Annotated in this window: 52 protein-coding genes and 2 pseudogenes (2 of these 54 only partly in view); 24 read left to right on the top strand and 30 right to left on the bottom strand. The window is 71.8% G+C overall.

Annotated features, from left to right (window positions below):
- A protein-coding gene (locus tag PH189_RS03845; protein ID WP_274187427.1) for a LysR substrate-binding domain-containing protein crosses the window boundary here: on the bottom strand, positions 1 to 365 show its 5' portion. The gene continues 532 nt to the left of window position 1, outside the view; only the first 365 of its 897 coding nucleotides appear in the window; it begins with the start codon at positions 363 to 365; the stop codon falls past the left edge of the window.
- 177 nt (positions 366 to 542) lie between these two features.
- Here PH189_RS03845 and PH189_RS03850 point away from each other — a divergent pair, with 177 nt between their 5' ends.
- The 5 genes from PH189_RS03850 (at position 543) to PH189_RS03870 (ending at position 5,524) form a co-directional block, all read left to right on the top strand.
- On the top strand, positions 543 to 1,727 hold the full coding sequence (locus PH189_RS03850) for a TauD/TfdA family dioxygenase (protein ID WP_274187428.1): 1,185 nt from the start codon (positions 543 to 545) through the stop codon (positions 1,725 to 1,727).
- Entirely contained in the window at positions 1,724 to 2,299 is a 576-nt protein-coding gene (locus PH189_RS03855; RefSeq protein ID WP_274187429.1) for an HD domain-containing protein, read from the top strand. The genes PH189_RS03850 and PH189_RS03855 overlap by 4 nt, the downstream gene beginning before the upstream one ends.
- Before the next feature lie 255 nt (positions 2,300 to 2,554).
- On the top strand, positions 2,555 to 3,358 hold the full coding sequence (locus PH189_RS03860; protein WP_378015006.1) for a DUF4389 domain-containing protein: 804 nt from the start codon (positions 2,555 to 2,557) through the stop codon (positions 3,356 to 3,358).
- On the top strand, positions 3,355 to 4,143 hold the full coding sequence (locus PH189_RS03865) for a DUF4386 domain-containing protein (RefSeq protein WP_274187430.1): 789 nt from the start codon (positions 3,355 to 3,357) through the stop codon (positions 4,141 to 4,143). The genes PH189_RS03860 and PH189_RS03865 overlap by 4 nt, the downstream gene beginning before the upstream one ends.
- The gene (locus PH189_RS03870) at positions 4,133 to 5,524 is read left to right on the top strand and encodes a wax ester/triacylglycerol synthase domain-containing protein (protein WP_274187431.1); all 1,392 of its coding nucleotides are present in this window, start codon (positions 4,133 to 4,135) and stop codon (positions 5,522 to 5,524) included. Before PH189_RS03865 ends, PH189_RS03870 begins: the two co-directional genes overlap by 11 nt.
- 279 nt (positions 5,525 to 5,803) lie before the next feature.
- Here the strand turns inward: PH189_RS03870 and PH189_RS03875 are convergent, their stop codons facing one another.
- Complete coding sequence (locus PH189_RS03875) at positions 5,804 to 6,496, bottom strand: response regulator (RefSeq protein WP_274187432.1); 693 nt, start codon at positions 6,494 to 6,496, stop codon at positions 5,804 to 5,806.
- On the bottom strand, positions 6,493 to 7,668 hold the full coding sequence (locus PH189_RS03880) for a sensor histidine kinase (RefSeq protein ID WP_274187433.1): 1,176 nt from the start codon (positions 7,666 to 7,668) through the stop codon (positions 6,493 to 6,495). The genes PH189_RS03875 and PH189_RS03880 overlap by 4 nt, the downstream gene beginning before the upstream one ends.
- A gap of 242 nt (positions 7,669 to 7,910) precedes the next feature.
- On the opposite strand from PH189_RS03880, the gene PH189_RS03885 reads away from it, so the two are divergent.
- Entirely contained in the window at positions 7,911 to 8,261 is a 351-nt protein-coding gene (locus tag PH189_RS03885) for a DUF6223 family protein (protein WP_274187434.1), read from the top strand.
- Positions 8,262 to 8,503: 242 nt separating this feature from the next.
- On the opposite strand, the pseudogene PH189_RS03890 reads toward PH189_RS03885, so the two are convergent.
- From PH189_RS03890 to PH189_RS03900, 3 genes and pseudogenes are all read right to left on the bottom strand, one after another.
- A pseudogene (locus PH189_RS03890) lies at positions 8,504 to 9,508 on the bottom strand (alpha/beta hydrolase); the annotation flags it as partial.
- Positions 9,509 to 9,518: 10 nt separating this feature from the next.
- A complete protein-coding gene (locus tag PH189_RS03895; protein WP_274187436.1) occupies positions 9,519 to 10,196 on the bottom strand; it encodes a VIT1/CCC1 transporter family protein in 678 nt (225 codons plus the stop codon).
- 224 nt (positions 10,197 to 10,420) lie between these two features.
- Positions 10,421 to 10,969, bottom strand: coding sequence for a DUF4396 domain-containing protein (locus PH189_RS03900; RefSeq protein ID WP_378015005.1), 549 nt, complete (start codon positions 10,967 to 10,969; stop codon positions 10,421 to 10,423).
- Between the two features lie 175 nt (positions 10,970 to 11,144).
- Between PH189_RS03900 and PH189_RS03905 the strand changes: the two genes are divergently transcribed.
- Together PH189_RS03905 and PH189_RS03910 are read left to right on the top strand one after the other, a co-directional pair.
- Complete coding sequence (locus PH189_RS03905; protein ID WP_274187437.1) at positions 11,145 to 11,699, top strand: hypothetical protein; 555 nt, start codon at positions 11,145 to 11,147, stop codon at positions 11,697 to 11,699.
- A gap of 247 nt (positions 11,700 to 11,946) precedes the next feature.
- Positions 11,947 to 12,462 carry a DUF305 domain-containing protein gene (locus tag PH189_RS03910; protein ID WP_274187438.1) on the top strand — a complete coding sequence of 172 codons (516 nt, stop codon included), beginning with the start codon at positions 11,947 to 11,949 and terminating at the stop codon, positions 12,460 to 12,462.
- 98 nt (positions 12,463 to 12,560) lie between these two features.
- Here the strand turns inward: PH189_RS03910 and PH189_RS03915 are convergent, their stop codons facing one another.
- The 5 genes from PH189_RS03915 to PH189_RS03935 form a co-directional block, all read right to left on the bottom strand.
- Entirely contained in the window at positions 12,561 to 12,998 is a 438-nt protein-coding gene (locus tag PH189_RS03915) for a hypothetical protein (protein ID WP_274187439.1), read from the bottom strand.
- 160 nt (positions 12,999 to 13,158) lie between these two features.
- Entirely contained in the window at positions 13,159 to 13,425 is a 267-nt protein-coding gene (locus PH189_RS03920) for a chaplin family protein (protein WP_274187440.1), read from the bottom strand.
- Positions 13,426 to 13,592: 167 nt separating this feature from the next.
- A complete protein-coding gene (locus tag PH189_RS03925) occupies positions 13,593 to 14,711 on the bottom strand; it encodes an ABC transporter ATP-binding protein (protein WP_274187441.1) in 1,119 nt (372 codons plus the stop codon).
- Positions 14,708 to 16,252, bottom strand: a complete 1,545-nt coding sequence (locus PH189_RS03930) for an ABC transporter permease (protein WP_274187442.1) — start codon at positions 16,250 to 16,252, stop codon at positions 14,708 to 14,710. Before PH189_RS03930 ends, PH189_RS03925 begins: the two co-directional genes overlap by 4 nt.
- 10 nt (positions 16,253 to 16,262) lie before the next feature.
- Positions 16,263 to 17,273, bottom strand: a complete 1,011-nt coding sequence (locus PH189_RS03935; protein WP_274187443.1) for an iron ABC transporter substrate-binding protein — start codon at positions 17,271 to 17,273, stop codon at positions 16,263 to 16,265.
- 130 nt (positions 17,274 to 17,403) lie between these two features.
- On the opposite strand from PH189_RS03935, the gene PH189_RS03940 reads away from it, so the two are divergent.
- The 3 genes from PH189_RS03940 to PH189_RS03950 are packed head-to-tail and all read left to right on the top strand — an operon-like array spanning position 17,404 to position 21,145.
- Positions 17,404 to 18,192, top strand: a complete 789-nt coding sequence (locus tag PH189_RS03940; protein WP_274187444.1) for an aldolase/citrate lyase family protein — start codon at positions 17,404 to 17,406, stop codon at positions 18,190 to 18,192.
- Positions 18,189 to 19,043 carry an NAD-dependent epimerase/dehydratase family protein gene (locus PH189_RS03945; RefSeq protein WP_274187445.1) on the top strand — a complete coding sequence of 285 codons (855 nt, stop codon included), beginning with the start codon at positions 18,189 to 18,191 and terminating at the stop codon, positions 19,041 to 19,043. Before PH189_RS03940 ends, PH189_RS03945 begins: the two co-directional genes overlap by 4 nt.
- Positions 19,044 to 19,051: 8 nt before the next feature.
- The gene (locus PH189_RS03950; protein WP_274187446.1) at positions 19,052 to 21,145 is read left to right on the top strand and encodes a glycosyltransferase; all 2,094 of its coding nucleotides are present in this window, start codon (positions 19,052 to 19,054) and stop codon (positions 21,143 to 21,145) included.
- Between the two features lie 4 nt (positions 21,146 to 21,149).
- Here PH189_RS03950 and PH189_RS03955 read toward each other — a convergent pair whose 3' ends face one another.
- The 11 genes from PH189_RS03955 to PH189_RS04005 form a co-directional block, all read right to left on the bottom strand.
- Positions 21,150 to 21,578: a GtrA family protein gene (locus PH189_RS03955; protein WP_274187447.1), complete on the bottom strand. Its 429-nt coding sequence runs from the start codon at positions 21,576 to 21,578 to the stop codon at positions 21,150 to 21,152.
- Between the two features lie 817 nt (positions 21,579 to 22,395).
- Positions 22,396 to 23,469: an alpha/beta hydrolase gene (locus tag PH189_RS03960; RefSeq protein WP_274187448.1), complete on the bottom strand. Its 1,074-nt coding sequence runs from the start codon at positions 23,467 to 23,469 to the stop codon at positions 22,396 to 22,398.
- Between the two features lie 387 nt (positions 23,470 to 23,856).
- Entirely contained in the window at positions 23,857 to 24,744 is an 888-nt protein-coding gene (locus PH189_RS03965) for an alpha/beta hydrolase (RefSeq protein ID WP_274187449.1), read from the bottom strand.
- Positions 24,745 to 24,790: 46 nt separating this feature from the next.
- Positions 24,791 to 26,023: an alpha/beta hydrolase gene (locus tag PH189_RS03970; RefSeq protein WP_274187450.1), complete on the bottom strand. Its 1,233-nt coding sequence runs from the start codon at positions 26,021 to 26,023 to the stop codon at positions 24,791 to 24,793.
- The gene (locus tag PH189_RS03975) at positions 26,023 to 26,826 is read right to left on the bottom strand and encodes a maleate cis-trans isomerase family protein (protein ID WP_274187451.1); all 804 of its coding nucleotides are present in this window, start codon (positions 26,824 to 26,826) and stop codon (positions 26,023 to 26,025) included. Before PH189_RS03975 ends, PH189_RS03970 begins: the two co-directional genes overlap by 1 nt.
- Positions 26,819 to 27,166, bottom strand: a complete 348-nt coding sequence (locus PH189_RS03980; RefSeq protein ID WP_274187452.1) for a hypothetical protein — start codon at positions 27,164 to 27,166, stop codon at positions 26,819 to 26,821. The genes PH189_RS03975 and PH189_RS03980 overlap by 8 nt, the downstream gene beginning before the upstream one ends.
- Positions 27,163 to 27,816, bottom strand: a complete 654-nt coding sequence (locus PH189_RS03985) for a VOC family protein (protein WP_274187453.1) — start codon at positions 27,814 to 27,816, stop codon at positions 27,163 to 27,165. Before PH189_RS03985 ends, PH189_RS03980 begins: the two co-directional genes overlap by 4 nt.
- Positions 27,813 to 29,468, bottom strand: coding sequence for an FAD-dependent monooxygenase (locus tag PH189_RS03990; protein ID WP_274187454.1), 1,656 nt, complete (start codon positions 29,466 to 29,468; stop codon positions 27,813 to 27,815). The genes PH189_RS03985 and PH189_RS03990 overlap by 4 nt, the downstream gene beginning before the upstream one ends.
- Entirely contained in the window at positions 29,465 to 31,141 is a 1,677-nt protein-coding gene (locus PH189_RS03995; RefSeq protein WP_274187455.1) for a (2,3-dihydroxybenzoyl)adenylate synthase, read from the bottom strand. Before PH189_RS03995 ends, PH189_RS03990 begins: the two co-directional genes overlap by 4 nt.
- 83 nt (positions 31,142 to 31,224) lie before the next feature.
- Entirely contained in the window at positions 31,225 to 31,944 is a 720-nt protein-coding gene (locus PH189_RS04000; protein ID WP_274187456.1) for a TetR/AcrR family transcriptional regulator, read from the bottom strand.
- 70 nt (positions 31,945 to 32,014) lie between these two features.
- Entirely contained in the window at positions 32,015 to 33,301 is a 1,287-nt protein-coding gene (locus PH189_RS04005) for an MFS transporter (RefSeq protein WP_274187457.1), read from the bottom strand.
- 486 nt (positions 33,302 to 33,787) lie between these two features.
- On the opposite strand from PH189_RS04005, the gene PH189_RS04010 reads away from it, so the two are divergent.
- Positions 33,788 to 35,680, top strand: coding sequence for an alkyl/aryl-sulfatase (locus tag PH189_RS04010; protein ID WP_274187458.1), 1,893 nt, complete (start codon positions 33,788 to 33,790; stop codon positions 35,678 to 35,680).
- Positions 35,681 to 35,808: 128 nt separating this feature from the next.
- Complete coding sequence (locus PH189_RS04015; protein WP_274187459.1) at positions 35,809 to 38,430, top strand: LuxR C-terminal-related transcriptional regulator; 2,622 nt, start codon at positions 35,809 to 35,811, stop codon at positions 38,428 to 38,430.
- Positions 38,431 to 38,438: 8 nt separating this feature from the next.
- Here the strand turns inward: PH189_RS04015 and PH189_RS04020 are convergent, their stop codons facing one another.
- The 5 genes and pseudogenes from PH189_RS04020 to PH189_RS30410 all read right to left on the bottom strand — a co-directional run.
- Positions 38,439 to 38,666: a hypothetical protein gene (locus tag PH189_RS04020; protein ID WP_274187460.1), complete on the bottom strand. Its 228-nt coding sequence runs from the start codon at positions 38,664 to 38,666 to the stop codon at positions 38,439 to 38,441.
- An 11-nt stretch (positions 38,667 to 38,677) separates the two neighbouring features.
- Positions 38,678 to 38,923: a LapA family protein gene (locus PH189_RS04025; RefSeq protein WP_274187461.1), complete on the bottom strand. Its 246-nt coding sequence runs from the start codon at positions 38,921 to 38,923 to the stop codon at positions 38,678 to 38,680.
- Positions 38,916 to 40,151, bottom strand: coding sequence for an AI-2E family transporter (locus PH189_RS30400; protein WP_420791487.1), 1,236 nt, complete (start codon positions 40,149 to 40,151; stop codon positions 38,916 to 38,918). Before PH189_RS30400 ends, PH189_RS04025 begins: the two co-directional genes overlap by 8 nt.
- Entirely contained in the window at positions 40,148 to 40,531 is a 384-nt protein-coding gene (locus PH189_RS30405; protein ID WP_378015011.1) for a GAP family protein, read from the bottom strand. Before PH189_RS30405 ends, PH189_RS30400 begins: the two co-directional genes overlap by 4 nt.
- Positions 40,532 to 40,625: 94 nt before the next feature.
- A pseudogene (locus PH189_RS30410) lies at positions 40,626 to 41,552 on the bottom strand (STAS domain-containing protein); the annotation flags it as partial.
- 113 nt (positions 41,553 to 41,665) lie between these two features.
- Here PH189_RS30410 and PH189_RS04035 point away from each other — a divergent pair.
- From PH189_RS04035 to PH189_RS04060, 7 genes are all read left to right on the top strand, one after another.
- Positions 41,666 to 43,012: a DUF1254 domain-containing protein gene (locus tag PH189_RS04035; protein WP_274187463.1), complete on the top strand. Its 1,347-nt coding sequence runs from the start codon at positions 41,666 to 41,668 to the stop codon at positions 43,010 to 43,012.
- Positions 43,013 to 43,620: 608 nt separating this feature from the next.
- The gene (locus PH189_RS04040; RefSeq protein ID WP_274187464.1) at positions 43,621 to 45,027 is read left to right on the top strand and encodes a DUF1254 domain-containing protein; all 1,407 of its coding nucleotides are present in this window, start codon (positions 43,621 to 43,623) and stop codon (positions 45,025 to 45,027) included.
- 4 nt (positions 45,028 to 45,031) lie between these two features.
- On the top strand, positions 45,032 to 45,682 hold the full coding sequence (locus PH189_RS04045) for a SulP family inorganic anion transporter (RefSeq protein WP_274187465.1): 651 nt from the start codon (positions 45,032 to 45,034) through the stop codon (positions 45,680 to 45,682).
- A gap of 132 nt (positions 45,683 to 45,814) precedes the next feature.
- On the top strand, positions 45,815 to 46,210 hold the full coding sequence (locus PH189_RS04050; RefSeq protein ID WP_274187466.1) for a hypothetical protein: 396 nt from the start codon (positions 45,815 to 45,817) through the stop codon (positions 46,208 to 46,210).
- A 343-nt stretch (positions 46,211 to 46,553) separates the two neighbouring features.
- Positions 46,554 to 47,033, top strand: coding sequence for a DUF6932 family protein (locus tag PH189_RS30415; RefSeq protein ID WP_378015010.1), 480 nt, complete (start codon positions 46,554 to 46,556; stop codon positions 47,031 to 47,033).
- A 43-nt stretch (positions 47,034 to 47,076) separates the two neighbouring features.
- A complete protein-coding gene (locus PH189_RS04055) occupies positions 47,077 to 47,997 on the top strand; it encodes a hypothetical protein (protein WP_274187467.1) in 921 nt (306 codons plus the stop codon).
- A 91-nt stretch (positions 47,998 to 48,088) separates the two neighbouring features.
- Positions 48,089 to 48,595, top strand: coding sequence for a hypothetical protein (locus PH189_RS04060; protein ID WP_274187468.1), 507 nt, complete (start codon positions 48,089 to 48,091; stop codon positions 48,593 to 48,595).
- A gap of 569 nt (positions 48,596 to 49,164) precedes the next feature.
- Here PH189_RS04060 and PH189_RS04065 read toward each other — a convergent pair.
- From PH189_RS04065 to PH189_RS04075, 3 genes are all read right to left on the bottom strand, one after another.
- Positions 49,165 to 49,797 (bottom strand): hypothetical protein, encoded by a 633-nt coding sequence (locus PH189_RS04065; protein WP_274187469.1) that lies wholly within the window; start codon positions 49,795 to 49,797, stop codon positions 49,165 to 49,167.
- Positions 49,798 to 50,707: 910 nt separating this feature from the next.
- A complete protein-coding gene (locus PH189_RS04070; RefSeq protein ID WP_274187470.1) occupies positions 50,708 to 50,917 on the bottom strand; it encodes a hypothetical protein in 210 nt (69 codons plus the stop codon).
- 622 nt (positions 50,918 to 51,539) lie between these two features.
- The gene (locus PH189_RS04075) at positions 51,540 to 52,145 is read right to left on the bottom strand and encodes an RNA polymerase sigma factor (RefSeq protein ID WP_274187471.1); all 606 of its coding nucleotides are present in this window, start codon (positions 52,143 to 52,145) and stop codon (positions 51,540 to 51,542) included.
- Positions 52,146 to 52,578: 433 nt separating this feature from the next.
- Here PH189_RS04075 and PH189_RS04080 point away from each other — a divergent pair, with 433 nt between their 5' ends.
- The 4 genes from PH189_RS04080 to PH189_RS04095 all read left to right on the top strand — a co-directional run.
- On the top strand, positions 52,579 to 52,908 hold the full coding sequence (locus PH189_RS04080; RefSeq protein ID WP_274187472.1) for a hypothetical protein: 330 nt from the start codon (positions 52,579 to 52,581) through the stop codon (positions 52,906 to 52,908).
- Between the two features lie 181 nt (positions 52,909 to 53,089).
- Positions 53,090 to 54,055, top strand: a complete 966-nt coding sequence (locus PH189_RS04085; RefSeq protein ID WP_274187473.1) for an ATP-dependent DNA ligase — start codon at positions 53,090 to 53,092, stop codon at positions 54,053 to 54,055.
- 190 nt (positions 54,056 to 54,245) lie between these two features.
- Positions 54,246 to 54,740, top strand: coding sequence for a hypothetical protein (locus PH189_RS04090; RefSeq protein WP_274187474.1), 495 nt, complete (start codon positions 54,246 to 54,248; stop codon positions 54,738 to 54,740).
- Positions 54,741 to 55,125: 385 nt separating this feature from the next.
- Positions 55,126 to 57,671 carry the 5' portion of a Pls/PosA family non-ribosomal peptide synthetase gene (locus tag PH189_RS04095; RefSeq protein WP_274187475.1) on the top strand. 1,780 nt of this gene lie beyond the right edge of the window, so the window shows 2,546 of its 4,326 coding nt (coding positions 1-2,546); the start codon lies at positions 55,126 to 55,128; its stop codon lies beyond the right edge, outside the window.

The raw sequence follows: 57,671 nt of genomic DNA on the forward strand, positions 1-57,671 counted from the left end.
CAGACCGCGCACACCAGGCGCAGGTCGATCTCGGGGTGCTCGGCCTGGAATCGGTGCAGGTGCGGCGCGAGCCAGGTCGTCGCGTACGACACCTGGGTCCGGACGGTGAGCTGTTCCCGCCGGGCGGGGGCGAACAGGCCGCCTGTGGCGGCGGCGAGATCGTCGAGGCTCTCGCGCACCGAGGGCAGGTAGGCGCGGCCGAGCTCGGTGAGCTCCACGCTGCGCGCGAGCCGCTCGAACAGCGGGACCCCGAGGTGGGCCTCCAACGACCGGATGCGTTGGCTGACCGCGGCCGGCGACAGGTGGAGCTCGGCCGCGGCTGCGGCGAAACTCCCGAGCCGCGCCGCGGCCTCGAACGCCTGCACGCCGGGTAACGGGGGCAGCGGGTCTCGCACATCGGCGACCCTAGGCGCGCAACTCGACGAGCCACACTTTCTCGATGCCTCAGGGGTCGTTCCGGTCGTTTGAGTTCGCCATGACATCTGGCGACGCTGGACGTGACCGCCGATCGCGGTCCGCCCCCACCCTCAGGAGATCCTCCGGTGAGCCAGACCCTCGGCCATGCGAGCCCCGAGACAACCCTGCCGGACGGCACGCTCGAGCTCGACGGGCGGAGCCTGTCCGTCGTGCTCGATGGGCGGCCCCGCCGGTTCCACTACGTCTGGCTACGGGACAACAGCTGGGCCGCCGACGACCGGGTGCGCCAGAGCGGCGAGCGCAAGCTGTTCACCGCCTCGATCCCGCCGGACATCGCTCCGACCGTCGCCTCCTGGGCGCCCGAGCGGGGCCTGGAGGTGCTGTGGAACGACGGGCAGGCCGCGACCTACTCCCCAGCGTGGCTGCGCCGCTACGACTACTCCCCCGCCGCGCGAGCCGACCGGCGGCGCACCGTGACCCTGTGGTCCGAGACCGCGGGCGAGCCGCCGCGCTTCCCGCACGCCGAGGTCGTGGCCGGCAGAGAGGGGCAGCTGGCCTACCTCGACGCCGTGCGCGAGTTCGGGGCCGCCGTCGTCACCGACGTCCCGTCGGAGCACCACGAGGTCGAGCGTTTCGCCCGGACCATCGGCCACATCCGCGAGGTCGCCTTCGAGCGCGTCCACAACGTGCGCCACGACCCCGCCGGCTACAACGTCGCCCACACCCCCGGCGAGCTGAAGCCCCACACCGACATGCCCAGCTACAACTGGCCACCGTCGATCCAGCTGCTGCACTTCCTGACCAATCAGGCCACCGGCGGCGAGTCCACCCTCGTCGACGGCTGGGCCGCGCTGGCCGAACTGCGCCGCGACGCCCCGCACCACTTCGACGTCCTGACCCGTGTCGCGGTGCCCTTCCAGCTGTTCAGCGACGACGAGGACACCTGGGCCGAGAACCCCATGGTCCAGCTCGACACCGACGGCGAGGTGCGGCTGTTCCGGTTCTCCAACCAGCTCGCCCAGCCCCTGTCGGCGCCCTTCGACCAGGTCGAGAAGTTCTACGACGCCTACCGCCATCTCGGGCAGATCATCGACTCCGGCCGCTACCGCGCCACCTTCAAGTCCGCGGACGGCGATCTGCTCACCGTGCACTCCCACCGCGTCCTGCACGGCCGGATGCCCTACGACCCCACCAGCGGCGCCCGCCACCTGCAGGACGTCTACATGGAGTTCGACGACCTCATGGCCCGGCGCCGCGTCCTGCGCGGCGAGCACAAGCCGATCCCCGCCCAGCCCCAGGAGCGCTCGTGACGCCCGCACGTCCCACTGTCGCGTTCACCGCGATGGCCGACGGCACCGCCGCCGACTACCGGCTGCTCGAGACCTACGAACATGTCGAGCTGGCACGGTTCCCCGACCGCATCCTCGGCTGGCTGCGTGCCATGGACGACCACACCGGCTACCAGGTCACGCGCCTCGAACACAGCCTCCAGGCCGCCACCCGCGCCCACCGCGCCGGCGAGGACGAGGAGACCGTGGTCTGCGCCCTGGTCCACGACATCGGCGACATGCTCGCCCCGGCCAACCACTCCGAGGTCGCCGCGGCGGTCGTGCGCCCCTACGTCTCCGAACGCAACCACTGGATCATGAAGCATCACGGCGTGTTCCAGGGCGTCTACTGGTTCCACCACGTTGGCGCCGACCCGTACGCCCGAGACCGCTACGCCGACCACCCCTGGTACCAGGCCTGCGTCGACTTCTGCGCCGACTACGACCAGAACTCCTTCGACCCCGACTACCCCTCCGAGGGCCTGGAGTTCTTCGAGCCCATGGTCCGCCGCGTGTTCCACCCCGACCGCGTGCACGCCCCCGACCTCGGCTGACGTCCTCGTCAACAATGAGGGCGAGCGGCCCGATCCGCGTCCGGAGCTGGCAAGCGCACGGCGTAGCCATTCGGGCAGCCGCCCGAGGCGGTGCAGGCCGGAGGTCCCCACGCAGTGAGGCGGTCCTCGAGCGCGAGTCGGTCGTGATGCTCGGCGGGGACGGACGACCTCCGTGAGGCAGGGGGGCCGACCGGACTCGCCCATGAGGGTCCGACGGCCCTGCTTCCGGAGCCCGCGGGCGAGCACCGTCCGGCCATGAGCGACACCGACCGAACCCTTGCCGTCCGCGTCACCGCACAGCCCGAGCCGGACCCGAGCCGGGCGCTGTGGCTGGTGAAATGGCTGCTGCTGATACCCCACATCATCGTGCTCGCGCTGCTCGGCGTCGTCTTCGTGGTCCTCACCCTGGTGGCCCTGGTCGCCATCGTGATCACGGGCCGCTATCCGCGGGCGATCTTCGAGTTCAACCTCGGCGTGCTGCGGTGGGCCTGGCGGGTCGGCTACTACGGCTACGCCGCCAACGGCACCGACCGGTACCCGCCGTTCACCCTGGCCGAGCGCCCGGACTACCCGGCCCACCTCGACATCGACTACCCCGAGGAGCTCTCGCGCGGGCTGGCGCTGGTCAAGTGGTGGCTGCTGGCCATCCCGCACTACCTGGTGCTCGCACTGCTCCTCGGCACGAACACCGTGACCACCGACGGGAACGGCACGGCCGGGACGCTCGCCGTCCAGACCGGGCTGATCAGCCTGCTGGTGCTCATCGCCGCGGTGGGCCTGCTGTTCACCGGGCGCTACAGCCGAGGGATCTACGACGCCGTGGTCGGCCTGAACCGCTGGGTGCTGCGCGTCGTGGCCTACGTGACGCTGATGACCGACACCTACCCACCGTTCCGGCTCGACCAGGGCGGCGCCGAACCGGGCCCCCGCCCGCCGTCGCCGACCGACCTCCCGAGCGGAAGCGAGGCGGCGCAGCCTGCCGTCGACGGCGGCGCCGTCGAGCAGGGCTCCGACCGGGCCGAGGCCCGACACCGCGCCGAGACGGCCTCATCGACATGAGCCTGCACACCCGCGGCAGCGGAGCCCCGGAGACGGGCGCCCCGGCGGGGCCGTCCGACGGCGCCGCGGGCGTGACAGCCGCGGCGCGCGGGGGCCGCGGAACGAGGACCAATGCGGTCGTCGCGGGCGTGCTGCTCATCCTCGCCACGGCGACGAGCCTGCTCGGCGTCCCGTTCCTCACCCCTGTGAGCGCGCCCGACCTTCTCGTCGAGATCGCGTCGCACCCGGCGCGGGTGAGCACCGGCGCTCTGCTCGGGATCGTCGCGGGCCTGGCGTCGACGGGCATCGCGGTCGCGTTGTACCCGGTCCTGCGGCACTCCTCGCCCGGGCTGGCGATCGGGGCCGTCGCCTTCCGGGTCATCGAGGGCACGCTCGCGCTCGTGGGCGCCACGGCCGTCCTGTCGCTGGTGTCGCTGAGCGGCGGGGTCGCCGGCGACGGTGGCCTCGCCCGGGCCTCCTCCGAGACCGCCGCCCAGGCCCTGCTGGCGATCCAGCACTGGGTGGCCGACGTCGGGGCGGTGGTCGCGTTCTCCCTGGGCGCACTCCTGTACTACCTGGCGTTCTACCGGAGCCGGCTCATCCCCCGCTGGCTGGCCGGCTGGGGTGTCGTCGGCGTCGTCGCGCTGCTCGCGTCGGCCGTGCTCGTCATCTACGGCGTGATCGGTCCGCTCTCCCCCGCGCAGATGATCATCGCGCTCCCGATCGCGGTCCAGGAGATGGTGCTCGCCGTCCGGCTGATCGCGAAGGGGTTCGCCGAGACCGCAGAGGACCGACATGCCGGATGACGCGGGGAACGTGGACGAGGTGATCGACCGGGCGGGGTCGGACGACCTGCTCGAGCTGGCGGTCGACCGGGGCTCCGTACCGTGGCAGGTCGGTGCGCTGCTCGTCCTCGACCGCCCGGTCGACCCCGCCGACGTGCGCCGGGCGCTGGACGAGCGGGTCCGGGCCGTCCCCCGGCTGCGTCGCATGCTCGTACGGACACCGCCGCTGTGCGGTCGGCCGATCTGGGTCGACGACCCGGACTTCTCCGCCGGACGTCATGTGCGTGAGGTGACCTGTCCCGGACCGGGCGGCGACGACCCGCTCGACGACGCCCTGCTCGACGTCGCGGTGCAGGCCGTGGGCTCCCGGGTGTCGCTGGAGCACCCGCCGTGGGAGGCGGTCGTGATCACCGGGGTGCCGGGAGGCCGTGGCGCGCTCGTCATCGTGTTCCACCACGTGCTCGCCGACGGCATCGGGGGCCTCGCCGCCCTCGCGCAGCTCGTCGACGGCGCTCCGCCGGCCCCGTCGGACCGCGGGTTCCCCCGTCGCCGTCCCACCCCGCAGGCACTGGCCGTCGACGCCGCGCGCCGTCGGGCAGCGGCGCTGGCCCACCTGCCGCGGGGTCTGCGACAGCTCCGCGACGCCGTCCGCGAGCTCCGGTCGACGCGGGCACCGAGAGCACCCCGGGTCTCGCTCAACCGTCCGACCGGCTCGCGGCGCGTGCTCCGCGCCGTCCGGACGGACCTCGCCGCGGTACGCGACGCCGCCCACCGGCACGGTGGCACGGTCAACGACGTCGTCCTCGCGACCGTGGGTGGCGCACTCGGCGCCCTGCTGGCCCGGCGCGGGGAGACGGCCTCCGAGATCGTCGCCTCGGTGCCCATCTCGGCGCGGCAGCGCACGAGCGCCGACCAGGTGGGCAACGCCGTCGGTGTGCTCCCGGTCGCCGTCCCGACCACGGGTTCGACCGCGGCCCGGCTCGCCGACGTCGCCCGCCGCACCGCGGGCCGGCACCGGAGCCCGCGGGCGGCCTCCGCGCCCCTGCTCGACGCCGGGTTCCGTCTCGTCGCCGCGACCGGGGCGCTCCCGTGGCTCCTCGACCACCAGCGCCTCGTCACCACGTTCGTCACCAACCTCCGCGGCCCGAGCTCGCCGATCGCCTTCCTCGGCGCCCGAGTCGTCGACGTCGTGCCCGTCACCACGACGACCGGCAACGTTCCGGTCGTGTTCGGCGCCTTCTCCTACGCCGGGGTGCTGACGATCACCGTCGTCGCGGACCCGGACGCCTGTCCGGAGATCGACGCCGTCGTCGACGACCTGCACGCCGAGCTCGACGCCGTCCGGAGTCCACGGGACTCCACATCAGACCCTGAGCCGGTCGGGCCCGGTCGTGGCCCATGACGACCGACCCTCGCCGACCGGGGTCCTCGGACCCTCCCCGAACGACGTCCAGACCGCCACGGACCGGCCGCCTATCAGGGGGGAGAGAGTCTCTCCGGCCGTAGATCGAGGGGCTACCGGAGGCGGCGAGACCACCACGGATCACGGCGAGGGCCCGGGCGGTCGGCACGGCACCCCCGGACGGGACCGCGAGGTCGCGCGATCACGTGGTCGGGATCGACGGAGAAGCCGGTGCCCGGGTCGGCCGTCAGCGAGCACGCCGTCGTGGCGCGATCGCTGTCACGTCGAGGGGTCGGGCGGAGCGACGAGGTGGTTCTGATAGGCGATCACGACGAGCTGGGCCCGATCGTGGGCCCCCACCTTGACCATCGCCCGCCCGATGTGGGTCCTCACGGTGGCCCGGCTGATCGTGAGCGCATCCGCGATGTCCTCGTTGCTCAGTCCCTGAGCGACGAGGCCGACGATCTCCCGCTCGCGCGCCGTGAGCTGGTCCAGGACCGCGTGGTCGACGCGAGGGGTTCCCGGACGATCGACGAGGCGTGCCACGAGGCGGCGCGTGAGTCCCGGGGACAACAGGGCCTCGCCACCGGCGACGACCCGTATCCCGTGCAGGAGCTGGCGGGGTTCGGTGTTCTTCACCAGGAAGCCGGCCGCTCCTACGCCGAGGGCCTCGATCACGTACTCGTCGTGGTCGAACGTGGTGAGGACGAGGACGTGGACACCGGCCAGCTCGGGATCGGCGATGATCTCGCGTGTCGCGGCGAGCCCGTCGACCCCGGGCATCCGGATGTCCATGAGCACGACGTGGGGACGGGTCCGGCGTGCGAGCGCGACCGCGGCCGCGCCGTCCCCCGCTTCGCCGACCACGGTCATCCCGGGCTCGGCGTCGATCAGCACGCGGAAGCCGCCCCGGACCAGCGCCTCGTCGTCGGCGATCAGCACCCGGAGGAGATCGTCGTCGGTGGACGTCACCGGACCTCCGGGACCGGGAGCTCCGCGCAGACCTCGAAGCCGCCGTCGGGGTAGGGTCCGGCCGTCAGCGAGCCGGCGAGCGCGCGGGCGCGCTCGCGCATGCCGTCGATTCCCTGTCCCCAGCCGTCGGTCGCCGGGGGCGCGGTGCCGTCGTCCCGGATGCGGAGGGTCAACCGGGGCGGTCGGTGCTCCACCGCCAACCACACGGTGCGGGCGCGGGCGTGGCGGATCACGTTGGTGAGCGCCTCCTGGACGATCCGGTAGGCGGCCAGGTCGACGGGCACCGGCAGCGCTCGTCCGCCGACGTCGAGATCGAGCTCGACACGGAGGCCGGCGCCCTCGACGGTCTCGAGGAGTGTGGGCAGCCGGTCGAGCCCACAGGACTGCTCGACGTCTCCGCTCGGGGTGCGCAGGGCCCCGAGGACGGCCTTGACGTCGGTCAGGCCGGCGTCGCAGATGCGCTTGATCGCCGCGAGGGCCTCCCCTGCCTGGCCGGGGCGCTGCTCGAGGACGTGCAGGCCGACGCCGGCCTGCACGCTGATCGTCGCCATCGAGTGTCCGACCACGTCGTGCAGCTCGCGGGCGATGCGCAGCCGCTCCTCGGCGATCAGACGGCGGGTCCGCTCCTCGCGGAACGAGGTCTCCCTCGCGAGCTCGGCGCGCGTGCTCGCCAGCAGGGCCCGGTAGTAGCCGACGGCCGCGCCCGCGCTCCCCGCGGTGGCGGCGAGCAGGACCGCGATCGGCACCACGCCGACGGTGTCGACGTCCCCGAGGACGACGCGGATCGCCAGGATCTGGACCGCGGCCGTGAGCACCGCGCCGGCCAGGCCCCAGCGCCAGCCACGGTCCGCGGCGAGGGCGTAGCAGCCGAGCAACGGAGCCAGCGCGACGAGCCGCCCGGGATACGGCCCGACGAACCAGAGGACGACGACCGAGTTGAGCCCGACGAGCGCCGCGACCGGGTGCCGGCGACGGATGCCGAGCGCGCCGGCGAGGGCCGCGGCGAGGGCGAACGCTCCGACGTCGAGCCCGCGGGGGTTCGACGTCGACGCCGGGCCGATCCCCGCGAACGCGGCGACGAGGACCACCGCGGCCACCGTGACGCCGAGACCGACGTCGACCACCGCCGGCACCAGGCGCCGGCGCGCGGCCCCGAGCGCGGTGTCGCCCATCGGTCCGCCTCCCCGCTCGAGCCCGGGGCGCGCGGCCCGTTCCCCATCCTGCGCGTCACCGGGGGGAGCACGCGTCCACCCGGCGACGTGCTCCGGCCGTAGCGCTCCCGCCGTAGGTCCTACGCCCAGGAGCCGACCGTACGGCGGGGACGGCAGAGCGGACAGACGCCCGCAGGCCGATGCCCGCGGGGTCGCCACGCGCGCACTCTCGGCGCCGTGCTCCCGACCTGGAAGGACTCCTGATGCACAACGACGTGATCACCGCGCTCCGAGCCACGGGCATCCCGATCGTCGCCGCCGGCTACCAGCTCGGCACCGGGCGGACCGTGCCGACCGCGGCGGCGGTGGCGGGTCTGGCCGCCGTGGTCGTGGGTGTGCTGGCCCTCGCTCGCCCGGGCGCGCGCAGCAGGCCCCTCGCGGCCCTGGTGCTCGGCCTGGTCGCCGCGCTCGTCGGCGGACTGCACGCGGCGAACGCCGCGGGCGGCCTCGGCACCGGCAACGGTCTGGCCGGGGCACTCGTCGCCGTGGTCCTGGGGCTGATCGGCGCCGCTCTCGGCGGGCTCGCCCTCACCCGCTCCCGGTCGTCGGTGTGACCTCACGGGACCTCGCCGGTGGGAGCAGTCGGCCAGGTTCCCCTCGGGGTCGGCGATCAGGACCGGGAACTGGTCGACTCCGATGTGATCGGCCCGGTCGGGGTTGAACCGGCCGGCCGCGACTCGCTGCGCGAAGCCGACCGGTCCGAGGTCGTCGTCGCTGATGACGTGGGCAGTGGAAGGCGCCGACGCCGTGCACACGACCGTTGTCCGGCTGCGTGCCTGCGCTCGTGCCCGAGCACTCAGGATCCGCTGAGCACCACGGGACTGCCGCTCCTCCGGTCGAACAGGGACCTGACGAGGAAGGTGGTCTCGTCGGCGACCATCTGCTCGAAGACAGGGCCGACGTAGCCGGCGAAATGGCCCCCGGGGTAGGAGCGGACCTCGCCGTGGGGTGCTTTCTCCCCGGCGGCGACGGCCATGGGCACGGACGCGGCGTCGTCGTTCTCGGCGACGCAGACGAGCAACGGCATCGTCAACCGAGCGGCCCTCGCGGCCGGCCGGTACCGCATCAGCGAGAGCACCGATCGTGCCGCGATCGCGTTGCGCCACTGGGGAGCGTCAGCAGCGAGGTCGCGGAGGACTGCGCTGTCCTCGGACCCGGTGAAGACCGCGACGTCACCGGGCGCGCCGACCATCGGGATCATCCGCGGCGGTCGGCCGACCAGACCGCGGAGGCAGTCCGCCGCGATCGCGGTCAGCAGAGCTGCGGTCACCCTCAACGGGGGCCGCGCTGCTCCCCGGTGCCACGTGAAGCCCATCCAGGGCAACTGCGCGACCACCGCGGCGACCGTCGGGTCCTCGGCTGCGACCGCCACGACGTGACCTGCGCTGAGCGAGGTACCCCAGAGCGCGATGCGTTGCGGATCGACCTGTGGCAGCCGGCGAGCGAAGGTGATGGCCTCGCGCCAGTCCTGCAACTGGTGGCCGATGTGGACGAGCTGTCTGGGTTGTCCGGCGCTGGCGCCGAAGTGGCGGTAGTCGAACACGAGGACCGCGCATCCCGCTGCGGCGAATCGTTCGGCGTAGGGGGCGAGCCCGAGATCACGGGTCCCCGTCGTGCCGTGCGCCATGACCACGCACGGCGACGTCCCCGACGACCTTCCGGGCTGATAGAGCCAGGCCGCACAGCGCTCTCCGCCGGACATGAACGTCACCTCGGTCCGCTGGACCATCATGCTGCTCCTGTCCGCGAACGGCTGTCGATCTCCCATAGCGTGAGCGTGTGTCGAGGCGGGACCGATGGACGTGGGTCCATCAGACGATTCCGCTTCCCACGAGCATGCCGACCCAGTAGGTCAGCCCGGCCGCGGCGGCACCCAGCAGCAGTTGCCGCGATCCGGTCCACCACCAGGGATTGACGGTGACAAGGGAAACGAGGGCTCCGGCGCCGAAGAGCCCGACGCCCGACACCACGAGGGCGGGCAGCAGACTGGTCGCGCCGAGCAGGTAGGGCAACACCGGGAGAAGCGCGCCCGCGGTGAACGCCAGGAACGAAGCGACGGCGGCCAGCAATGGCGAGGGCAGATCGCCGGGATCGACTCCGAGCTCGTCGCGGGCGTGGACGGCGAGCGCCTGGTCCGGGTCTCGGGACAGCTGGCGAGCGACCTCCCGCGCGACACCGACCTCGACCCCACGCTCGACGTACCGCTGCGCGAGTTCCTCCTGCTCGAGCTCCGGTGTGCGCGCCAAGGCCAGGCGCTCGACGGCTAGCTCACCTCGAGCGAGTTCTGCCTGGGAGGCGACCGAGGTGTATTCGCCCGCGGCCATCGAGAACGCCCCGGCGGCCAGACCCGCCATCCCCGCCAGGACGACCGCGCTCGTCCCACCGCCCGCGCTCGCGACTCCCCCGGCCACACCGGCGACCAGAGCGAAGTTCGACACCAGGCCGTCCATCGCCCCGAAGACCGCAGGACGCAGCCACCCGCCGGTCACGTCAGGATGGGAGTGCCCCCCATCGACCGCCCGACCTCGGGCCCCGGCCTCGTTCACTCCGTCAAGGTCGCGGACGCCGCGTGGAGCCGGAACGTCCACCCGTCACTGGTGGCACCGCCAAAGGTCCCCGTGCGCACGTGGAAGCGGACCTCGATCTCGTGTCGAAGTCGTCGACGCCCCGGACCTGACGATGACGAGGAACCGCGATCAGGAGACCCGAGCCATCAATGCGAGCCGTGGTGAGCGTGGACGACGGCGTGCCCCTGTCCGCGCCCGATCAGCCAGCGATTGATCGGCGTCGTGACGACGAAGGCCACGAGCAGCGCGAAGGCCAGCGCACCCCAGAACAGGCCACTGGTGAGTCCGGCGTCCATGGCGCCGGGCACGCCGACCATGACGGCGTTGTCGACGATCTCCATGACAGCGATCGAGACGGTGTCGGCGGCGAGGGCGACGCGGAGCGCCTGGCGGAAGCCGACGCCGGCGCGCAGCACTCCGCGCATGGTGAGGGCGTAGCCGAACACGAAGGCCAGGGCGATCGCCAGGACCACGGTGGCGGCGTCGTGCAGCCCGAGGGCGGTCCCGATGACCATGCCCAGGACCTCACCGATGGCGCAGCCCGTCAAGCAGTGGAGAGTGGCCCGCGCGGCGGTGGACCACGAGACCGCCGACCAGCCGCCGGGCGCACGGCCGTGCGAGCCCTCTGCATGCTCGTCCACGGGGGTCACGGGTGCGTCCGAGGCGCCCGGCGATGTCGCACGCGCGTCGCTCATGGCACGCCTCCTGTCGATGTGGATCGGATACCCCCTAGGGGTATATGCACGTCGTAGGTGTACACCCCCAGGGGGTATCGCACAAGGTAGGGAAGGTGGGAGCTGGCCTCATTCGCGCTCGTGGGTGCGATGGCTCCGCACGTCACAGGACGACGCCTTCGGTACCGTCGCGGCCGTGATCCGCCCGCACGGCTGCTCGCGGCATCGCTCGCCGAGAGCGGTGTCGACGACGCTGCTGGCGACCTGGTCCGGGCGCCTCGCCCTTCTCGTGGCCGCGCTCGGGCTGGTCCTCATGCACCACGTGGTGGGCGCACACCAGCACGCCACCGGTGACACCGGTGCGATCGCGGCGGACCACCACCCTGCTGCGGCGGGTGGCACATCGGCTCCCTCCGTCGAGCACGGCGCGGGCATTCATGGGCCATCTCCGGCCGACCACGCGCTCCGACCCGAAGTCGCGACGACGGTTCCCGCGGCGGACTCGACCAGCTCCGCCGCGCTGCTGCACGACCACTCGGACCAGGGCGGGCACGATCACTCCGGATCGCTCCTGCACATGTGCCTCGCGGCGCTCGTAGGCGCCGCAGCCCTCCTCGTCCTCGTCCTGGTGGCGTCCTGGTGCCGGTTCGGGAGCCTGGTCCCGGTCCGCGCAGGTGTCGCCAGGGCCACCGCGCCGCGCGCCCCGCCGACCCTCACCAGGCTCGCGCAGCTGCAGGTCCTCCGGCTGTAGACCGGCCCACCGCCGGCACGCGCGCTCCCACGGGGCGACGTGCGGCGGCACCGCGTCCTGTCCAGCGCCGGCCGCGTTGTGTACCGGTCGGCGCTCAGCCGAAGGAGATCTCGTGCGTTCCCGTCTCATCGGCGGCGTCCTCGCCGCCACCACCGCTGCCGTCCTGGCGGCGGGTTGCTCCGACTCCTCGAACGCTCCCGCAGCCGGAACCCCCACTCCCACGCCGCCGGCATCCGCTGCCGCCCCCGTGTCACCCGAGCACAACGCCGCGGACGTCGTGTTCGCCCAAGGGATGCTCCCCCACCACACGCAGGCCATCGCCATGTCTGCGGAGGCCTCGACGCGCGCGGCCTCGCAGGAGGTGAAGGACCTCGCCGCTCGCATCGACCAGGAACAGGGACCGGAGATCGAGCAGATGAACCAGATGCTGGACGCCTGGGGTGCGCCCCGGCCCCAGCCCGGCTCCACCTCCATGCCGGGGATGCCGGGGATGCCGGGGATGCCGGGGATGCCGACGAGCGCGATGCCCATGCCGGGGATGATGAGCGAAGCGCAGATGCAGCAGCTCGCGTCCCGGTCCGGCCCGGCGTTCGACCGCATGTTCCTGCAGATGATGATCGAGCACCACACCGGTGCCGTGCAGATGGCGCAGACCGAGCAGGCCCAGGGACTGAACCCGCAGGCCAAGGAGCTCGCCGCCGCCATCGTCGCCGATCAGCAGCGGGAGATCACCGAGATGCAGAACCTGCTCACCAGGGTCTGACCGACCCGTGGCCCCCGTTCGCCCGCCCGGGCCGGCCCCGGGCGGGCGAACGGGCGACGACGAAGACCGACGCCGACCCCGGTGCCCCGACGGCCCGCTCAGCTCGGCGTGCCGTAGACCTGGCGGAAGGAACGCTTGATCGGAGCACCACCGGTCATCTGGAACACGGCGCCCAAGCCTCGTCCCAGCAGGGTCTTCGAACGCCTGTCGTAGTGCTCGACGATCCGGCTGCCGTCCCCGCGTGGCTCGACTCGGAACTCGAACGTGCCGCCCGGCTCGAAGATCCTCCCGTCCACGAGCACCCCGCGGACGACCGAGTCGGTCCACTCGTAGGTGACGCGCTCCCACACGTCCACGCCGGGGAGGGCGGTGCCCTCGGTGACATCAGCGCTGCCGGGCCCCAGTGCGTGCACCCGGAAGAGCCGCGCCGTCAGGTTCGGCCAGATCTCCGGGCGACGCTCCGAGAAGTCGACCATCGCGCCGATGACCTTCGCGGGCGGGTCGCGCACATCGAGCTGGAAGCTGAACCTCGGCACGTTCGCACCCCCTGGATGGTCCTCAGCGCGGGGAGCGCACGACGACGGAGCGTACTCCGATCACGAAGGGGTGTGCGGATCACTCACGGCGCTGCGATCGACGATCCGACGGGTCCTGGTCGGCGCACCGGGCCCCTGGCGACCACCGAGCCCGGGCGTGTCAGACCCCGGGAGCCGAGCCGAAGACGGGGGCGATCTCGACGGTGGGCGACGCGTTGACATCGCTGCAGTCGAGGACCGGAATCTGGGTGACGTTGCCGCTCTGGACGCCCGGGCTGTCGGACGCGGTGCCGGTCGTCGTGCAGGTACGGGGGGCGGTCGATCCGTCGTGCGACTCGGAGGCCGAGGCGACCCCACCCGACACCACGGAGAGGCCGAGGAGGGCGGAGCCGGCGAGTGTGCCGGTGACGATGCGGCGCAGGGTCATGAGCTGTCCTTCGATCAACGACCGGACGCCAGGGCGCCGTCCGGACTCTGTGCGAGGTCTGTCCGGGCCAACGATCCGCGTCCACACGGGTGACGGGGTCGCCGGGCCACGGACGGAGTCCGGTGCGACCGGGGCTGTTCGGGCCCTGCGCGGGCGAGGCGTCGCGGTCACCCACGCGGGGCGGGTGCCTCGTGCTCCGGGGAAGGGATGTGGTCGGTGCGCCGCGCGGTCGGGGTCACACTGCCCCGCACGGTGAGCCGGACGTCGCTGCCGATCTCGGGCGCGGCGTGCCCGGGGGTCCGGGCCAGCACCGTGTCGGGCAGGGGGTGCTCCCCGGATCCGGAGCGCACGCGCAGACGCACCGTCGCGTCGTGCCCGTAGAACGTGGCGTCGACGACGCGGGCGACCACCTCGCCCGGCGCTGCGCCGTTCGCCAGGGGCTCGAGGACGATCTGCTCGGGGCGCACGAGCACCGTCGTGGGCCCGGACTCCGGTCGTCCGGTGACCGGATGGACGCCGAGCACCGAGTCGGCTCGCCCGTCGCGCACCGTGGCCGGCAGGAGGACGGCGTCGCCGACGAACGCGGCCACGTCGGCGTCCGCGGGCTGCCGGTAGAGCTGCGCCGGGGGCGCGACCTGCACGACGCGGCCCTCGCTCAGCACCGCGACCTGGCCGGCCATCGACAGCGCCTCGCCCTGGTCGTGGGTGACCAGCACGGCGGTGGTCCCCGCGTGCTCGAGGGCCGCGGCCACGGCGCGGCGGGTGCTCTCGCGCAGCTCGGCGTCGAGGGCGGCGAACGGCTCGTCGAGCAGCACCGCCCGCGGCCCCGGCGCCAGGGCCCGCGCCAGCGCGACCCGCTGCTGCTGGCCGCCGGAGAGCTGGTGCGGGTACCGAGCGGCGAGACCGGGCTCGAGGCCGACCAGCTCGAGCAGCTCGTCGACGCGGTGGCGGGCACGCCGGAGCCGGCGCGGCAGGCCGAAGGCCACGTTGCCCGCGACGTCCAGGTGCGGGAAGAGGCTGCCCTCCTGGCTGACGTAGCCGACCCGGCGCCGCTCGGGCGGGAGGTCGACGACCGGGCGTCCGTCGAGCGCGACGGTGCCGGCGTCCGGGGCCACGAAGCCGGCGACGATGCGCAGCAGCGTGGTCTTCCCGCAGCCGGAGCGCCCGAGCACCGCGGTCAGGCTCCCGGGGGCGACCTCGAGGTGCACGTCGTGGAGCACCTCGACCGGACCGAAGGACTTCGACACCCCGGTCACCTGGATCCCGGCCGGCGCCGCCCCGGTCACGAGAGGCCCCCCGGCACGCCCCGACGCGTCAGCAGCCAGGCCGCCGGCGCGGAGATCAGCACCATGAGCGCGGCGTAGGGCGCCGCCGCCCCGTAGGCCACGGCGTCGGCGTGGCCCCAGAACTCCGTCGCCAGCGTGTCGGTGCCGATCGGGGCCAGGAGCAGGGTGGCGGTCAGCTCGGTGACCACGGCGAGGAAGACCAGCGCGGCCCCGGCGCCGAGGCCGCGCGCGACCAGCGGCAGCGTCACCCGTGCCATCACCGCGGCCGGGCGGACGCCGAGCGAGCGGGCGACGTCGTCGAGCTCGGGCGGCACCTGGGCGAGCGCCGACCGGATGGACACCATCGCCCGCGGCAGGAACAGGATCGCGTAGGCGACCAGCAGCAGGGCGGTGGTCTGGTAGATCGCCGGGAGCGCCCGGACGGACACGGTGACCAGCGCGAGCGCGACGACGATGCCGGGCAGGGAGCTCCCGACCCAGCTGCTGCGCTCGACGAGGCGGCCGAGCCGGCCCGGGTGGCGCACCGCGACCCAGGCGATCGGGAGGGCGAGCAGCACGGTCACCGCGGCGCCCCCGGCCGCGATGCCCAGCGTGGTGACCGTGGCGAGCCCCAGTTCGGCGACCGGGAAGGCCGTCGAGGACCCCTCGAGCAACCACCGTCCGAGCGCGGCGAGGGGGACGCCCAGCGCCAGCGCCACCAGCGCCCCGAGGCCGAGGAGGGCGAGCGGGGTCGCCCGGCCCGCCGACCGCGGCGGTCGGGGCCGTGCCGTCCCGGACCCGACCCGCGCGAGGCGCGTCCGCCCGGCCAGGCGCAGCTCCCCGGCCAGCAGCACCAGGCAGAGCAGCACCAGCACGGCGGCGAGCAGGGTCGCCGCGGGCCCGGCGAAGGACGACTCGTAGGCGTCGTAGATGGCGGTGGTGAACGTCGGGAAGCGCAGCATCTGCAGGGCGCCGAACTCGGCCAGCAGGTGCAGCCCGACCAGCAGCGACCCGCCCAGGACGGCGGGCCGTAGCGCGGGCAGCACGGCGCGGACGACCGCCTCGACCGGACCGAGGCCCAGCGCGCGCGCCGACTCCTCGTGCACGGGGTCGAGCCCGCGCAGCGTGGCGGCCACCGGCAGGGCGACGAACGGGAAGTACGACAGCGTCGTGACGAGCACCGCCCCGGCGAACCCCTCGACGGCGGAGGTCATCGACACCCACGCGTAGCTGTTGACGAACGCCGGGACCGCGAGCGGGGCGGCGAGGAGTCCGACCCACACCGGCCGGCCCGGCACCGTCGTCCGCACGACCACCCAGGCCGCCGCCGTCCCGACCACCGCGCACGCCGTGGTGGTGGCGACCACCAGGCCGACCGTGTTGACCAGCAGTTCCCCGACGCGCGCCCGGAAGAGCAGCGCCACCGCCGCCCCCGGCTCGGCGCCCGCCGAGGCGACCACCACGAACCCCAGCGGCACGAGCGTCAGGACCGCCACCGCGACCGCCGCCGTGAGCCCCAGCGGGAATCCCGCCCGTCGGGAAGCGGTCAGGCTCGCCGGCATGCGCGCCCGGTCACAGCAGGCCGGCCTGCTGCATCATCGCGACGGTCCGCGGGCCGTCGAGGGAGTTGATGTCCACCGGCGGCGCGCCCAGCTCGGCGATCGGGCGCAGGCGCGGGTTCGACGGCACCGCGGGGTTGACCGTGTACTCCAGCGCGGTGCTGTTCGCGAGGACCCGCTGCCCGTCCGGGCCGTTGAGGTAGCGCACCAGCATCTGTGCCTCCGCCGGGGTGTCGCTGGAGCGCAGGACGCCACCGCCCGAGGTGCTGAGGAACGCGCCCGGGTCCTGGCCGCCGAAGAAGTGCAGCTCGGCGTTGGCGCTGTTGGCCCCGGCTTCGGCGCGGTCCTTCGACCAGTAGTAGTGGTAGATGATCCCGGCGGGGATCTCCCCCGCGTTCACGGCGCGCATGGTGGCGGTGTTGCTCTGGTAGAGGCGCCCGTTGGTCTTGAGGCCCTGGAGCCACTGCTGGGCGGCGGCCTCGCCGCGGGTGGACGCCACCGCGCTGGCGATGGCCTGGAAGTCGGCCCCGCCCGGCGGGAACCCGACGCGGCCCTGCCACTCGGGCCCGGCCAGGTCCATGATCGAGCGGGGGAGCTGGTCGGCGGGCAGCAGCGTGCGGTTGTAGACGAGCACGGTCGAGCGGGCGGCGATGCCGGCCCAGTCGCCCTGGGCGGAGCGGAACTCCGGGGGCACCTGCTCCAGGGTCGCGGGCTCGAGCGGGGCGAACAGCCCGCGGTCCGAGACCAGCGACATCGCCGGCGAGTTCTCGGTGATGAAGACGTCCGCGGGCGAGGCGGCGCCCTCTGCAACGATCTGGTTCGCGAGCTCGCTGTCATCACCGTTGCGCATCTCGACGCGCACGCCCGTCCGGGCGGTGAAGTCCTGCACCCACTCCTGGGCCAGGTCCTCGTGCTGGGCGTTGTAGAGCGTCACCGTCACCGGTTCCGGGGGTGCCGACGACCCGCAGCCGGCGAGGAGCAGTGCCCCCGCCACGACGCCGACGACAGCTCGGGTCACCCGCACGAACGCCTCCTCCGGCCCACGATTGAGGTAAACCTAGCATTACCTTCGTCCAGGGCTGTGAACGGCAGATCGGGAGACGAACCGCCCAGAACTGGACACATGAGGCCAGCCTTCCCTACCTTTCCCGCCCGTGCAGCTGTACGTCTTCACGGTCGAGCCGGGTCTCGCGCGCGACGTCGTCGCCGCCGGGGCGGCCGGGATCGTGGTCGACTGGGAGAACCGGGACAAGGTGCGCCGGCAGCAGGGCTGGGGCACGGAGATCAACCGACACACGCCCCGCGACCTCGAGCGTGTGCGCGCCGCCACCGGCGGACGGGTGCTGTGCCGGATCAACGCCCACGGGCCGTGGACCGCCGACGAGGTGAGGGCCGCCGTCGCCCGCGGCGCCGACGAGATCCTGCTCCCGATGGTGCGGCGCCCCGAGGAGGTCGACCGGACCCTCGACCTCGTCGACGGGCGGTGCGGGCTGGGCATCCTCGTGGAGACCCGGGACGCGGTGGAGCGGGCCGCCGAGCTCGCGCGCCGCCCGCTCAGCCGGGTCTACGTCGGCCTCAACGACCTACGCATCGACCGCGGCGCCACCGACCTGTTCACCCCGCTCGTCGACGGCACCGTCGATCGCGTGCGCGCGGCCGTCGACGTCCCGTTCGGGGTGGCGGGGCTGACGCTGCCCGGCCTCGGCACGCCGATCCCCACCCGGCTCATCGGCGCCGAGCTCGCCCGGGTCGGCGCCGCGTTCACGTTCCTGCGCCGCTCGTTCATCGCCGACCTCGCCGGTCGCGATCCCGCCGTCGAGGTGCCGCGGATGCACGCGGCGTCCGCGGCGCTGCGGGCCCGGACCCTCGAGCAGGTGCGCGCCGACCGGGACGCGCTGCTGGCCGCCGTCGGCGGCACGCCGGCCCCGCTGCAACCGGCGTGACCCGGGCCCTGGTCACCGGGGCGGGCGGCTTCGTCGGCCGCCACCTCGTCGCGCGGCTGCGGGCCGAGGGCTGGGACGTCGTGGCCGCGACGCGCGGTGACGCGGACCTGGCCGACCCGGAGTCCGGGCGCGCCGCTGTCCGCGCCGCCGACCCCGACGTCGTGTTCTGCCTCGCCGCGGGGCGGGCGAAGGCGACCGCGGCCGAGCGGGCGGCGAGCACCGCGGTCAACACCACGCCCTGGCTGGTCGACGCCCTGCCGCCGCGGTGCCGCGCGGTGGTGCGCCTCGGCTCGTCGACCGAGTACGGCGCCTCGGCGTCGCCGCTGGCCGAGGACGCCCCGCTCGCCCCCCGGGGTTTCTTCGGCGCGACCAAGGCCGCCGGCTCACTGCTCCTGCTCGCCGCCGCGGCCGAACGAGGGGTCCGCGCGACGGTCCTGCGCGCGTTCCAGGTGTACGGGCCCGGCGACCACCCGACGCGCTTCGTGCCCACGGTGCTCGCCGCCGCGGCCGGCGGTGCGACGGTCCCGCTCACCGCGCCGGGACGGCGGCGTGACTGGGTGTGGGTGGACGACGTGGTCGACGCGTGTGTGCGCTCGGCGGCGGACGACGCGCTCCCGCCCGGGCAGGTGCTCAACCTCGGCACCGGCGTCCAGACCGCCAACGAGGAGTTGGTCGACCTCGCCGAGCGGGTCACCGGCCGCCCGATCGCGCGGGCCCCGGGCGCCCACCCGGGACGGTCCTGGGACACCGCGGACTGGGTGTGTGACCCGTCGCTGGCGCACCGCCTGCTCGGCTGGACGGCCGGTGTCGGGCTCGCCGAGGGCCTGCGACGCACCTGGGCGGCCCGGTGAGCGCCACGGTGAGCGCGACGACCGACCTCGTGCCGCCCGCCACGGGCACCGTGGCCGTGGTCGTGCCGGTGTACCGCAACGCGGCAACGCTGCCCGCGCTGCTCGCGCGGCTCGACGCCGCCCTCGCCGGGCGGGTCTGGCGGCTGCGCCTCGTCGTCGACGCCTCACCCGACGAGAGCGCGGAGGTCGCCCGCGACCTCGCCGCCGCCGACCCGCGGGTGGCGGTCACCGTGCTCGAGCACAACGTCGGCCAGCACCGGGCCCTGGAACGCGGCCTGGACTCCGAGTCCGACGCCGCGGCCTGGGTGTGCCTCGACGCCGACCTGCAGGACCCGCCCGAGGCCGTCCCCGCCCTGCTCGACGACCTCGGTGCGGGCGGCGCCGACGCCGTCTTCGCCGGTCGCCGCGGCGCCTACGAGGGGCGGCTGCGCCGGCTCACCGGAGTGGCGCACCGGCGGGCCGTCGCCCTGCTCACCGGGCTGCCCCCCGACGCCGGCGCCTTCCTCGCGCTCGGCCCCCGCGGCCGCGACACGGTGCTCGACGCCCGCGCGCCCAGCCTCGTCGCCGCGGTCGGCGCCGCCCGCCTGGCGGTGCGCAGCATCCCGGTCGCGCGGGACGCGCGGTCCGAGGGCCGGTCGGCGTGGACCGCGGCCGCGCGGGCCCGGCAGTCGCTGCGGACGCTGTGGTGGCTGCGGCCGGCGTGGCTCTCGACCGCGTGGTGGTGGGGCCCGGCCCTCGTCGCCCTGCTGCTGGGTGCGGTGATCGTCTTCGGCCGCGCCCACGGCCTCTGGTACGACGAGTTCTTCTCCGTCGAGGTCTCCCGCCGGCCGCTGGCCGAGATCCTCCGCGCGGCGTGGGAGGGCCGCGGGACCACCTGGTACCTCCGCGACGTCCCACCGTCGTACAACCTCCCGTGGTACGTGCTCGCCCACGCCTGGCTGGCGCTCGGGTGGCCCGACGCGGACTGGCCGCTGCGCGTGCTGTCCCTGCTCGCCGGGGCCGCCGGGATCACCGTGCTGACCCGGGCGGTGGCCCGGCTCGGCGGTTCCCGCCGGACCGCTCTGGTGGCGGGGCTGGCGGTGGCGGCCAACCCCCTGGTCCTCGCCTGGATCACCGAGGCCCGGCCCTACGGGGTGGCCGTGCTGGCCGCGGCGGGTACGACGCTGGGGCTCGCGCGGTGGCTCGACCGCGCCCGCGGAGGGCTCACGCTGTTCGGGCTCGCGGGCGCGGCGACGGGGCTCGCCCACTGGTACGCCCTGCTCGTCGTCGCGGGCCTCGCCGTCGCCGGCGTCCTGCTGGCGCCGCGCCGGGCGCCGGCGCTCGCCGCGGTCGCGGTGCTCGCGGCGCTGCCGACCGCGGCCCTCGTGGAGCTCAACCTGCGGACCGTCGGCGACCGCAACGCCGCCCTGCTCTACGACACCGAGGGGCTGATGCCCCTGTTTGCGGCCTGGCAGTGGTCGGGCACCGACTACGGGACCGCGCTGGTCGTCGGCCTGTTCGGGATCGCCGGCCTGCTGCGGGGTCCGGGACGGCTGCGGGTGGTGGCGGCCTGCTGGGTCACGGTGCCGGTGGGCCTGCTGCTGCTGGCCGAGGAGGAGCTGCGCCCGGTCTACGAGCCCCGCTACCTGCTCGTCGCCCTGCTCGGGCTCGGGGTCCTCACCGCGTGCGGAGCCGTCGGGATGACCGCGTCACGACGCGGGACGGCGGTGCTGTCGGTGCTGCTCGTCGCCGCCACGCTGGCCGCCTCGACGACGATGCTGCGGGTCACGCCGCGCGAGCGGGCGGACGAGGTGGCGGCCCTGATCGCTGCCGCGCACCGGCCGGGCGACGCGGTGGTCGCGGGCGACCGCCAGTCGGCGCTCGGGCTCGAGCACTACACGCGGACGCGGTACCCGGCGATGGCCCCGGACCTGCGGGTCCCACCCGTCTACGCCGCCCCGGACGCGCCCGTCGTCTGGTACGTGCGGGTCCGGATCATCCACGGCGAGACCGGTCCGGTCGACGGCGACGTGCTGCTCCTGCGGGCCGGGATGCGGGTCGAGGGGCAGTGGTTCCTGCAGGGCACCTGGACGTCGCTGGTGGTCCAGCGCTGGGTGCGGTAGCTCCTCAGCGGAACACCAGACCGCGCAGCACGAGGAAGTTGACCGTCGTCCCGAGGCCCTGGGAGACCAGCCAGGCGACCCCCACCACCCAGGGCGCCGCGACGACGGCGGGCAGCAGGGAGATCGCGAGCCCGTGGGTGACCACCACGACCATGAAGGTCGTCGCGTAGAGCAGCGCGACCCACAGCGTCGCCCCGCGCACGCCGGGCGCGGCGAACGTCCAGCGCCGGTGCAGCACCGTGACCAGGGCGGTTCCCACGACGTAGCTCAGGACGCGGGAGACGTGGACGTCGAGACCGGCCCGGACCGCCACGAGGTGCAGGCCGAGGCTCAGCGGGAGCACGACGACGCCGGTCGCCAGGAATCGGGTGCCGATTCTGACGACGCCGTTCGTCTCTGACGGCCGTGCCTCGGCCGGTCGCGTGCGAGCCACCACGACATCGTGGACCGGGGCGGCCACCGATGCCGATCCCACCCGGTGTGACCGGCAGCAACGCCAGGCCGGACCTCGGCGGTCGGACCGAGCGGCGAGCACAGGCCCTCGGGTGTCGGCGGCTGCTGATGGGGCACCGGCGGAGGCACGGCCTGGTCCATCGGACTCGAGCCCACCCACCGCCAGCGCACCAGCCGCGTGTACGCACCACCGAGAACGTCGTGAATCTTGCGGATCGTGGCGTCGCCGAGGGGCGGCATCGATGCGATCGGCACCCGCGCGACGCACTCGTGGGGGCAGCTGGTCGGGGGGTCCACATCGCGGCTGTCGCGACAGCCCCCGCGGCAGCCCTCGACCGTGCGCCGGCCGCCGACGTGCTGATCGAGGTCTCGGTGGAGGGTTCGGACCAACGTCCTTGCGGGTCACAGTGGGTGGAGGCGAAGGGACTCGAACCCTCGACCCCCGCCTTGCAGAGATGGACGATCACGTTGACCAGGGCCTCAACCAGCACCAACATCCGCGGAGCACGCCACTCCGTGCCCCTGGGCAACACCACTACGCCACGTTTCGCGTCACGAGCCGTGTCACGGGGCCGGTGGCCTGGCGGCGACGCTGGACCGTGGGCGATCTTGCCGACGTCCTCGGGGCGGGGTGGCCGGATCGTCGAAGTGGCTGCCCACCGGTGGGCAGCGTCGTTCCTGGTCCCACACCGGGAGCTGCTTAGGAGGAGAGGGACGTCCTGTGCAGAACGTGTTCGTTGTCGTTCCCGGCCTCCCTGCACCACAGGACTTGGCCGGGAACGACGACGAACAACGAATCAGGCTGCGCCGCGGATGCCGTGGGCGTCGAGCCAGCGGACGATGTTGGCCATGTAATCCTGACCGCCGTACCCGAGGAGTGTCCCATGGCCGGTGTTCTGCACGATGTACTTCGTGAACACGCCGGGTCTGTAGAAGTTGGGCTCGTTCGCGGTCATGGGATCAGTGTTGCAATCGTCCGTCGTGCCACACCAGATCTTGTCGAATCGACCGGGAGACCACAGCACCGGCACAGTGATGTTGCGCGTCAGATCGGTGTAGGACTTGAGGGTGATGTCGGCGAGTTCGGTCGCACCGACGATGTCCTTGGTGCGCTCCTCGACGGGTAGCTGGGCTTCGTCGTACGTGCCGGGGGGACCGAAGAAGAGAGTGCGCTGTCCCGGGATACTCGTGAGGTAGCCCGGATCGAGCGCGTAGGGCTGGCCGCGGAACTTCGGGTCGAGAAGCGCAGGCTGTACCAGGGTGCCGAGTCGCGCCGTGGACCGCGGAGTGAGCAGGCCGTGGCCGACGGCGTGCACGGCGATCGCATCGAGATCGCGGTAGCGCGCCGCGGCCACTTGGGCGGTGAGTCCACCCATGGAGTAGCCGTTGGCGACGACCTTGGTGAAGCGGGTGCCGACGGAGCCGTTGCGGAGGTGCTGTACGACCTGGTGGAGCGTGTTGGCGGCGACGTCGAAATTGAGCGAAACCGCGGGCGGGTGGTCGCTGTAGCCGTAACCGAGCCGGTCGAGGTTCAGCGTGGCGAAGCCGCGCTGCGTCATGTAGCGAACGTAGTTGTACCGGTCCGGCTGGTAGGACCAGTCGAAGTAGGCGTGGTTGTAGGTCCCGCCGTGGATCAGAACCTGGATGGGTTGCTCAGCCAGCGTCGCCGGATCGTCGGTGCACAGCTGTCCCCACACCTTGTAGGTCTTGTTGTTGACCTCCACCGGGAAGAAGTAGCCCTGGCACTGCGCCCCGCTCGCCGATTCTGAGCCGGGGGGGTTCGAGGGCGTCACGGTGTCTGCTGCAGAGGCTGGTGGGATCACCAGGAGACCGGCGAGCAAGGCGAGGAACACGGGGACGGCGAGCTTCATCGCTCGCAGTCTGGGCAGGCGCATGCGGCCCCTTTTCATCGACGGACCATGGACGCGGCCCTCGTCGAGGGGACGCGCAGAGATCGGTGGATTCCGCCGACGTCAGAAGGCGGCGGTGAGGCTGCCCGGGCACCGGTCGGGCCGGAGGCAGTGTCTGGGCGCACGTGCCCTCGGAGTCGCACAGGGACGGGCGGACGGCGCCGGATTGGTGATCGAATTCGACCGATCACGTACGCGTCGCGCGGCGCGGGTGCGCCCGGCATGGACGCGGTGAGCGAGAGAGCTGTAGATGTCGCTGTCAGTCGGGGAGCATCGAGTCCTCCAAGACGGTCACACCAAGTCCAACGACCGAGCTCAGACACAGGTGACGGTTTATCGACATCTTTGTCACGGCTGGTCGGTGACCAGACAGGTCTCGAAGAATGCCGCTGTGGCGAGGTGGTGGGCATAGCCGGCGCGGTGGGCGTCGAGGCTGTGCCCCGCGGCTCGCTGCACGGTGACGGTGGCACCGTCCACCTTCTCGAACGCGGCGGCAGCCTGGCGCTGCGCGTGCTCGTCGGAGGCCCAGATCCCGTCGTGCTCGGGGAGGACGTGCAGGACAGGGACCGAGATCCGCGCGGCGACCCCGGGCATCGCTTCGGTCCAGTCGATCGCGCCGCGCAGCTCCTCGGCCGGCAGCGGGTGAAGATCCGCTCCGGCGTCGCGCTGCACGGCCGGGTCGACGAGGCCCGGGTCGGCAGCGAACATGACCTGGTCGCGTGCCTCGTTGGGCACCGACACGGTCGTGCTCTCGCCGAGCAGCGAGCCCCACATCTCGCGGAGGCCGGGCTGCCACACCATGCCCATGCCGGAGGCCATGACCCCTCGTAGAGGAGTGTCGGCGCCGTCGGCGGCCATGTCGGCGGCCATCGTGAGGGCGATCATCCCTCCGATGGAGTGCCCGATGAGGAAGACACGCAGGTCGTCGGTACGGGTCCGGCGCACCTCGCGGAGTGCGTCGCGCAGGATCTCGGACTGGGCGCCGAATCCACAGGCCGCCGGCTCCACGTTCGCGGCGATGCCGTAACCCGGCCGGTCCAGAGCGACCGCCGCGAATCCGAGGTCGGCGTAGTTCTGGAGCGCGGAGGCTCGCGGCGAGCTCTGCAGGTCGTAGTAGCGACTGGAGTACGTACCGCCGTGCAGCGCGAGCACCAGCGCACGCGCGGTGGTGGTGGGTTCGACGATCCGCCCGGCGAGTCGGTGGCCCGCAGCGGTGATCTCGATCGGGGTTGACATGGGTTCTCCTCACGTGGGTGGGACGCGCCCCGGAGGACGACGAAGGTCAGGGAAGCTGCCGGAGCCAGGGGTCGATGAGTGCGACGGCCTGATCGCGGCCGCGATCGCTTGCGGGCGAGTTGCCGTAGTGGTCGGCGACGAGGGCGTCGACGTGCTTGTCGGAGCTGCCGATCGTGTCCACGATCTGCTGGAAATCGCTGGGGAACACGCAGTTGTCGGCGGTGTAGGTGATGAGCACCGTCGGCAGCACCATCTCGGGGCCGGCCTTGGCGATGGTGGCCCGGGAGGACAGCGCCGACCACGTCGAGAGCCAGGCGTCCGGGGTCGTGAGGCGCCCGAAGCCGACGATGCCGTAGTTGGTGGTCTCCGGGCTCGCTCCGTAGACCGAACCGTAGCCGCGGTCGGACTTGTCCAGGCTCTGGTCCATCGCGCGCAGGTCGGCGTCGGTGCGCCACACCGTGATCAGTCGGGCGGTGCCGGCGCGGCGGCGGTCGTCGGCGGTACCCTCGCCGGCCTTGACCCGGCGACGTGCGGCGAGGGCGGCGTCGATCGCGTCCCGGGCCCGCTGGTCGATGCGCGCGACGCGCTCGAGCTGTGCGGCCCGGTACCGCTCGACGAACTCAGGATCGTAGGAGGAACTCTCCGGGGCCGGGCGGTAGCCGTTGGCCTCGGAGAAGGGGTCGAGGGCTGGATCGACGGAGAAGGCGTCGTCCTCGTCGGTGACCGACGGGTCGATGCAGCGGCTCAGGAGAGTGCCCTGCCCGGGGTGCGGCGCGAGGTAGGCCACGGCGTCGAGGGCGGGGAGGGTGGCCTTGTCCAGCAGGCTGGGTCGACCGGCGGGTGTGCGCGCGACCCGGTCCGCTGGGGCGCGCAGGGACTGCTGGACGTAGTAGGTCACCAGCCCACCGCCGCCGGAGTTGCCCAGCCCGACGGTGCGCCGGAACCCCACCCCGTGCAGCCACTCCAGCCCGGCGCCCAGGTCGAGCAGCGTCTGCTCGTGCACCAGGCGCAGGTCGTTGCCCGCGTCGCGGGCCTGCTGGACGTAGACGGCGTGGCCGGCCTCGAGCAGGGCGGGGATCAGGTAGTGCCGCGAGAAGTCGACGCGCGGGTGCATGAGCACGACCACGGTGGTGGTGCCGGCCGGCCGGCCGGCCGGCGTGTAGAGGGTGCCCTTGGCGGCGTTCCCGTCCACCGTCACGCTGGTCTGCAGGTGGACTCCGGTTCCCGGGGGCAGGGTTGCGGGGTGCCAGTCGACGTTGAGTCCGGGATTGGCGGCCATCAGCGGGCTCCGGCGTTCGCGGGGGCCGCGGCGAGCACCGACGCGGCGCGGTCGCGGCGGAGCAGCCGGCCGGCGTCGGGGATGTCGATCGGCAGCCCGAGGCGGTCGAGCAGCGTGAACGCGCCGGCGGTCGCGGCGGACAGGACGGGCAGACCGAACTCCTGCTCGGCGGCCTCCACCAGGCCCAGGGAGGGCATCTGCACGCAGGCGGAGATCACCAGCGCGTCCGCGCCACGGAGGTCGAGGTCGCGGGCCGCGTCGAGGACCCTCGCGCCGGGGATGCAGCCGACGGTGGCGTTGTCGCCGACCTCGAGGGCCCGCCAGTCGGTGACCGTGACGCCCTGCTCCTCGAGGTAGCCGACGACGAGCTCGGCCACCGGGCGCAGGTAGGGCATGACCAGGGCGACCCGGGCGGCGCCGAGGGCGCGCAGGGCGTGGACCAGCGCCCCGGCGCTGGAGGTGACCTGCGGGTGGAGTCCGCGCAGGGCGAGCTGGTCGACGACGGCGGACTCGGTGCGCTCGTGCTCCCCGACGCCGTCGCGGTGGCCCTGGGCCATCAGGGCGACCAGGCAGGCGTAGAGCACCGCGTCGATCCCGGCGTCGCCGACCTCGTCGACGCACCGTTCCCGCTGGGCGTTCATCGCCCGCAGCTCCTCGGGCGACACGGTGTGCATCCGCATGCGGGTCGAGTGGAAGGAGAAGCTCGCGTGCTCGTACCTCGCCAGCAGCGACGGCATCTCGGTCTCCACCGTGACGTTGGAACTCGGGACCACGAGCCCGAGGCGGAAGGACTGCTCACCCATCGGTGACCTCCCTCGTCGAGGGACGGTGGACGACCCGCAGGGCGTTCTTGTCGTGCTGGAGCACGCGGGCGTCGTGGAGCCCGGCGAGGGCCGAGTACCAGACGGCGTGGCGGCAGCCGGTGGCGCGGCGGTCGATCACGATCTGCCCGGGGGTGCTGGTGTGGCCGGCGCCGACGTTCCCGATCACGTCGTGAGGGGTCTCGACGTCGGTGGTGTCCTCGCTCTCGAGGCGGATCTCGAAGTAGGGGCCCACCTTGACCACGACCAGCAGCGGGTCCTGTTCCGCGACGCGGACGACGCCCTCGTTCTCGGGGGTGTCGAGGACGAACAGGGCGGTCACGACGTCACCTCGCTGTACTGCTCGAGGTGTGCGGTCTCCCAGTCCGGGGCCCGCTCGACGATCAGCTCGGCCTTGCGGGTGAGGAGCTTCTCCAGCGAGGGCTCGGGGCCGGAGGCGACCTCGCAGAGCGCGTCGATGGTGAGCTCGGCGTCGAGGTCCTCCTGGGGCGTGACCGGCCGCAGCGCGCGGGTGAACTCGATCATGTAGCCGTTGGGGTCGTGGGTGTAGATCGACTCGATGGTCTCGTGCTTCACCTGCATCTCGCAGGGCCAGGCGCTCTGGTCGAGGCGGCGCCGGTACTCGAGCAGGTCGTCCTCGGAGTCGACGTGGATCGCGAGGTGGCGGGAGTTGACGAAGTACTCGGGCGTGCCCTCGGGCAGCCGTGCCCAGGCGTCACCGGGCGCGCCTTGGTCGCCGACCGGCTCGTGGCCGAAGTAGTAGAAGAACGCGATGCGGTCGTCGTTGCCGATGTCGAAGAAGAAGTGGATGAAGTCGGGGTGGTCCTGCGGTCCCCACCCCGCCGCGCAGATGGAGTGCACGACGGGGAAGTGCAGGGTGTCGCGGTAGAAGCGCACCGTGGCGGCGGGGTCGAAGGTGGGGAAGGCGGCGTGGTCGACGCCCTGCACGCGGTGGTCTGGGTCGTGCGTCATCTCGGGCCTCCTAGCGGGCTGAGGGGACGGGTGGTCTCGGGCAGGGGACAGACCAGGTCGGCGCGACCGGCGACGACGCCGGCGGCGAGGTCGTCGAGCACCGTGACGGGCCCGTCGACGACGGTCAGGCCGCCGGTCTCGGCGCGCAGGCGCTCCCCCAGATCGAGTCGGGTCAGGACGCGGCCGCGCTCGTCGACCGCGTCGTCCGGGCCGGTGAGCCAGCAGCCGGCCCAGCCGGACCGGACGAGCTCGTTGACGTGCTTGACCAGGACGTCGGCGTCGTGGTTCCAGGGATCGCCGATGCTGGTCGTGAGCAGGGCGAGGGCCCCGTCGAAGGGCGGCGGCCCGGGGTGCTCCGCGGCGCCCGACCCGGGAACGGCGGTCAGCGCTGCGCGCCGGTCGGGGTCGAGCCGGCGGGACGCGAAGCGGCGCCCGCCGTGCTGTAGCGGCTGGTCGAGTACCCAGCCGGTGACGTCCTCGAGGGGCACGTCGCCCGGATCGACCCCGGCGAACTCGGCGAGGCCGCGGCGGGCCGTGTCGGGATTGGTGCCGGCGAAGCGCGGGAGGGCGACGTTCCCGGTGCGGGTCATGTAGGCGAGCATCAGCTGGTGTGCCGGCAGGTGGGTGCGCTGCGGGAAGGAGTCCCACCAGAGCTGGCTGCGGCGGGCGAGGTCCTGGAGGCGCTCGACCTGGGGACGGCGCACGCGCTCGTACTCGGCGAGGGCCTCGGGCACGGTGGCCGCGTCGCCGACCGCGTCGCGGAGCGCGATCGCGTCCTCCATGGCGAGCTTGGTCCCCGAGCCCACCGAGTAGTGGGCGGTGTGGGCGGCGTCGCCGAGCAGGACGACGTTGCCGTGGCTCCACCGCTCGCAGTGCACGGTCCGGAAGCGCATCCAGCGTGTCCGGTTACCGATGAGCCGGTGGCCGTCGAGGTGGTCGGCGAAGGCCTCCTGCAGGTATCGCAGCGAGGCCTCGTCGGACTGGTCCGGCGGTGTCGCTTCGGTGCTCGCGTCGAACCCGGCGGCGCGCCACGTGCGCTGGTCGGTCTCGATGAGGATCGTGCTGCGGTCGGCGCGGTAGGGGTAGGCGTGGGTGACGAAGGTCCCGTGGGGGGTGGTGACCGGCGCGAAGATGGCCGTGTCGAGCGCGAAGTCGGCTCCGGCCCAGAGGTAGAGGCATCCGGCGACGTCCACGCTCGCTCCGAGCTGCTCGGCGAGAGAGCTACGCGTCTGGCTGCTCACGCCGTCGGCGGCGACGACCAGGTCGGCGGTGAACTCGTCCACCGTCGCGCGGACCCCGTAGTGCAGCGTCACACCGGCGGCTTCTGCGTGGTGTCGCAGGATCGCCAGCAGCCCGGGTCGGGCGATGCCCATCACCGCGCCGTTGCGCACCCGAGCGCTGTCCTCTCCGACGACCATGCGCATGTCGTGCGGGAGGCCCGCAGCGAGGATGTCGGCGAGGGTCTCGGGGTCGGCGGCCTCCAGGTTGCGCTGGGTCCGGCTCGCGAGGGCCACCCCGAACCCGAAGGTGGTCTCGGGCAGGCTCTGCTCGTAGACCGCCACCTCGGCGTGGGGATGGGCGAGCTTGAGCAGCCGTGCGGCGTAGAGCCCGCCCGGGCCCCCGCCCAGGACGGCCACGCTGTCGAGCTTCATGCGAGCACCTTCTCGTCCTCGAGCTTGCGCTCGATGTCCGCGCGGAGGTCCTTCTTGGAGACCTTGCCGATGTTGGTCAGCGGGAAGGTCGGGACGACCTCGATCCGCTCGGGGAGCTTGAACTTCGCCACGCCACTGCCGAGCAGGAACTGCGCGACCGTCTCGACGGTCAGCTGCCCGGCACCGGGCGTCGGGATGAGGTAGGCGCAGACACGCTCCCCGAGCACCTCGTCGGGCATCGCGACCACCGCGGCGTTGCGGACCCCGGGATGGGTCGCCAGGACCTCCTCCAGTTCGTCGGCGTGGATCTTCTCGGCGCCCCGGTTGATGACGTCCTTGATGCGCCCGTCGATCGAGTAGTACGGGCGGCCGTCCACGACGTGGCGGGTCACCAGGTCGCCGGTGCGGTAGAAGCCGTCGGAGGTGAACGCCGTGGCGTTGTGGCGCTCGGCGCGGTGGTAGCCGTTGATCGTGTACGGGCCGCGGCAGGCGAGCTCGCCCAGCTCGCCGTCCGGCACCTCCACCTCGTCGACGACGTCGAGGACCCGCACCTCGTCCGCGGGCGAGATCGGCGTGCCGACCGTGTGGAGCCGCACCCAGGGATCGGCGTCGGGCGGGGTGAGCAGGAACATGCCCTCCGCCATGCCGAACATCTGCTGGGCGGGGATCCCCAGCGCGGTCTCCAGCCGGACCATGAGCTCGACCGTCGGCTTCTGTCCGCCCACGTAGAACCGGCGCAAGCTGCTCAGGTCGGCGGGCCGGATCTCGAGCTGGTCCAGGAGCCGGATCGCCACTGCGGGCGGCACCACCGGGATGGTGGTGACCCGCTCCCGCGCGACCAGGTCCAGGACCGCGCCGGCCTCGGCGCCCGGGGCGACGATGCAGGTCGCACCGCACAGGTGGGCCGGCTGCAGGGCCGCGGAGGTCCCCGCGTTGTGCATGATCGGCAGGGGGTGCAGGACGACGTCGTCCGGGGTCAGCTCGAGCGCCTGGGCCCAGGCACGGGCGTTGTAGAGGTACTCGCGGTGGCGGCGTGGAGCGACCTTGGGCAGCCCGGTCGTCCCCCCGGAGAGCTGGAACACGACCAGGCCCGCCGGGTCGATCGTCGGCAGCAGGGCGTGCGCGTTCGGGGCGGTGCCGGCCTCGACGAGGGTCTCGAAACCGTGGGTCCCCGCGGGTGCTGCGTCGCGTGCCACGATCACCGTGTCGAGGCCCTCGATCGCGGTGGTGAGCCGCTGCGCGCTCTCGACGAGCGCACCGGACCGTAGGTCGCCCTGCACGATGTGGCCGCGAGCCTCGACGTGGGTCGCCAGCTGTTCGATCTCGCGCTCGCCGTGCTGGGGCAGGGTGCACACCGGCACCAGGCCGGCCTTGATCGCGCCGTAGTAGGCGACCACCGTCTCGGCGACGTTGCCCATCTGGAACATCACGCGGTCGCCCGGCTCCAGCGGCGTCGCGGCCAGGACGCCGGCGGCGAAGCGCTCTGTGGCCTCGTCGAGTTCACGGTAGGTGTAGCGGGCGTCGGCGGTCACCAGCGCGGTCCGGTCGCCGTGGGTGGCGGCCGCCGCGCGCAACGCGTCGCCCAGGGTCTCTCCGCTCCACAGCCCCTCGCGCAGATAGCGCTCGGCGCGCTCGGGAGGGAAGGGCGGTGACGTGTCCGCGGCGATCATCATGAGGTTCTCCGAGATGCGGATGTTGAGAAATCGACAGTGGTGTCACGGTCGGGCCGGGCGGCGGGCGGGACGCCCGCGGCGTCTCAGCCCGGGGGTGGCTCGGCGTCGGGCCTGGCCTCGAGCGCGGTGGTGAGCGCGCTCTCGAGGTGGGTCACGTCTTCCTTGAGCAGGGCGAGTGCAGCCCACGGCCCGGAGTGCACGTGGCGCCCCTGGTCACGTCCCGCCCCGCGCATCATCATTTCGACGAGGACGTCGGCGACATCCTCGGCGTCGTCGTCGACGCCGTGGCGGTACCACCAGGCCACCCAGTTGGCCGCGCCGAGCATGCCCAGCGCGACGGTCCGGGCGGGCAGCGGTCGGAGTCGCCCGGCTTCCTGGGCGTCGGTGACGAGCTGGGTCAGCAGGCTCAGCACCCGCCGACGTGCCGCGCGGTGCATCTCGGCGATGTCGTCCGGCAGGTCCGGCTCGCTGCGGTCGAGCAGCCGGAACCGCGTGGTGTTGCGGGCGTTGTTGGCCACGATCTCGCGCAGCGCGAGCTCCAGGCGTTGCTCCTCGTCGAGATCGGCTCGCGCCGTTGCTCGCTCGAGGATCTGGACGACGCGTTCGAGGACGTCCCGGACGAGCGCGGCGAGCAGCTCCTCCTTGTTGTTGACGTAGTTGTAGAGCGCCGGCCTGCTGATGCCCATCGAGTCGGCGATGTCCTGAAAGCTGGTGTTCGCGTACCCCTGATCCGCGAACAGGCGCGCGGAGTGCTCCAGGAGCTCGGTCGACACGAGTCGCCGTCGGGTCTGCTGCCGCGCCATGGCGCCACCATAGACGGCTTCCGACATAGGTGTCAAGAAATCGACGATAGTGTCACGAGGCCCGGACGCCTCACGAGTTGATCGCCCGTCGGAGTTCACCATCGTCCACCGTCGCCGGGGAGGACGTCACCGGGGAGTCTGCAGCCCCTGCGGTGATCGGGCGCGGGACCAGACCACAGGCCAGGGCACCCAGTACGGCCACCACCGCGAAGACGCCGACGTTGGCGCTGAGGCCGAAGCCCGCCGCGAGGAGCGCTCCACCGAGGACCGGTCCGGCGACCGCGCCCAGCCGACCGACGCCACTGCTCACCCCGAGCGCGGTGGCACGACGCGCGGCCGGGTAGTGAGCGGCCACGTATCCGTAGATCACGATCTGGTTCCCCGTCGTCGCGGCTCCGGCCACGAAGACCAGGAGGTAGAGCAGCGCGGTCGGCAACGGAACCGCGATCAGACCCAGCGAGAGGACCGCGAGCGCGAACAGCCCGGTCGCCACCCATCGGCTGCCGAAGCGGTCGGCCAGTGCCGACCCGCCCAACCCGCCGCCGATGGCACCGACGTTGAGGACCAGCAGGAACGCCAGCGCCGAGCCGAGGTCGTAGCCCGCGCCCCGCATGAGCTGCGGCAACCAGGTGTTGAGCCCGAACACCAGCAGGAACCCGCAGAAGTTCGCGACCACGAACAGCACCGTCGCCAGGGCAGCCCGCCCCCGGAACAGCTCGGCGAGCTCACCGCGCCGCCTCGACCCGCCCCCGGACCGTCCTCGCGCCACGAAACTCGGCGATTCCGGGAGCAGCCAGATCGCCAGGGGGACGAGGGTCACCAGCGGCAGCGCCCCGATCGCGAACAGCGTCCGGAAGCCCGCGGGCTCGAGCAACGCGATCGCGAGCACGGCGGCGAGGGCCCCGCCGATCGGGAAGCCGCACAGCATCAACCCATTGATCAGCTGGCGGCGTGCCAGAGGCGCGATCTCGACGACGAGGGCGATGGCCGTCGGCGGGATGCCACCGAAACCCAGGCCGGCCAGGAAGCGGAAGACCCCCAGCCACCACGGGTCCGGCGCCATCGAGACCAGCAGCATCATGGTCGAGAACCAGGCCAGCGAGGCGATGAACAGCCGCCGGCGACCGATCATGTCAGTCAGCGTGCCCGACGCGATCGCGCCGATGAACATGCCGATCAGAGCGTAGCTGCCGATCGCACCGGCCTGCGCCGGCGACATCCCCCACGGCTCGTACTTCAGCAGAGCAGGAATGGCCGACCCGTAGACGATCAGGTCGTAACCGTCGAACACGATGGCCCCGAAACCGAGTGCGACGACCGCGGCGGTCGAGCGGGCAGGGGCTGACGTCGCCGTCATCCAGACCTCCAGGGGCCGCCGGCAGCCCGGCGGCGGGGACGTCACGACCGGGCCGTGACAGGAGTGGTTACTTATCGAGATGCGTGTCAGAGGCACCGTGTCGCGCGCGGCGAGGCGGACGACGGGCAAGCCGTGACACTGATGTCGAAGTATGGACACTTACGTCACGCCCGACAATGCGCCGTTTGGCGCAGTCGCTACCTCCGGCGTCGACGTATCCCGATCATGAGCAGCGGCCTTCAGAGGCCTGAGCTTTCGATCTCACCGAGGAGGGCTTGAGAAGCCTCGGATGTGTCTCAAGTCAATGACGAACAGGCGTTGGCCGAGGGCCTCCACCAGCAACAAAGGCTTCGCGAGGCGTCACTCTGTGCTCCTCGACCTCGTCGACCGCTCTCGTTTCGTGCCGCGGGGCGTGCCACGACGGCCGCCGGCGCCCGGGGCTCCTGCCACAAGTCTCATCCGTCACGCATGAGGACGGGCAGACCCATGCAGCGGAGGGTGACCGCGCCCCAGCCCGGCGACCGCGAGGACACCATGACGACCGTCGACGACCGCACCAAGGACGACGCCGCCGGCCCGTCGTTCGCCGACACCACCGACGTCGAGGACGCCGGCCGCGGCCTCGTGGAGCGCAGCCCGGACCCCCGCGTGCTCAGCAGTGACGGAGAACGGGTGGTGTGGGACTTCGAGGCCCTCGGCTTCCTCGAGCGCGGGTGCCCGCCGACGGTCAACCCCAGCCTGTGGCGCCAGAGCCGGCTCACCGCCATGCAGGGCCTCTACGAGGTCACCGAGGGCATCTACCAGATCCGCGGGTTCGACCTGTCGAACATGACCCTCCTCGAGGGCGACCGCGGGGTCGTCGTCGTGGACCCGCTATTCACCAGCGAGGTCGCCGCCGCCGGGCTGGCGCTGTACCGCCGGCACCGCGGCGACCGGCCGGTGACCGCGGTGATCTACACCCACTCCCACGGCGACCACTTCGGTGGCGTGCTGGGTGTGGTCGACGCCGACACGGAGGTCCCGGTCGTCGCGCCGGAGGGCTTCCTCGAGCACGCGGTCGCCGAGAACGTCTACGCCGGCACCGCCATGTCCCGCCGCGGCATCTACATGTACGGCATGACCCTGCCGAAGGACCCGTCCGGTGTCGTCGGCACCGGTCTCGGCCCCGGCGGCTCGACCGGCACCTTCGGGCTCGTCGCGCCGACGGTCGACATCACCCGGACCGGTCAGATCGAGACCCTCGACGGCGTCGACATCGAGTTCCAGCTGACCCCGGGCACCGAAGCGCCGTCGGAAATGAACTTCCTGGTCCCGTCCCGACGGGCCCTGTGCATGGCCGAGAACGCCACCCACAACCTGCACAACATCCTCACCCTGCGCGGTGCCGTCGTCCGCGACGCGCACGTGTGGTCGCAGTACCTCGACGAGGCCGTCGCGCTCTACGTGGACCGCTGCGACGTCCTGTTCGCCTCGCACCACTGGCCCACCTGGGGACGGGACCGCATCCGCACGTTCCTCACCCAGCAGCGCGACCTGTACGCCTACCTGCACGACCAGACGCTGCGCCTGCTCAACCAGGGCCACACCGGTCCGGAGATCGCCGAGCTGATCGAGCTGCCGCCGGCGCTGCGTCGGGCCTGGCACACCCAGGGCTACTACGGGTCGGTCAGCCACAACGTCAAGGCGATCTATCAGCGCTACCTCGGCTGGTTCGACGGCAACCCCGCCCGCCTCTGGCCCCACCCGCCGGAGGCGTCGGCCCACCGCTACGTCGAGGCGCTCGGCGGCCAGCAGGCGACGGTCGCCACTGCGCGCCGGTTCGCCGACGCCGGCGACCTGCGCTTCGCCGCCCAGCTGCTCGACCACGCGGTGTTCGCCGATCCCGCCGACACCGAGGCCACCGGTCTGCTGGCCGACGTCTTCGAGCGGCTCGGGCAGGGCGCGGAGAACGCCACCTGGCGCAACTTCTACCTCACCGGCGCCCAGGAACTGCGCCACGGCGTCACACCGACACCGGTGAACCTCGGATCGCCGACGATGCTCGCCGCCCTGACCGTCGAGCAGCTCCTCGACGCGATCGCGATCCGCGTCGACGGGCCCCGCGCGTGGAACGAGCACCTCGTCCTGGACCTGGTGATCACCGATCAGGGCCGGACCCACCGGTGCTCGCTCAGCAACGGCGTGCTCATCCACTCGGCCCGTCCCGAGGGCGCGGAGGCCGCCGACCTGGCCGTGACCCTGACGAAGGCGCAGCTGCCGGCGGTGCTGGCCGGACACGGCCTCGAGGGTATCGACCACGACGGCGACCCGGCGGTCCTCGAGCGACTGCTCGGGCTCCTCGACCAGCCCGACGGCGACTTCCGCATCGTCACGCCCTGACACGGGCGGGCCACGCCGCGGTCACAGTCGACCTTCAATTCACTCCCGAGATCCGGTAGAACGAGGCGGCGGTCGACGTCGGACGAGAACCGCGCGGAATTGATGACACAGTTCCCCGGGGGTCGCCGATGCGGTGGGCGAAGACCATGGTGCCGCTGCGACCACCCGGATTCGTCGAACGTCCCACCCTCGACGCCCTGCTGGACCAGTACGGCGAGGCCCACGAGTACGGCCGGGTCGTCCTGGTCAGCGCTCCCGCCGGGCAGGGCAAGACCGCGGCCGTGGCCGAGTGGACCCGCCGCCACCCGGAGACCCCGACCGCCTGGGTGTCCCTGGAGCCGACCGACCGCGACGCGGCGTGCTGGTGGGACACGGTCCTCGGCGCGCTCGACACGGTGCTGGACCCCGTGGAGCACCGGCCGGGACCCAGGCGCGACCAGGACCCCATGGTCATGGCCCACGAGGCCCACGAGGCCCTCGAGGCCCTCCCCGACGGCGCGGTGCTCGTCCTCGACGACGTCCACGAGATCGTCGGGCACCCCGCCCTCGACGGCCTCCTCGCGCTGCTGCGCCATCCCCGGCCGAGGCTCACGATCGTGCTCTGCAGCCGCTTCGACCCGCCGGTGGGGCTCGAGCGGCTGCGCCTGCACGGCCGGCTCGCCCAGGTCCGCGTCGCCCAGCTCAGCTTCGACCGGGACGACGCCGCGCGCCTGTTCGCCGCGCACGGGGTGCGGCTGGCCGAGGACGAGGTCGCGACGCTGGTCGACCGGACCGAGGGGTGGGTCGCCGCCCTGCGCCTGGCCGCGATGTCGCTGCAGGAACTGGAGGACGTGTCGGCCTTCGTCGCCGACTTCGCCGGCGACGACCGCTCGGTGGCCGACTACCTCGTCGACGAGGTCCTCGCCGTCCTGGACGAGCGGCAGATCGCGGTCCTGGAGACCGGCTGCGTCTCGACGCCGCTGCCCGTCGAGCTCGCCGTCGAGCTCAGCGGTATCGACGACGCCGCGATCGTGCTGGACCGCCTCGAGTCGGCGACGGCGCTGGTGAACGCCACCGATCGGCGTCGCACCCTGTTCCGCACCCACGAACTGCTGCGGTCCCACGTGCTGGCCCGGTTGCGACGCCGCGATCCCGCCCGGCTCGCCGACCTCCACCAGCGGGCCGCGTCCTGGTACGAGCAGCGCGGCGAGCACCCGCAGGCCCTGCGCTGCGCCGCGGCGGCCGGGGACGTGCCCACCGTGCAGCTCCTCCTGCGGTCCCGGGCCATCGAGCTCCTCGGCCAGGGCGCCTTCGACGCGCTCCTGCACACCGAGCGGGTGCTCGCCGGAGCGGCCGACGACCCTCGGGTACGCCTGCTCCTCGGCCTGTCCGCCCTGGAGCGTGGCGACCTCGACCACGGCGAGCGGCTCATCGACTCCGCCGAGCGCGAGCTCGCCGCCCACCGGCCCCTCGGGCACCAGAGCGGCAACCTCGTCGTCTTCCGCCGGATCGTGGCCGCCCGCGCGGCCTTCGTCCGGGGCCGGCTCCCGGCCGCCATCGCCGTCGGGGCCACCATCGACCCCGACGCGGTCGACGACGTCGCGCTGCGCGCCCTCGCCCTCATCACCCGCGGCACGGCCCTGCTGGCCTCCGACCGCGACCAGTCCCGCCGGGACTGCCAGGAGGCGCTCACCCTCGCCGAGTCACGCGACTGGCCCTACCTCGCCCTGCAGGCGCAGTCGACCCTCGCCCTCGCCGACAACCACGCGGGCGAGCGGGCGCGGCTGCAGCGCCACGCCCGGGCCGTCATCGCCCGCGCCCGCGCCGAGGGCTGGGGCGACAGCTCGTGGACGTTGCGCGCGTGGTTCGCCCTCGCCACCAGCGAGGTCCTGCGCGGCCGCCCGCACGAGGCAACCGAGCGCATCGCGCACGCCGAAGCCGCCTGCCCGCCCGACCACCCGCACTTCGCCGCAGCCCTCGCCGTCCTGCGCGGCGCGGCGGAGCACGACACCGGGGAGACGTTCGAGGGCTGGCGACGCATCCGCCACGCGCGCACCTCCCGTAGCGAGGACAGCACCCACGAGGTGCACACCAAGGCGCTGGCCGCGCTGCTGGAGCAGCAGGCGGCGCTCGCCGGCGGCCGCGCCCGCGAGGCCGGCGAGGTCACCCGGGCGATGAGCGCGGACCTGGCGGGCACGGCCGAACTCGCCCTCCTGCGCGCCCGGAACCAGTGGTCGGTCCGCGACGTCCGGGCCCGCAGGACGCTCGACCCCGTGCTCACCGGCGAGCTGCGGGCGCTGACCTCGCTCGTGGTGGTCGAGGCACCCCTGCTCGACGCCGAGATCGCCCTGGAGCGCGGCGAGACGTCGATCGCCCGCGACCGCCTGCGCCGGGCGCTCGCCCTCGCCCACCGCTCCGACGTGGTGCGCCCGCTGCGGCACCTGCCCGAGGCACTGCGTCGCTTCCTCGCCGAGCACCGCGGCGGCTTCGCCGAGCTCGACCCCCTCGTCGACGAGGTCCTCACCGGCAGCGCTCCCGCCGTCGCGGCGGCGCACCACCTCACCGCGCGGGAGCGTGACGTGCTGGACCTGCTGCCCACGATGCGCTCGTCCGCCGACATCGCCCACGACCTCACGGTGTCGGTCAACACCGTCAAGACCCACCAGCGCGCGATCTACCAGAAGCTGGGTGTCGAGAACCGCCGGCAAGCGGTCACCCGCGCCCGCCAGATCGGCCTGCTCGTGTCCGAGCGCCCGCGCTCGGCGCACTGAGCCCCGCCCTACTCCGTCGGCGGCCGCGGCCCGTCGGGCACGCTGCGCAGGGACACGACCTGGAGCCCGAGGGCCTGGAGACGGGCCAGCACCCCGTGCAGGTGGGCGTCGTCGACGACCTCCCCGATCATCACCGTCTCGGCGGGGGCGTCGGCCACCTCGAAGCCGTCGAAGTCCTCGGAGACCTCGCGGGACAGGTGGCCGCGGACGCGGAGCTCGTAGCGCGTGGGTTCCACAGCACGGCCCCTCACCGTCGGCGGCGGAGCAGGACGCCGATGAGCACACCGACGACGAGCGTGGCCGCCAGGGCGGCCCACTGCGGCATGACCACCACGGGGAGGAGCAGGCGGATCGCCACCGGCTCGCGGTTCTCGACGACGAAGACGACGGCGAGCACGGCGAGAAGCAGGGCGAGGGCCCAGCGGGAGGTCCACCAGGCCCCGCCGGCGGGGCCCCGATCGCGGGTCGGTGTGGGGCGCTGTCGGTCAACCATGGCCGTCCTCTCGTCCGGACGTCGGGGTGGGCATCTCGCCGGCGGAAGCGGTGACGGGCGCGGCACCGGCGCGGCGTTCGTCGAGCACCTGGCGGATCACGACCTTGCCCGCAGCCGTGATCGGCAGGGCGGTGACGGCGCCGAGCAGACCCCCCAGGAAGCCACCGACGAGGATCGCGACGAACGCGGCGGCCGGGGATATCTCGACGGTGCGGGAGAAGACCCGCGGGGCGACCAGGTAGTTCTCGAGCGCCTGGTAGAGGACGAAGAACACAAGGGTGGTCACGGCGAGTCCGATGCTGACGCTGAGCGCGGCGGCGATGCCCACGAGCGAGGCGAGCGTGGCCCCGATCTGCGGGATCGCGTCGAGGACGGCGACGACCAGGGCGAGCAGCGCCGGGTAGGGCATCCCGACGACCAGGAAGAAGACCAGCGAGACGAGGCCCGCCACCGCGGAGACAAGCAGCTGCCCGGACACGTAGCCCCCGATGCGCCCGAGCGCGGCGTCGGCGGCCTCGATGCGGTCGGCCCGTCCGATCGCGCGGTCGATCGCGGCCCGGATACTCGGCATCGCGAGGACGAAGTAGACCAGCAGCGCGAGCACGGTGACGGTCGCGAAGACGCCGCCGAACAGGGCGCCGAGCACCCCGAAGACCGCCGCCAACGACGCCCCGGCCACCGTGCCGAGCCCCTGGAGGAGCTGCTGGACCTGCTCATGGCGGGCGGGGTCGGACAGGGCCTGGCCCAGGGAGGTGCCCGGTCCACCGAGGCGGGCGCCGAGCCGGTCCAGGACGTCGGGGAGCCCGGCGGCGAGCGCGCCGATCTGGTGCGCCGCGGGGACGATGAGCACCGCCGCGAGCCCGACGACGATCAGCAGCAGAGCGAGGACCACGAGGACGAGGGCGAGGCCGCGGCGGACGCCGCGGCGGCCCAGGGCCCGGATGGCGGGCTCGAGGCCGGTGGCCAGGAAGAAGCCGACGAAGACCAGGATCAGGGCGCCGCGGGCGACGTAGGCGGCGCCCGCGACGAGCCCGACGAGCAGCACCGTGGCCGTGATGGCCGCATAGTCCGTCAGCGGCATCCGACGGGGCCGCGGGGCGACGGGCGTCGCCGGGCCGCGGCCGTCGACCGTCGCTGACGAGGTCTGCGTGTCGCTCACCGGGCTCTCCTGCCGTCCGCACCACCGTCCGGCCGGAGCGTGGGCGTCGCCGCCGGGGCTCGTCCTCATGCGCGACGGATGAGGTCCGGGCAGCGGGCGGTCAGCAGAGGCCGGCGATCCCGTCGCCGACCAGCTTGAGCCCGATGACGAGCAGCAGGGACGCTCATGATCGCGCTGTTGTGCGCGACCATCCAGGTCCGCAGGGAGGCCAGCAGGTCCGCGGAACGCGCACCGAGGACCAGGTCGATCACCCAGGGCAGGGCCGGCCCGAGCGTGCCCACCAGCACGAACACGGCGAGGGCGATGGCCTGACCGCCGGCCGCTATGCCTGTCTGGGCGATGGCGGCGGCGGCGCCCCCGGTGATGAGCAGGTTCTTCGGGTTGAGTGCCGAGAGCGCGACGGCCAGGCCCCCCGCCTTGACGGGCGTGAACGTGTCGATCGTCGACATCCACGCCGGGAGCCCGGGTGTCCCATCGCCGCGCGGCCGCGAGGCCGAGCACCCAGCCGACGACGAACGCCGAGCCGTCGGCCCGGCCGCGTGGTGTGGCGAGCAGGAGGACGACCGCGATGATGGGGACGGGACTGAGCGCGACCCCGATCCCGAGGGGCAGGACCGCCCCGATCGCCTCAACCACGGGTGTCCTCCTACCGGACCGGACCGGCCGACGCCCCGACCGCGGCCACGGCCGCGTCGACGTCGGGGAACACGCGGGGGCCGTTCCCTCGACGGCGCGCAGCACGTCGCGGACCTGGCCGAGGTCGCGGGCGAGGACGAGCTCGACGCCACGACGGTGCAGGGTCGCGGCGAGGGCCACCAGCATGCGGGCGGCGGTCACGTCCACCGAGGGCACCGACCGGGCGTCGAGCACGACGCCACGGGTGCCGGGGGTGGCGAGCGCGGTGACCTCGTCGCGGACGTGCGCCGCGTTGGCGAAGAACAGCTCGCCCTCGAGGCGCACGACCGCCACCGCGTCGGGCACCTCGGCGTCGTCGTGACGATCGAGGTCGACCCAGGGCTCCGCCCCGGTGCCGATGCGGCCGAGCCGGGCGAGGTGCGGACGTGAGGCCCGGTAGAGGAGCAGGAGCAGGGAGAGCCCGACGGCGACGACGAGGCCCGGGAGCGTGTCGAACACCAGCACGCCGAGCAGTGTCGCGACCGCGGCCGCGAAGTCAGCGCGGGCGGCGAGGCCGTAGATCGCTCCCAGCCGACGCGTCCACATCCGGTAGAGGACGACGAGGGCGGAGACGTCGATCAGCTCGATGACGGCGGCGATGACGACCGCCGCCAGGGCGGCCTCGGGCAGGCGCGTGAACAGCCCGGTGAGGAACAGCAGGGTCAGCACCGTCAGGGCCGCGGCCGTGAGACCGGAGATCTGGCTGCGGGCGCCCGCACTCCCATTGACCGCCGTCTTCGACAGCCAGGTCGGACGCCACCCCGCGAGGGACGGGGCCAGGACCCGCAGGGCCATGGAAGCCTTCCTCCGGGACGAGGGACGGGCCGAGCCTGACGCCAGGCTCACCACGCCGCCTCATCCGTCGCGAAGGAGGTGGCGACCGGACCGCAGGTGCGAGCGTCCGGGCCATGTCGTCAGAGACGCTCGTCGAGCAGGCAGGCAGCGGGCTCCACCGACGGGGCGTCGAGGCCGCGGTGTGGGGGATGCCGGCGGTGAACTTCGAGATCATGCGCTCGGTGCTCGCCCCGCAGGGGACGACCGAGTTCGTGTACTGGTCCCAGCTGTTGGACTGGCGCAACCAGACGCTGACCCCGAATCCGGACCTCATCTACTACATGGCGTTCCTGGACCCCGGCCGTGACGGTCCGCTCGTCCTCGACATCCCGCCCGCCGACGAGGAGCACGTGCTCAACGGCAGCGTGTGCAACGTGTGGCAGGTGCCGCTCGAGGACGTCGGCAAGTTCGGGCTCGACGAGGGCCGCGGGGGCCGGTACCTGGTCCTGCCACCGGGCCACGACGGCCCCGTCCCCGACGGCTACCTGGTGCTGCGCTCCGACACCAACCGCGTCTACGCGCTGCTGCGCTCGGTGCTCACCGCGCCGACCCAGGAGGCGCTGGAGGCCGGCCTCGCCTACTGCCGCGGTATCCGGATCTACCGGCTCGACCAGGCGGACGACCCGCCCGAGACACCTCGTCGCGATCTGCACGGCGAGCTGGTCGACACCCGCATCCCCTACGACATCCGCTTCTGGGAGGCCCTCGACCGGGTCGTCCAGTCCGAGCCCTGGTTGCCCCGCGACCGCGCCTTCGCCGAGATGCTGCGGTGGATCGGCATCCGTCAGGGACAGCCGTTCTCGCCGGACGCCGCGCGGGTCGCGCTGCTGGAGGAAGCGGTCCGGGACGCGCACGCGTGGATCCGCGAGGTCTACGAGAACGAGCCGCCGTTCTACGAGGGCCGGCACTGGTTCTTCCCGGCGGGACGGGACTTCGCCGACGCCCAGTACACCAACTTCGCCGACGGGGACGTGTACCCCTACACCGACCGCGGCGTGATCTACCACATGGCCTTCATCGGGATCCGCCGTCTCGGGATCGGCCAGTTCTACCTCGTGACCGTGCACGACCAGCACGGCGAGCTCCTGCGCTCCGATGCCACGTACCGGATGCGGGTCCCGGCCGGGGTGCCCGTCTCCCAGTACTGGTCGGTCTCGATGTACGACGGGGACGACCACACCTTCATCCGTGGCAACCAGAAGTACTCGGTGTCGTCGCAGACCCCGGGCCTGGTCGTGAACGACGATGGCTCGGTCGACGTGTACTTCGGCCCCCGCGTGCGTCCGGGGCTCGAGCCGAACACGGTCGAGACCGGGAACTCGACGACGTTCGAGCTCATGTTCCGGTTCTACGGCGTCGGGCCCGAGGTCATGAGCAAGCAGTGGCAGCTCGAGGACGTCGAGCGCGTCGACGAGACCTAGGACGAGCTCGCTTCGGGATTGTCACCGCAGGGCCGAGAGGGGCGTACCCGGTTCTCCCGAGATCGGAGACCGCTCCCATCCTGTGCCACCGGGTCGTCGCGCGTGTGTCGGGCCGGGCCACTCGCGCCGGTCTCGTACGCACCTGACCGCGGACCCTGTCCACGAACGTGGCTGGAGTCGACGACGAGTACCGCCGCGATCTCGTGCCACGTCCGGACACGGTGGATCACGCGACCGGGCGTTCTCGCAGGTCAGACCCGGTGGAGACGAAGGGAATCGAACCCTCAACCCCCGCCTTGCAAAGATGGGCGACCACGTAGCCCAGGGCCTCTACCAGCAACGATGTCCTCGCGGGACGTCACTCGGTGCTCCGAAGCATCGTCGGTGGACCTCGTTTCGTGCCACGAGGCGTGCCACGACGTGGCCGGCGATCACTCGAAGCAGCCAGCGGGCGGCCGGCGTGCGTCCGACTGGTTCTGCCCGCGCATCAGCGTGTACCTCTATGTTCGCTCGCGGCCGATCATGCGACGGAGGGTCGGGCCTCGATCTCGGGACACGATCCGCGGGTCGCTGCGGCGCTGACCTCGTGCCCGGCTCGCGACGAGGACATGGGGGCGGCGATGGGCGGCGAGGGCCAGGGGTTTCCCGGGCGGTTGGCGGCGGTCGAGATGGACGGAGAGCTGCCGCGGCGGGAGGACCTCCCGCTGATCTTCGACGAGCTGGACCACCAGATGGCGGTCCAGGCCTACCTGTGGTCGCTGCCGCTGGTGTCGTACGCGCAGTGGCAGACCCAGCACCGCGAGGTGTTCGGGGCCACGAACTACGACCTGGTCCGTTACCTGTCCTACGCCGACCGGCTCGGGCTGATCACAGCGAACGCGACGACGCCCTACATCCTGAACTTCATCGACCTGGGCGAGACCGGGGCCCTGCTCATCGAGGTCGGAGCCGGACCGACCGCCGGGGGCTTCTCCGACTTCTGGCAGCGGGAGTTCGGCATCCTCGGCGAGATGGGCCCCGACCAGGGGCGCGGCGGCCGGCACCTCGTCGTGCCGCCCGGGGAACGCGTCCCCGACGACACGTCCGACCTCTACGTGCACCGGGCGACCGGCAACAACATCATGTTCGGTTTCCGGGCCCTCGAGCCCGACCCGGAAAAGGCCGACGCGCTCGTCGCGACGGTTCGCCTCACGCCGTTCGACGGCCGGGAGGCCCCCGAGACACGGATCGTGGCTCCGGACGGGCGGGGGTGGTCGGGCGACCAGCCCCGCGGACTCGAGTACTGGGTCCGCCTGCACGAGATACACCAGCGCGAGATCGTCGACGAGCGCGACCGCTTCTTCCTCGCGATGCTGCGCCAGCTGGGGATCGAGAAGGGCCGTCCGTTCGACCCCGACGCCCGCACGGCCGCGCTGCTCACCGAGGCCACCCGCGTCGGCGAACTGATGGCCCAGGCCAACACCTTCGCGAAGCGATTCCCCGGGGCCACCTACTGGCCCGACCGCCAGTGGGACCTCGCGGTGCAGATGACCAACTCCGCGCAGCGCGGCGAGGGCTACGACGAGCTGCTCGAGCGGGCGTCGTGGTTCTACGAGGCGGTCAGCTTCTCCGAAGCCATGAAGAGCCAGACCCCCGGCCAGGGCCAGGCCTACCTCGGGGCCTACACCGACGCGCAGGGGAAATGGCTCGATGGCGGCGCGGACTACACCCTGCACGTGCCGCCGGGGGTGCCGGCGAAGCTGTTCTGGTCGGTCACGGTCTACGACGTCGCCACCCGGTGCCTGATCGACAACGAGCAGCAGCGCGGCGACCGCGGGTCCCGCGACGGTGAGCTCGTCGCCAACGACGACGGTTCGGTGGACGTGTTCTTCGGCCCCACCGCGCCGCCCGGCCGGGAGGACAACTGGGTCCAGACGATCCCGGGCCGGCACTGGTTCTCGTACTTCCGGCTGTACGGGCCGATGGAGAGCTACTTCGACCGCAGCTGGAAGCTCGGCGACATCACGCCGGCCTGATCGCGTGATCGCCCCCTCACTGCACGGCTACCGCCCGGCCTGGGTCCGCCGCGACCTCGTCGCCGGCGCGACCGTGTGGGCGGTCCTGGTGCCCGAGTCCCTGGCCGACGCCACGATCGCCGGCGTCCCGCCGGTCGTGGGCCTCTACGCCGCGCCAGGTCACCAGCCTGCGGCCCGTCCGGATTGTGGGGTGCCGCTCGACCCGGAGGGCGGGGTGACGCTGGCGGTCACGAGCAACACCGACGGGACGAGGACGGCCGGGTACTCGGGGTTGGCGTCGTGCGGGTCGGTGTGGTGCTGCCCGCAGTGCGCCGCGAAGATCGCCACCCGCCGCGCGGACGAGCTGTCGAAGGTGATGCGCGCGGTCGACGAGGCCGGCGGCTCGGCGTTCCTGCTCACCCTCACCATGCGCCACGCTCGCGGTGACCGTCTCGGGTTGACCAAGGACGAGCGCCAGCGCTTGCGCCAGCTCGAGGACAAGCGCGCCGGCTACGAGGCGGCCAATGCGACCGGCTGGGACTTTGACGAGCATCAAGCCGAGGCCGACTCCATCGAGGAACACTCCCTGCGGCAGCGCAAGGGCTGCTGGGACGTCCTGTCCGACGCGTTCTCTCAACTCGCTCGCTGCGCAGTACAGCACGCGAATGAATTGTGACCCGCCAAAGCTAATCGCTCTTACCAGGGAATCGATTGCTGACAGCTAGGGCGGGCGCTCACAGCTTGCGGCTCATGGCCACCTATAATGATGTGGCTTCCTAGTACGACCAGGCCCTACTGTGGAGGTCCCGTGAGCTACGATCATCCCCACTTCAAGACTCACCCGATTCCCTCTGACATCCAACGCATCCTCGTCGGAGGGTTTGCAAAGTCGGCCGCCACTTGGTTGATTGGAAGCTGGCGGCTCCACGGCGAGCGAACTACATACCTCCACCCCGGTGATCTATTTGGCCGAGTTCTCGCCTATCTATGGGACACTGAACCCGACGAGGCCATGATCTTCTTGGCTGATTACTTGGCCGACCTCAATGTCCACAATGAGAACGCTGCCATATATGGTGAAGTCAGCCTTGAGGAAGTCCTCCAAGGTCTACGTTTGTGCATGCCGACGAACTTCAGAGGCACAGAGGCGTTGAAGCGCAAGGCGCGCGCCGACGTTCCCGAGTATTACGGCGGCGACATCTAGGCCGCTCTGGTGATGGGGAACGGATCGAACGAACCATCGACCGTCCGAGCTTGCCCCAGGAGACGGCGGGCAGCGGGCCGGCCGTGAAAGCCGGCGCTGGCCAACCACCGCCGCCGGGCTTCAAGAAGTTGGTCCATGGTCGAGCCCTCGCCCTCCTGGGTCGGTCAGCCCTTCGCTAGAGGCCTAGCCCACCAGCCGGCTCGATTTTCACTCGCATGCGCGAGTCCATGCGTGTGACTTCAGGCTAGGCTGATCGGGTGATGACCCGACACGTCGCCACGTGCGGCGAGAGCTGGCGATCATCGCTGCTAGCCTCCTCGAGCCAACTTCGAGGAAGGCGAGGATGTTCGGACCAGATGGCTACTTGCCGTCACGCGTCCTCGTGTCGCCTGACCAGCTGTACGAAGGATTCGTCGCAGCCTTTCCTCAATCGACAACTCGCGCGAACCTCTTCCAAGCCTGGCTCTTCCACCGGGTCGAGGTGGCCGAACTGGTTCGCGTTCGGATGCAGTGGATCGGTGGCAGTTTCGCGACATCGCGAGTCGATCCCCCAGACATCGACGTCGTTACCTTCATTGAAGGCCCGGAGTTCGAGACTCTTTCGCCAGGACGAATACGGCTGGTCGAGCGACTCTTCGAGGGACCGAAGACTAGAGATGAGCGCGGTGTTGACGCTTATGTCGTCGCATACTATCCCGAAACTCACCCAGCTCGGTTTGGATACGCGCGAGCACGCGGAGATTGGGATGACCACTTCAGTAGGCTGAAGGACGATCACGACCGGTCCCGCGGGTACTTGGAGGTGCGAGATGACCCCAGTTAGCTCCCTCCGCGCCGCCATCGCTCGCCTGGACGAGACTCTGCAAGTGACCGAGGGCACCGAGTACGCCGGGCTGAATCTAACCTCACGTAGCCTCCGACACCTTCGTGGTGATCTAGAGCAACAGCTGGTTGCTGCGAGGCGCTCAGAGGTAGAACTCCACCTGAGTGGGCAACCGGTACTCGACCACGAGATAAGAATCGATAAGCTGGCCCAGTTCTTGGGACGTTTCCAAGAGTCGGTGGCTGCGATCGCCCAGGCGCTAGCGGGCAAGGCGACTTCTCGTGCTCCCATCCCAGCGAATCTTCGTGATGCTTCGAGCCTCCGGCTCGCCGGAGTGTTCCCGGGGTCGTTTGGTGCGACGCTGCGCGGACCAGAAGAGAACGTGGACGATGGCGTTCTTTTCGAACTGCCCAACGAGGATGTCGAGAGCCTGCTCGATCTCTCACTGAAGAGAATACTTTCGATCGTGGATGCGGTGCACCTCACGGATGGCAGCGACGAGGAGACTATCGTCGAGCTCGTTGCTCCACTCGGCTCGAGGGCACTTCGCCATGTGACATGGCTCGCGAAGCTTATGGCCGACGATGAGCTGGATGCCGAGTGGATTTGGACTGCACCGGGCAGCAGCAGCAAGTATTCCGCGCTCTCATCGGGCGGCGCTCGCCGTCTATACCGAGTTCTTAGTAACAACGAAGCGACTGAAGAAGCTCAAGTTGTACGCGGCCTGCTCGGAGGGGCGAGCGAAATCAGAAATCGCATCGAGCTGCAGCTTGCCACCGGCGAGATTATCAACGCGCGCGTCGCGGACGATGTTGTTGCTGCTCTTCGTGACTACTTCGGCTCGGAGGTGAACGCGACCTTCAACGTACGGACTGTCACATCGAGGACATCAGGGATCGTGAGGAACTACTACCTCTTGACCGACCTGGAATACGCGATCCCTCCGGGACAGCAGCCCAGCTAGCCCGATCTGTCGCACCCCCGGTGCTCCCATGCCCGCAGGCCGGCTGTATTGTGCGAGCCCACATTTCCTAGGAATCGATAGAGAGCCTTCGATGCCCTTCAGCAGGTTGGAAGAGAGTGAGTTGCAGGGGCTGTCAGAGGACCAGCTCAAGGTCGCTCGAGAGCTCGACCGGTTGACCATCGCTGTCGCTGCTCAGGTCAACACAGGTTATGCACGAGCCCGCGGATGGCAAGCAGCTCACACAGTACTGAGCCCACTCACGGCCACACTTGCCGGAGCGGCAGGACTGACCGGAATCTCTGGGCTCATCGGCACAACTGGGGCCGGCGTCATCGCTCTATCCGCAGCGGTGGTCGCCGCTGCAGAAGGTGCGCTGAATCCTGCGGGTCGTGCCGTTAAGGCGCGTGACGACGCCGAATCGTTCATCGCGGTGCGTGATGAGATTCGTCAATTCGCCTACCTCCGCCTCGGTGAGATGTCGGCGCTGGAGGGAACTGAACAGGTTGGAGCTTTCACGAAGAGGCTGCACGAGATTGGAGAGAAGGCCGACCCGCCAGGCATCCTGATGTGGCGTCGCATTAGGCGCGGCTCATCATGAAGATGAACTTGCCCTTGCGCCAACGGCCAATCGGGGCGGCGGCCATCGCGCGGCCTAAGTCGAGCCTCTTCGTAGGGACTGGGCAGCACTAATTATGGCGTCGTAGGAGGCGGGTCTGTAGCCCAGGTCTGCGACACCAAGAATGACGGCGAGACGCCCGATTAGAACATCTCGTGGATCGTCTGTATCGGGCGATGAGCGCGGTTGCGTCCTGGCCGTCTGCCACGTCATCAGATGGTCCGATGCGGTCAGCTCCTCTACGGCGACCCGTGCCGCACGCGCAAGAGTGGCCGACCGCGTCGCCTTTGCTGTTCCGCTGATGACCTGGCCGTCCTGCTCCAGGCGAGCGCGGACGCGCTCGACGAGAGCCTGGTCAACCTCGACCTCCTTCTCGATACGCGAACCCGACCCTCGAGGCCGCCCCTCGACGTCGAGTCCTGACTACCTGCTCGTACTTGTCTCGGAGGCGCACTGTGCGGACCGCCGGGTGATCACCTGAGCGTGGCTGCGACGCGAGGGGTCGAGTTTGGCCGATTATGACTGACCCGCTCCGGACCGCCCCGGGAAAGCTAGAACAAATCGGCGCTATTCGGAAGCAGTGCGGTCCTTTCTACGGCGGATAGACTGCGCTCGTCGTGCCGGAATGGAATATAGGTAGGGTGGCCCTCGCGGACCCGTAAGAGTCCGAGCGCTCCTCCTTGTTCCTTGACCATCCCGTGAGTTTCATTGAGCAGGCTGGCCAGAACCGTATCCGCCGAAGGCGCGTCGTTCTTGAGGGTCTTTGGTACGCGGTTGTTCGCCTCAGCGCGCGCGATCCATAGCTTCTTTTCAGAGACACCATACTTCAACGGTGCCGCCTGCGGATTCAGCCTTGCAGATCGGGCAATAACCATTGCGGCCAAGGCCCGCACTTGAATCGGATGTAGGGGAGTTTTGCGGAGCATAGCGAAGAGAGGCGACGTCATAAGCCCGTTGAGAAGTCCGCGATCGTCGATCGCTCCAACGACGACCACCTTCCCCAACCTCAGAATTACCGGCGACGGCCAGCCCAAGGGGATGATTGCATCGAAGTCGCACAGCTCACAGCCACTCTCTTGTGCTAAAAAGGTGGCGAAAGTCGAGTGTCCGTTCGGAACGTAGGCAACGCCTCGACACTCTTGGAGCAGGTCGTGGAGGTGCGCGAGACCCTCTAGGTCTTTCACGGTCGCTATAGTACTCGAATTGCGGTCTCGGATATCCGAGCGCAGTCGAAGGTCGTTGCGTCTAGACCCATAAGCGATCTTCACGGTCCAGCCCCGAAGCGTTCTCTCGCCCAGCCGTTCTACGGCGGCCGGGCCGACATCAAACGCTTGCTGGACTGACTTTTCCAGCCTGCTGAGATGCTCGTTGTTGCACTTCTTGCAACAGGGAATCGCAAAGTGGCGAAGGGGCAACCCAGTTAGATTCGGAAGTAGCATTAGCGCGCGATCACGCCACGCCGGGAACCGGCGCTGAAGCCACTTTGGGAAGACGTCCTCTACGCTCCGACTTGTCTCGTCTAGGGCAAGGTTGCAGACGAAGCACCTATCCTCACCTAGGCCGCGACCTAACCAGGGTTTGAAGTCAACTCCCCCCATCTCCATGGCCTCATGTAGCGGCGCTTCAGGTGATGTCATGATGAGATCTGGATTGCAGCGTTGCTGACGAACATCGCCTCTGAGTCGTGACGGCTCGCTGTGTTCCAACGTCGCTGCCGCCCCCGCACTTGGACACGGCGGTAAAGGCTAGTCGCCTACGACTCTTTCGGCACGCCTCGTGACCGCCACCCCAACGATCACGCCGCCGCTGCGCCTCGTCAGAGGCGACCCCGACCAGCAGCCCGCCGAACGCAGCCGGTACGACGACGCCGACGCCCGCCGCGCTCGCCGAGGTGCTCGCCGGCCCCACCGGACAACCCGACCCGGACCGGACGAAGCGGAGCACTTGAGATCGCCCACGACGTCATGGCGTATCCCACGGCGACGGCCCCTCGGGCCCGCACTTGCTCGACAGGCAGGCAACGAGGCACCGGGACGTACCTAGCGTCCTCCGGTGGCCGGAGTCGGGCGATTCGACGGAACACATGGCCGGCTGCTAGCCCGAGTCCTGGTCGTCGGGGTGGCCCAGACGGCCCCGGTCCACGATGTCTCGCGGCGCAGGAGCGTCGGGATCGGGATCGACGCCGAACCACGCAGCCCGCATCACGCTGCCCCACTCCAGCGGCCCGGCCGGGTCCACCGCCGCGTCCACCGCCTCTCGTAAGGCGTCAAAGTCGCCGGGACCTTCATCCGCCTCGTGTGCCATGAACGCACCGTGCCTCATTACAGAGGTCGACATGGGCGGTTTCGCGCACTTAATTGCCTCGGCGTCCCCGCCTCGCCGGTCGCTGTGGGGTAGGTGCCGTCGCCACCGCGCCCGAACGGACAGCACCACCAGCGTCACAGCCAGGGTCGGGTACGGCGAAGTTGGCGACCAGTTCATTGATCGCGGTCGCCCACCCCATGCGTTCAATTTCCGCGTCGGCGGCTAGCACCTCGCCTCGCTTATCGCCCCATCAGCGGGTCGCGGAGCCCGGAGCGCGGAGCGCGGAGCGCGGAGCGCGGCGAGGGTGCGGTCGATGCTCGCGAGCACGTTGAGCGGAGTGATCTGACCAGACTCATGCGCGCACAGGAGCGCCCACGACGCGCGATGTGCGGTGTCGTCGAAGCCGCCCAACAGGTGCAGAGCCGCTTCAGCGCGGCGGTTTCCGTCGAGGGCGGCGGCGAATAGTTGGCCTATCGCCTCGCAAGGAATATCGCGGGCGGCCTCGGTCTCGAGGCCTTCGGTAGGGCGCGAGCTGGTGTCGTGAATGGTCATGCAGGTCTGACGCATCCCGCGGGCTCGCCGTTCCCACCGTCGCGAAGCAGGTGGGAACGGCGAGTGGCCGTCATGGATCGGCCCGAGCGTCCTCGCGCTCCCTCGTCGCGAGATGGGCGACGATGGTTGCTCGGGCGCGATGTGCACGCGACTTGACGGTGCCCACGGCCACCCCGAGCAGCTGTGCAGCCTCCTCGTTCGTGAGCCCGTCGAGGTGAAGCACTTCGAGCACGAGGCGCTGCTCCCGAGGCAGCAGCGCGAGCAGGTTGGGCAGCACGGCCGCCGCGTGCTCGCGGTCGATGACCGCTAGTGAGGGGTCGCCGGGGTCGGTGCGCTCGGGCTTGTCGTGGGACTTGTACAGCTCCCCGAACGGCATCGCGCGGTGGGTTTGGCGGCGCCGCGCGGCGTCGATGGTCTCGTTGACGGTGATGCGGTGCAGCCAAGTCGACACCTTTGATCGTCCGTTGAAGGTGCTCGCGCCCTGCAGCACCCGCAGCCACACGTTCTGCACCACGGCCTCGGGGTCCGGCTCGAACCACGACAGTCGGCGGACCAGCGAAAACAGCAGACGCTGGTAGCGGTGCACCAGGACCGCGAGGGCGTCGGTGTCCCCGGCGACGTAGTCGGCGAGCAGCTCGGCGTCGGTACGCGGGTCCTGGTCGGGCTGGGTGGTCATGGCGGCCTCCGACCGAAAGAGGGGTCGGGGCTGGTGGGCCCCGGGGCGGTGGGCGGAGGCGCTTGCTGCCTCCACCGCCCGAAGGGCGCCGAGCGGGCCGTCGAGGCTCGCGGTCAAGGGCCGGACGAAGTCCGGTCGCGTAGCGACGCGCATGCGCCCTTGACCGGGAGGAACGGCCCGATCAAGCTCCCGGGGGCCTCCAGCACCGGCGGCCGCGCAGCGGCTCGATCTCGCGCCGCAGGCGCCCCGGCCGCCCGGCCGTGAGGAGCACTGCGCCGGCGGCGCACACCGACCCCAACCGGCGTGCCCGGCTACAGGCCGACCTGCGAGCAAGGACGAGACGAGCCCTTGTCGTCCGGCCGTGCCACGCTGGGGCGTCGCCCGCGCTTCCCCCGCGGAAGGACGCTCGTCTCGTCCTGTCCAGGAGGTGTGTGTGGTCCAGCCAGCCGAGCTCCGGCGCCGCGAGCAGCGCCGGCTCGAAGCCGAGCAGATGGTCCAAGCCGCCGCGGTGGTGCGTGAACGTGGCCCCGGCGGGTTCGCCGGCCTGAATCGCGAATCCGCCGACGCCGTCGGTGCGCTGCTCGAGACCCTCGCCGATGACTGGCGCGAGCGCCCGACTTCGCCCCGGGTGTGGGAACACGCGGCGCGCGCCGCCGAGCGCCTGGTGCACGACCCGATCCGTGAGCCCGCCCCACAGTTCCCTGGCCCGCTACCCGCTGGCTACGAGGGCCCGCGCCGCGACAAGACCGACCATCCCCTGTAGCCCAGCGGCCGCGCCCACACCTGCGGCTGCGCTCCGACGAGAACTTGAGCCTCATCCGCGGATCACGGCGCGTCCCGGACCGGCCGGTGCTCGGTGGCGCAGCGAAGGTCGAGGTCTCGGTCGGTGGTGAGTCGGCCTCCTCCGGTGGCAGAGCCAGCCCGCCCTCGGTGAGACTCCTGCGGTGGTCGAGAAGGTCGCGGTGATGCTGTCGCGGTCGGTCGACGTCCTGCCGACCGAAGGGCCCTGGGCCTACGAGCCCAAGCTCGACGGCTTCCGCTGCCTGCTCTCGATCAAGGAGTTCGGCGACGTGCGACTCGACAGCCGACGCGCCAAGCCGCTCGGCCGGTACTTCCCGGAGATCGTCACTGCCGCGCACTTCCTGCCATCGGGTCTCGTCCTCGACGGCGAGCTCGTCATCGCCGGCGACGGGGGCGTGGACTTCTCCGCACTGCAGCAGCGCCTCCGGTACTCCTCTCCAGCGCGTACTTCTCAGTTGGCGAGCGAGATGCCAGCTTCGCTGGTCGCCTTCGATGTCCTGGAGCGCGACGGCCACGACCTGCGCCGCTCCCTCTACGACGAGCGACGCCAGGTCCTCGAGGTGGTGCTGAGCGAGGCTCCCCGCGCAGTAGGGCTCATGCCCATGACCACCGACCCTGAAGCCGCGGGCGCCTGGCTGCGCGACCAGCCGCCGGGCATCGAAGGCGTCGTGGCCAAGCGCCGCGACCAGCGCTACCGCCCCGGCGCCCGCAGCTGGCAGAAGCTGCGCGCCCGCGACACCGCCGAGGCCGTCATCGGCGGCATCTTCGGCACCCTCGAGCACCCCGAAGCCCTGGTCCTCGGCCGCTATCGAGGCGGCCGGCTCCGCGTGGTCGGCCGCACGAGCCCGCTTCCGCTGGCCGCGCGCGCCGAGCTGCAGCGCCTGCTGCGATCGCCGCGCACCGAGCACCCCTGGCCGTTGCGGCTGCCGTCCAGCCGCTTCGGACAGACTCCCGGCAGCGAGATCGAGTACACCCAGGTCGAGCCGGAGCTGGCGGTCGAGGTCGAGACCGACACCGCCTACGAGCAAGGCCGATGGCGCCACGCCACCAAGTACCTGCGCCTACGACCGGACCTAGCCCCCGAGGACGTCGCAGCCGACTCGGCGTAATGCGGCCCGAGCGCCACCCGCGCCTGGTAGATGTCGGTAGCAGGGAGTACCGGCCAGGATCGTTCTCGCGTCTGGTCTGAAGGCTATTCAAGGGTCTACTTTGCGGAGCGTAGGCGAATTGCCGCAAAGGGGTGACACCGTGTCGGGACTCCGCGACTCACGGTGGCAAGCGGTCGCAACCCTGGCCACGGTGTCCGTCGCACTCGCGACCATCGTCACCCTCACGTCGACGATCGCCACCGACCACGTGTGGGCCCTCGCCATCCTCGTCGTTGCCGCCGGCGTGGTGCGCGCCGCGTGTGCGGGCGGAGTGACGTCCATCCTGTGCCTCGCCGGAACGATGGTCATCGGCCAGCCGATCATGCACATGATTGGTGAGCTCACGCATTCGCACGCGCTTGCGGCGAGTCACAGCGTGCTCGCGTGTCTCGTTCTCATCGCCTTCCACGTGGCGCTGTTCGTGGTTCTCACGGCGTTGACCACCGCTTGCGACACGGCCGGACGCGCACTCCTGGCTCGTTTCCGCCGTCTCGTCCGTGTCGTGCTCCGGACGGTCGGGCCTGTTCAGTACGACGCGCTGACCCTGAGGTTCGAGCCACCGGCTCGCCGCTCCAAGCAACGTGTGAGCGCACGTCTGCCCGAGCGGCGCGGTCCGCCCGCCGTGCTCGTCGCTCTCGCTTCCTAAGCGCAGGCAACAGAGGACGGCGCGGCGTAGTCCGCCACGACCGCCCAACCCGGCGTCGCGTGCAGCGGTGACTTCGAGGGCCCCGTCCCGGTTGGATGCCGACCGCGCCGTCGGACCTCTTGAGGTGGCCACCGCGCGGCTTCGTCGGTCGGCCGTGGTCGACCGATCCGCGCTCTCTGAGCGATCCACACGTCGTGTGCGGTCGCGCGCTCCGGCCGCAGCCGTCGGTCGGGGCTCGAACACGACCGCCGCGGGCCACCGCGGCCCCTCCCACCGTTCTGCTCTGCCCGTTCTCGTCCTGCCCTTCATGGAGACACCGTGACCACAGCCACGCCTCGCGACCGTGCCGTCGGAGATCCTCCGCGACTCGATCGGGCGACCTGAGATGACCAGGTCCGGCCACTCCGGCGACGGGGCCACACGCACCTTCCGTCTCGGTCGCAGCACCACCGCGATCGCCCGGCCGCGCAGCCGTGCCCAGAACCCGGTCAGCGGAGACGATCACGGCGCGCTGCGACCGCGGACGTCGCCGGAAGACCGGCTCGCGCGGATGCTGGAGCGGCGCTGCGACCAGTTCCGGCGACTCGGTCGAGCAGGGTGCCGCGCCGTCGAGGCGGCGGAGGGGTCGCTCACCTACGACGACCTCGACATGTCCGCGAACCGGCTGGCCCGCTTCCTGCACGGGCGCAAGGTGGGGCCCGGGGACCGGATCGCGATCCTTCTCGAGCGGCCGCTCGACGCACTCGTCGCCCAGGTCGCCGTCGCAAAGCTCGACGCAGCCAGGGTGCCCGTCGCGCCAACCCTGTCGAACCAGAGTCTCGCGGCGGTACTCGACGCCTCGGGCGCCAGTCTCGTCATCACCAACGCGGCCGCGGCGGCGCGCCTCGACGCCTCCGACGTCGACGCGGTCTATCTCGACCGGGTCGCCGCTCGGGTCGACGCCGAGGACGTTCGCCGGCTGCCCGACGCCTGGCGGACCTCGCCGTACGAGTCACCCGCCTACATCCTCGTCCACGCCGACGGGGCCGGCGGTGGTCTGCGGGTGCCTGCCATCGGCCATCAGGCGGTCACCAACCTCGTCGAGGTCGTCGGTGATCTCGTCGACATCGGCGAGAACGACCGTGTCTTCCATGACCCGCGCCTGAGCTCCGACCTCGCGGTGCTCGAGACGTGGCTGGCGTGGTCCCGTGGCGCCACGGTCGTCACCCCTCCGGTCGGCGCGGAGCTGCGTGGACCCGCACTGGGCCGATTCCTGCGGGACCGGGGGGTCACGGTGCTCCGCGCGGACCCCGCGCAGGTGGTCGGTCTCGACGTCGAGCTCCCCCGTCTACGGCTCCTTCTCGTCAGTGGTGTGGAACGACCTCGAGAGTTCCTGGAGGCGTGGCGACGCCCGCGGCGGCGGCTCATCGGTCTGCACGGGCCGCCCGAGACCACCGTCGCCGCCCTCTGGAGCGAGCTGCACGCGGACCGCGCGCCGACGTTGGGGCGTCCGCTCCCCACGTACGGGGTCGTGGTCCTCGACGCCCACGATCCGACTCGCGTACCGCCGCCGGGCGAGGTCGGCGAGATCGGGATCACCGGTGTCGGCGTCGCTCGCGGCTACGTCGGGCGCGCGGACCTGACCCGTCAGGCCTTCCTCGACGCGACGCCGGTGGGTCGGGTGTTCCGCACCGGCGACCTCGGGCGGATCACCACGGATGGCGAGGTCGAACGGATCGCCCGACTCCACGGCAGCGCAGGCCGCGGCGTCCGCGACCACCCGGGCAACGCCCAGCCACCGCCGAAGTCCGCGCCCCGGCGCAGGTCCAGCCGCACGGTCGTCATGCGCCAGCCACCCGGTGCGCCACCTGCGCCGGGCGCCCCACCGGGGACGCCCCGTCGCCAGCCCGGGCGCACCCCACCCCACCAGCCACCGCACCGGATCGAGCGCGCGAGCCCGCCGCCTCGAGGTGGACCTCCCTCGCCGGCGCTGGGGTTTGCGCCGTCGGCGCCGGCTCCGGTCTCACCGGGGGCCCCGTCCACGGGGTCTTCGGACGCGCCCGCTGTCGAAGCTGCGCTCACCGCGATCTTGAGCGAGATCCTGGGCCGCGACACCGTCCCGCCGGGCGCGAACTTCTTCGACGACCTCGGCGCCGACTCGCTGCTCATGGCCCGCTTCTGCGCCAAGGTCCGCAAGCATCCACAGCTGCCGTCGGTGGCGATGCAGGACATCTACCAGAACCCGACGCTCGCGGCGTTGGCTAAGGCGTTGGCCCCGTCGTCGGATCAGGGCGCGGGAGCAGCGGACATCCAAGCCCGGCTCGGGACGATCCTGGGTGAGGTCCTCAGCCTGGAGACCGTGGCTCCCGCCGCCCACTTCTTCGACGATCTCGGCGCCGACTCGCTGCTGATGGCGCGCTTCTGCGCCAAGGTGCGCAAGGACCCCGGCCTGCCGACCGTCGCCATGCCCGACATCTACGCCCACACGACCCTGGCGAGCTTGGCGGCCTCCCTCGCTCCGGCGGGAGGACCCGCCGAACCGCGGTCGACCGTCGCCGTGGCGCCTCCCTCACCCGCGTCCACCGGACCGCGCGCCGGCGCCCTGGCGATGGTCCTCTGCGGCGCGGCGCAACTCCTGCTCTTCCTCACCTACACCTACGTCGTCGCGATCTTCCTGACCTGGGCCTACGGCTGGGCCACCACGGCGACCGGACTCCTCGACCTCTACCTGCGCGCCGTCGGCATCGCAGCACTGGGGCTCCTCGGGCTCGTCGCGCTCCCCGTGGTCCTCAAGTGGGTGCTGGTCGGCCGATGGCGACCGACCTCGATCCCGGTCTGGAGCCCGGCGTACCTGCGCTTCTGGGTCATCAAGGTCCTGATCAGAACGAACCCGATGGTGATGTTCACCGGCACGCCCGCCTACAGCCTCTACCTCCGTGCGCTCGGCGCGAA

Source organism: Actinomycetospora chibensis, assembly GCF_028737215.1.
Taxonomy (GTDB): Bacteria; Actinomycetota; Actinomycetes; order Mycobacteriales; family Pseudonocardiaceae; genus Actinomycetospora; species Actinomycetospora chibensis.

Bases quoted from the DNA above. Each gene is read 5' to 3' on its own strand.
- PH189_RS03860 (WP_378015006.1), top strand. From the start codon at position 2,555: ATGAGCGACACCGACCGAACCCTTGCCGTCCGCGTCACCGCACAGCCC.
- PH189_RS03865 (WP_274187430.1), top strand. From the start codon at position 3,355: ATGAGCCTGCACACCCGCGGCAGCGGAGCCCCGGAGACGGGCGCCCCG.
- PH189_RS03870 (WP_274187431.1), top strand. From the start codon at position 4,133: ATGCCGGATGACGCGGGGAACGTGGACGAGGTGATCGACCGGGCGGGG.
- PH189_RS03880 (WP_274187433.1), bottom strand. From the start codon at position 7,668: ATGGGCGACACCGCGCTCGGGGCCGCGCGCCGGCGCCTGGTGCCGGCG.
- PH189_RS03885 (WP_274187434.1), top strand. From the start codon at position 7,911: ATGCACAACGACGTGATCACCGCGCTCCGAGCCACGGGCATCCCGATC.
- PH189_RS03900 (WP_378015005.1), bottom strand. From the start codon at position 10,969: ATGAGCGACGCGCGTGCGACATCGCCGGGCGCCTCGGACGCACCCGTG.
- PH189_RS03920 (WP_274187440.1), bottom strand. From the start codon at position 13,425: ATGACCCTGCGCCGCATCGTCACCGGCACACTCGCCGGCTCCGCCCTC.
- PH189_RS03930 (WP_274187442.1), bottom strand. From the start codon at position 16,252: ATGCCGGCGAGCCTGACCGCTTCCCGACGGGCGGGATTCCCGCTGGGG.
- PH189_RS03960 (WP_274187448.1), bottom strand. From the start codon at position 23,469: ATGAAGCTCGCCGTCCCCGTGTTCCTCGCCTTGCTCGCCGGTCTCCTG.
- PH189_RS03965 (WP_274187449.1), bottom strand. From the start codon at position 24,744: ATGTCAACCCCGATCGAGATCACCGCTGCGGGCCACCGACTCGCCGGG.
- PH189_RS03970 (WP_274187450.1), bottom strand. From the start codon at position 26,023: ATGGCCGCCAATCCCGGACTCAACGTCGACTGGCACCCCGCAACCCTG.
- PH189_RS03975 (WP_274187451.1), bottom strand. From the start codon at position 26,826: ATGGGTGAGCAGTCCTTCCGCCTCGGGCTCGTGGTCCCGAGTTCCAAC.
- PH189_RS03985 (WP_274187453.1), bottom strand. From the start codon at position 27,816: ATGACGCACGACCCAGACCACCGCGTGCAGGGCGTCGACCACGCCGCC.
- PH189_RS03990 (WP_274187454.1), bottom strand. From the start codon at position 29,468: ATGAAGCTCGACAGCGTGGCCGTCCTGGGCGGGGGCCCGGGCGGGCTC.
- PH189_RS03995 (WP_274187455.1), bottom strand. From the start codon at position 31,141: ATGATGATCGCCGCGGACACGTCACCGCCCTTCCCTCCCGAGCGCGCC.
- PH189_RS04000 (WP_274187456.1), bottom strand. From the start codon at position 31,944: ATGGCGCGGCAGCAGACCCGACGGCGACTCGTGTCGACCGAGCTCCTG.
- PH189_RS04005 (WP_274187457.1), bottom strand. From the start codon at position 33,301: ATGACGGCGACGTCAGCCCCTGCCCGCTCGACCGCCGCGGTCGTCGCA.
- PH189_RS04010 (WP_274187458.1), top strand. From the start codon at position 33,788: ATGCAGCGGAGGGTGACCGCGCCCCAGCCCGGCGACCGCGAGGACACC.
- PH189_RS04015 (WP_274187459.1), top strand. From the start codon at position 35,809: ATGCGGTGGGCGAAGACCATGGTGCCGCTGCGACCACCCGGATTCGTC.
- PH189_RS04025 (WP_274187461.1), bottom strand. From the start codon at position 38,923: ATGGTTGACCGACAGCGCCCCACACCGACCCGCGATCGGGGCCCCGCC.
- PH189_RS30400 (WP_420791487.1), bottom strand. From the start codon at position 40,151: ATGAGGACGAGCCCCGGCGGCGACGCCCACGCTCCGGCCGGACGGTGG.
- PH189_RS30405 (WP_378015011.1), bottom strand. From the start codon at position 40,531: ATGTCGACGATCGACACGTTCACGCCCGTCAAGGCGGGGGGCCTGGCC.
- PH189_RS04035 (WP_274187463.1), top strand. From the start codon at position 41,666: ATGTCGTCAGAGACGCTCGTCGAGCAGGCAGGCAGCGGGCTCCACCGA.
- PH189_RS04040 (WP_274187464.1), top strand. From the start codon at position 43,621: ATGGGGGCGGCGATGGGCGGCGAGGGCCAGGGGTTTCCCGGGCGGTTG.
- PH189_RS30415 (WP_378015010.1), top strand. From the start codon at position 46,554: ATGTTCGGACCAGATGGCTACTTGCCGTCACGCGTCCTCGTGTCGCCT.
- PH189_RS04060 (WP_274187468.1), top strand. From the start codon at position 48,089: ATGCCCTTCAGCAGGTTGGAAGAGAGTGAGTTGCAGGGGCTGTCAGAG.
- PH189_RS04070 (WP_274187470.1), bottom strand. From the start codon at position 50,917: ATGGCACACGAGGCGGATGAAGGTCCCGGCGACTTTGACGCCTTACGA.
- PH189_RS04075 (WP_274187471.1), bottom strand. From the start codon at position 52,145: ATGACCACCCAGCCCGACCAGGACCCGCGTACCGACGCCGAGCTGCTC.